Origin of the sequence: Veillonella sp. (assembly GCF_041333735.1) — a bacterium.
GTDB lineage: Bacteria > Bacillota > Negativicutes > Veillonellales > Veillonellaceae > Veillonella.
The window spans coordinates 1,312,501-1,370,171 of the sequence record NZ_JBGKFB010000001.1 but is presented as its reverse complement, the minus strand read 5'-3'; the positions used below and the strand labels follow the sequence as shown (position 1 = coordinate 1,370,171).

Annotated in this window: 53 protein-coding genes and 2 rRNA genes (2 of these 55 only partly in view); 3 read left to right on the top strand and 52 right to left on the bottom strand. The window is 39.7% G+C overall.

Annotation, left to right across the window (positions count from 1 at the left end; all coding sequences use genetic code 11):
• The 19 genes from ACDF53_RS06280 to ACDF53_RS06190 form a co-directional block, all read right to left on the bottom strand.
• On the bottom strand, positions 1-488 hold the 5' end (the start) of the coding sequence (locus ACDF53_RS06280; RefSeq protein ID WP_370815756.1) for an MlaD family protein. Its footprint begins 772 nt before the window's first position; the window shows 488 of its 1,260 coding nt (coding positions 1-488); the start codon lies at positions 486-488; the stop codon falls past the left edge of the window.
• On the bottom strand, positions 488-1,246 hold the full coding sequence (locus ACDF53_RS06275; RefSeq protein WP_295781359.1) for an ABC transporter ATP-binding protein: 759 nt from the start codon (positions 1,244-1,246) through the stop codon (positions 488-490). The genes ACDF53_RS06280 and ACDF53_RS06275 overlap by 1 nt, the downstream gene beginning before the upstream one ends.
• 20 nt (positions 1,247-1,266) lie before the next feature.
• Positions 1,267-2,028 (bottom strand): MlaE family ABC transporter permease, encoded by a 762-nt coding sequence (locus ACDF53_RS06270; RefSeq protein ID WP_370815755.1) that lies wholly within the window; start codon positions 2,026-2,028, stop codon positions 1,267-1,269.
• Positions 2,029-2,059: 31 nt separating this feature from the next.
• Positions 2,060-4,042: a SpoIVB peptidase S55 domain-containing protein gene (locus tag ACDF53_RS06265; protein WP_370815754.1), complete on the bottom strand. Its 1,983-nt coding sequence runs from the start codon at positions 4,040-4,042 to the stop codon at positions 2,060-2,062.
• Positions 4,043-4,054: 12 nt separating this feature from the next.
• Positions 4,055-4,339, bottom strand: a complete 285-nt coding sequence (locus tag ACDF53_RS06260; RefSeq protein WP_005387253.1) for a biotin/lipoyl-containing protein — start codon at positions 4,337-4,339, stop codon at positions 4,055-4,057.
• Positions 4,340-4,427: 88 nt separating this feature from the next.
• A complete protein-coding gene (locus ACDF53_RS06255; RefSeq protein ID WP_370815753.1) occupies positions 4,428-5,771 on the bottom strand; it encodes a phosphodiester glycosidase family protein in 1,344 nt (447 codons plus the stop codon).
• Positions 5,772-5,986: 215 nt separating this feature from the next.
• Positions 5,987-7,372, bottom strand: coding sequence for a rod shape-determining protein (locus tag ACDF53_RS06250; RefSeq protein ID WP_370815752.1), 1,386 nt, complete (start codon positions 7,370-7,372; stop codon positions 5,987-5,989).
• Positions 7,353-8,618 carry a UDP-N-acetylglucosamine 1-carboxyvinyltransferase gene (murA, locus tag ACDF53_RS06245; protein WP_370815751.1) on the bottom strand — a complete coding sequence of 422 codons (1,266 nt, stop codon included), beginning with the start codon at positions 8,616-8,618 and terminating at the stop codon, positions 7,353-7,355. Before murA ends, ACDF53_RS06250 begins: the two co-directional genes overlap by 20 nt.
• Positions 8,619-8,841: 223 nt before the next feature.
• A complete protein-coding gene (glpX, locus tag ACDF53_RS06240) occupies positions 8,842-9,804 on the bottom strand; it encodes a class II fructose-bisphosphatase (protein ID WP_370815750.1) in 963 nt (320 codons plus the stop codon).
• 66 nt (positions 9,805-9,870) lie between these two features.
• The gene (fsa, locus tag ACDF53_RS06235) at positions 9,871-10,515 is read right to left on the bottom strand and encodes a fructose-6-phosphate aldolase (protein ID WP_105090294.1); all 645 of its coding nucleotides are present in this window, start codon (positions 10,513-10,515) and stop codon (positions 9,871-9,873) included.
• 13 nt (positions 10,516-10,528) lie between these two features.
• Positions 10,529-11,809 (bottom strand): serine--tRNA ligase, encoded by a 1,281-nt coding sequence (gene serS / locus ACDF53_RS06230; RefSeq protein WP_295232225.1) that lies wholly within the window; start codon positions 11,807-11,809, stop codon positions 10,529-10,531.
• Positions 11,810-11,933: 124 nt separating this feature from the next.
• Positions 11,934-12,887: a cation diffusion facilitator family transporter gene (locus ACDF53_RS06225; protein WP_119206308.1), complete on the bottom strand. Its 954-nt coding sequence runs from the start codon at positions 12,885-12,887 to the stop codon at positions 11,934-11,936.
• A 163-nt stretch (positions 12,888-13,050) separates the two neighbouring features.
• Complete coding sequence (gene guaD, locus ACDF53_RS06220) at positions 13,051-14,340, bottom strand: guanine deaminase (protein ID WP_370815749.1); 1,290 nt, start codon at positions 14,338-14,340, stop codon at positions 13,051-13,053.
• Positions 14,341-14,583: 243 nt separating this feature from the next.
• Positions 14,584-16,758 carry an ornithine decarboxylase gene (speC, locus tag ACDF53_RS06215; RefSeq protein WP_370815748.1) on the bottom strand — a complete coding sequence of 725 codons (2,175 nt, stop codon included), beginning with the start codon at positions 16,756-16,758 and terminating at the stop codon, positions 14,584-14,586.
• Between the two features lie 132 nt (positions 16,759-16,890).
• Positions 16,891-18,414 carry a lysine--tRNA ligase gene (gene lysS / locus ACDF53_RS06210; RefSeq protein WP_295204856.1) on the bottom strand — a complete coding sequence of 508 codons (1,524 nt, stop codon included), beginning with the start codon at positions 18,412-18,414 and terminating at the stop codon, positions 16,891-16,893.
• A 29-nt stretch (positions 18,415-18,443) separates the two neighbouring features.
• Positions 18,444-18,917 (bottom strand): transcription elongation factor GreA, encoded by a 474-nt coding sequence (greA, locus tag ACDF53_RS06205; protein WP_105086162.1) that lies wholly within the window; start codon positions 18,915-18,917, stop codon positions 18,444-18,446.
• 126 nt (positions 18,918-19,043) lie between these two features.
• Positions 19,044-20,030, bottom strand: a complete 987-nt coding sequence (gene dusB / locus ACDF53_RS06200; protein ID WP_370815747.1) for a tRNA dihydrouridine synthase DusB — start codon at positions 20,028-20,030, stop codon at positions 19,044-19,046.
• Between the two features lie 94 nt (positions 20,031-20,124).
• Positions 20,125-20,892: a type III pantothenate kinase gene (locus tag ACDF53_RS06195; protein WP_370815745.1), complete on the bottom strand. Its 768-nt coding sequence runs from the start codon at positions 20,890-20,892 to the stop codon at positions 20,125-20,127.
• Between the two features lie 9 nt (positions 20,893-20,901).
• Positions 20,902-21,876 carry a biotin--[acetyl-CoA-carboxylase] ligase gene (locus tag ACDF53_RS06190; protein WP_227721003.1) on the bottom strand — a complete coding sequence of 325 codons (975 nt, stop codon included), beginning with the start codon at positions 21,874-21,876 and terminating at the stop codon, positions 20,902-20,904.
• Positions 21,877-22,047: 171 nt separating this feature from the next.
• Here ACDF53_RS06190 and ACDF53_RS06185 point away from each other — a divergent pair, with 171 nt between their 5' ends.
• Positions 22,048-23,391, top strand: coding sequence for a threonine/serine exporter ThrE family protein (locus tag ACDF53_RS06185; RefSeq protein WP_370815744.1), 1,344 nt, complete (start codon positions 22,048-22,050; stop codon positions 23,389-23,391).
• A 51-nt stretch (positions 23,392-23,442) separates the two neighbouring features.
• On the opposite strand, the gene ftsH is transcribed toward ACDF53_RS06185, so the two are convergent.
• The 22 genes from ftsH to ACDF53_RS06075 form a co-directional block, all read right to left on the bottom strand.
• Entirely contained in the window at positions 23,443-25,371 is a 1,929-nt protein-coding gene (ftsH, locus tag ACDF53_RS06180) for an ATP-dependent zinc metalloprotease FtsH (RefSeq protein ID WP_295232824.1), read from the bottom strand.
• A gap of 90 nt (positions 25,372-25,461) precedes the next feature.
• Positions 25,462-26,007, bottom strand: coding sequence for a hypoxanthine phosphoribosyltransferase (gene hpt / locus ACDF53_RS06175; protein ID WP_105090283.1), 546 nt, complete (start codon positions 26,005-26,007; stop codon positions 25,462-25,464).
• Positions 26,008-26,030: 23 nt separating this feature from the next.
• Entirely contained in the window at positions 26,031-27,029 is a 999-nt protein-coding gene (tilS, locus tag ACDF53_RS06170; RefSeq protein ID WP_370815743.1) for a tRNA lysidine(34) synthetase TilS, read from the bottom strand.
• Positions 26,998-27,894 (bottom strand): phosphatase, encoded by an 897-nt coding sequence (locus ACDF53_RS06165; RefSeq protein ID WP_370815742.1) that lies wholly within the window; start codon positions 27,892-27,894, stop codon positions 26,998-27,000. The genes tilS and ACDF53_RS06165 overlap by 32 nt, the downstream gene beginning before the upstream one ends.
• 94 nt (positions 27,895-27,988) lie before the next feature.
• A complete protein-coding gene (locus ACDF53_RS06160; RefSeq protein ID WP_005387231.1) occupies positions 27,989-28,390 on the bottom strand; it encodes a S1 RNA-binding domain-containing protein in 402 nt (133 codons plus the stop codon).
• A 69-nt stretch (positions 28,391-28,459) separates the two neighbouring features.
• Complete coding sequence (locus ACDF53_RS06155) at positions 28,460-28,792, bottom strand: septum formation initiator family protein (RefSeq protein WP_105090279.1); 333 nt, start codon at positions 28,790-28,792, stop codon at positions 28,460-28,462.
• Between the two features lie 172 nt (positions 28,793-28,964).
• Entirely contained in the window at positions 28,965-29,912 is a 948-nt protein-coding gene (locus ACDF53_RS06150; protein ID WP_295781413.1) for an L-lactate dehydrogenase, read from the bottom strand.
• Between the two features lie 228 nt (positions 29,913-30,140).
• Positions 30,141-30,377: a GlsB/YeaQ/YmgE family stress response membrane protein gene (locus ACDF53_RS06145; RefSeq protein ID WP_370815741.1), complete on the bottom strand. Its 237-nt coding sequence runs from the start codon at positions 30,375-30,377 to the stop codon at positions 30,141-30,143.
• A gap of 10 nt (positions 30,378-30,387) precedes the next feature.
• Positions 30,388-31,194, bottom strand: a complete 807-nt coding sequence (locus ACDF53_RS06140; RefSeq protein WP_295289959.1) for a hypothetical protein — start codon at positions 31,192-31,194, stop codon at positions 30,388-30,390.
• Between the two features lie 132 nt (positions 31,195-31,326).
• Positions 31,327-31,794 carry a 2-amino-4-hydroxy-6-hydroxymethyldihydropteridine diphosphokinase gene (gene folK / locus ACDF53_RS06135; RefSeq protein WP_370815740.1) on the bottom strand — a complete coding sequence of 156 codons (468 nt, stop codon included), beginning with the start codon at positions 31,792-31,794 and terminating at the stop codon, positions 31,327-31,329.
• Positions 31,794-32,156, bottom strand: a complete 363-nt coding sequence (gene folB / locus ACDF53_RS06130) for a dihydroneopterin aldolase (RefSeq protein ID WP_370815739.1) — start codon at positions 32,154-32,156, stop codon at positions 31,794-31,796. Before folB ends, folK begins: the two co-directional genes overlap by 1 nt.
• Positions 32,156-32,992 carry a dihydropteroate synthase gene (gene folP, locus ACDF53_RS06125; protein WP_370815737.1) on the bottom strand — a complete coding sequence of 279 codons (837 nt, stop codon included), beginning with the start codon at positions 32,990-32,992 and terminating at the stop codon, positions 32,156-32,158. The genes folB and folP overlap by 1 nt, the downstream gene beginning before the upstream one ends.
• On the bottom strand, positions 32,985-33,554 hold the full coding sequence (gene folE / locus ACDF53_RS06120; RefSeq protein WP_296004377.1) for a GTP cyclohydrolase I: 570 nt from the start codon (positions 33,552-33,554) through the stop codon (positions 32,985-32,987). Before folE ends, folP begins: the two co-directional genes overlap by 8 nt.
• Before the next feature lie 8 nt (positions 33,555-33,562).
• Positions 33,563-35,119: an ABC-F family ATP-binding cassette domain-containing protein gene (locus ACDF53_RS06115; protein WP_370815736.1), complete on the bottom strand. Its 1,557-nt coding sequence runs from the start codon at positions 35,117-35,119 to the stop codon at positions 33,563-33,565.
• Between the two features lie 111 nt (positions 35,120-35,230).
• A complete protein-coding gene (locus ACDF53_RS06110) occupies positions 35,231-36,370 on the bottom strand; it encodes an amidohydrolase (protein ID WP_370815735.1) in 1,140 nt (379 codons plus the stop codon).
• A 104-nt stretch (positions 36,371-36,474) separates the two neighbouring features.
• Complete coding sequence (locus ACDF53_RS06105; RefSeq protein WP_370815734.1) at positions 36,475-37,413, bottom strand: LD-carboxypeptidase; 939 nt, start codon at positions 37,411-37,413, stop codon at positions 36,475-36,477.
• A 56-nt stretch (positions 37,414-37,469) separates the two neighbouring features.
• Positions 37,470-39,071: a peptide ABC transporter substrate-binding protein gene (locus ACDF53_RS06100; RefSeq protein WP_370815733.1), complete on the bottom strand. Its 1,602-nt coding sequence runs from the start codon at positions 39,069-39,071 to the stop codon at positions 37,470-37,472.
• Complete coding sequence (locus ACDF53_RS06095) at positions 39,068-39,886, bottom strand: serine hydrolase (protein WP_370815732.1); 819 nt, start codon at positions 39,884-39,886, stop codon at positions 39,068-39,070. Before ACDF53_RS06095 ends, ACDF53_RS06100 begins: the two co-directional genes overlap by 4 nt.
• A gap of 12 nt (positions 39,887-39,898) precedes the next feature.
• Positions 39,899-40,846: an ABC transporter ATP-binding protein gene (locus ACDF53_RS06090; protein ID WP_295781437.1), complete on the bottom strand. Its 948-nt coding sequence runs from the start codon at positions 40,844-40,846 to the stop codon at positions 39,899-39,901.
• Positions 40,846-41,826, bottom strand: a complete 981-nt coding sequence (locus tag ACDF53_RS06085) for an ABC transporter ATP-binding protein (RefSeq protein ID WP_370815731.1) — start codon at positions 41,824-41,826, stop codon at positions 40,846-40,848. The genes ACDF53_RS06090 and ACDF53_RS06085 overlap by 1 nt, the downstream gene beginning before the upstream one ends.
• Entirely contained in the window at positions 41,826-42,725 is a 900-nt protein-coding gene (locus tag ACDF53_RS06080) for an ABC transporter permease (protein ID WP_005387203.1), read from the bottom strand. Before ACDF53_RS06080 ends, ACDF53_RS06085 begins: the two co-directional genes overlap by 1 nt.
• Positions 42,718-43,650 (bottom strand): ABC transporter permease, encoded by a 933-nt coding sequence (locus ACDF53_RS06075; protein WP_295792914.1) that lies wholly within the window; start codon positions 43,648-43,650, stop codon positions 42,718-42,720. Before ACDF53_RS06075 ends, ACDF53_RS06080 begins: the two co-directional genes overlap by 8 nt.
• A gap of 136 nt (positions 43,651-43,786) precedes the next feature.
• On the opposite strand from ACDF53_RS06075, the gene ACDF53_RS06070 reads away from it, so the two are divergent.
• Both ACDF53_RS06070 and ACDF53_RS06065 read left to right on the top strand, forming a co-directional pair.
• Positions 43,787-44,620 (top strand): pyridoxamine kinase, encoded by an 834-nt coding sequence (locus ACDF53_RS06070; RefSeq protein WP_296006637.1) that lies wholly within the window; start codon positions 43,787-43,789, stop codon positions 44,618-44,620.
• Between the two features lie 21 nt (positions 44,621-44,641).
• A complete protein-coding gene (locus tag ACDF53_RS06065; protein WP_296006636.1) occupies positions 44,642-45,226 on the top strand; it encodes a DUF805 domain-containing protein in 585 nt (194 codons plus the stop codon).
• Between the two features lie 154 nt (positions 45,227-45,380).
• On the opposite strand, the gene tnpA is transcribed toward ACDF53_RS06065, so the two are convergent.
• The 11 genes from tnpA to ACDF53_RS06010 form a co-directional block, all read right to left on the bottom strand.
• Positions 45,381-45,842, bottom strand: coding sequence for an IS200/IS605 family transposase (tnpA, locus tag ACDF53_RS06060; RefSeq protein WP_005380067.1), 462 nt, complete (start codon positions 45,840-45,842; stop codon positions 45,381-45,383).
• 236 nt (positions 45,843-46,078) lie between these two features.
• Positions 46,079-47,248 (bottom strand): hypothetical protein, encoded by a 1,170-nt coding sequence (locus ACDF53_RS06055; protein WP_370815730.1) that lies wholly within the window; start codon positions 47,246-47,248, stop codon positions 46,079-46,081.
• Between the two features lie 212 nt (positions 47,249-47,460).
• Positions 47,461-51,045 carry a thiol reductant ABC exporter subunit CydD gene (gene cydD, locus ACDF53_RS06050; RefSeq protein WP_370815729.1) on the bottom strand — a complete coding sequence of 1,195 codons (3,585 nt, stop codon included), beginning with the start codon at positions 51,043-51,045 and terminating at the stop codon, positions 47,461-47,463.
• 189 nt (positions 51,046-51,234) lie between these two features.
• Positions 51,235-52,254, bottom strand: coding sequence for a cytochrome d ubiquinol oxidase subunit II (gene cydB, locus ACDF53_RS06045; protein WP_302858819.1), 1,020 nt, complete (start codon positions 52,252-52,254; stop codon positions 51,235-51,237).
• The gene (locus ACDF53_RS06040; RefSeq protein WP_295825327.1) at positions 52,245-53,633 is read right to left on the bottom strand and encodes a cytochrome ubiquinol oxidase subunit I; all 1,389 of its coding nucleotides are present in this window, start codon (positions 53,631-53,633) and stop codon (positions 52,245-52,247) included. Before ACDF53_RS06040 ends, cydB begins: the two co-directional genes overlap by 10 nt.
• 63 nt (positions 53,634-53,696) lie before the next feature.
• Positions 53,697-54,149 carry an Rrf2 family transcriptional regulator gene (locus tag ACDF53_RS06035; RefSeq protein ID WP_105090265.1) on the bottom strand — a complete coding sequence of 151 codons (453 nt, stop codon included), beginning with the start codon at positions 54,147-54,149 and terminating at the stop codon, positions 53,697-53,699.
• Between the two features lie 221 nt (positions 54,150-54,370).
• Positions 54,371-54,865: a molybdenum cofactor biosynthesis protein B gene (locus tag ACDF53_RS06030; RefSeq protein WP_105090264.1), complete on the bottom strand. Its 495-nt coding sequence runs from the start codon at positions 54,863-54,865 to the stop codon at positions 54,371-54,373.
• Between the two features lie 8 nt (positions 54,866-54,873).
• Entirely contained in the window at positions 54,874-55,734 is an 861-nt protein-coding gene (locus tag ACDF53_RS06025; protein ID WP_105090263.1) for a polysaccharide deacetylase family protein, read from the bottom strand.
• A 160-nt stretch (positions 55,735-55,894) separates the two neighbouring features.
• Positions 55,895-56,383 carry an ABC transporter ATP-binding protein gene (locus ACDF53_RS06020; protein WP_370815728.1) on the bottom strand — a complete coding sequence of 163 codons (489 nt, stop codon included), beginning with the start codon at positions 56,381-56,383 and terminating at the stop codon, positions 55,895-55,897.
• 795 nt (positions 56,384-57,178) lie between these two features.
• Positions 57,179-57,295 (bottom strand): 5S ribosomal RNA (gene rrf, locus ACDF53_RS06015).
• A gap of 76 nt (positions 57,296-57,371) precedes the next feature.
• A 23S ribosomal RNA gene (locus ACDF53_RS06010) occupies positions 57,372-57,671 on the bottom strand (it continues 2,635 nt past the right edge of the window).

Genomic DNA, 57,671 nt, shown 5'->3' with positions numbered 1-57,671 from the left:
TGCGTTACTGGATCACCAATAATATTATTGATAGATTGCAACATTTTTTCGGTGCCATCCATTAATTTTTGAGCGCTTTGCATCGCTTTATCCATAGCGTCTGCACCTTCGCCCTTAACAGAGTCACCATCTTGTAAAAATACCTTAGATTGACCTGGTGAAATTTGAATAAATTTATCGCCTAAAAAACCATCTGATCCCAATGTAAATGTAGAATCACTTGGGATTTGTGTTTTTTCATCAAGCTTCATTTTTACTACAACACCATGCGGTGTAATCTCGATATCAGAGACATTACCGATGGCCACACCTGAATATTTAACTTGATTGCCATTTTTTAGGCCATTAACTTGAGCAAAATCGCCAGTAATCGTCATTTGTGGCTTAGCCCATATATCAATGCGGCCTACAAAAAGTATTCCCGCAATAAATAGAGCTATACCTATTATTGTGAAAGCCCCTACCTTGGCCTCCGTCGTCCACTTCATTATACATCTCCCATCGCAGATACATTAATTGGTTCTGCTTCACCATGAATAAACTGTTGTACCTTTTTATTTGTAGAATTCTTAAAGTCTATTGTATCAGAAATTTCCACAAATTTCCCCTTATCAAGTAAAGCTATGCGATCTGCCACATAAAACGCGGATTGCATATCATGCGTTACTACGATAGAAGTACAACCAAGCCGTTGTTGCATTCCCTTAATTAGCATACTAATCGTACCAGATGTAATAGGATCCAAGCCGGATGAAGGTTCATCATAGAGGATTAAGCTTGGATCTAGCGCTATGGCGCGAGCTAAGCTAACGCGCTTTTTCATACCGCCAGACAATTCGTTAGGCATATAGGATTCATACCCTTTCAAACCGACCCAATCTAGTCGCTCTGCTACAATACGTCGTATCTCATCATCCCCCAAGTCCGTATGTTGACGCAAACCAAAGGCCACATTTTCGCCTACCGACATAGAATCAAACAGAGCAGAGTATTGGAATACCATCCCCATTTTTCTTCGTACTGTATTAAATTCATCTTCAGATAATGTTGTAATATCTGTGCCATCTACAATAATCTGTCCTGATGTAGGGCGCTGTAAGCCAATTAATAATCGAAGCAAGGTACTTTTACCACTGCCACTACCACCTAATATGACTAACGTCTCCCCATCATCAATGGTGAGATTAATAGAGTCTAAAATCACACGTGACTCATAGGCAACTACAACATCGCGTAGTTCTATCATAAATCCCTCTAGCGTATCTACTAATATAACAAGGTAGATAAAAAGTAATTTAATACAAATACTAAAATAATACTAGTTACAACAGAACTAGTTGTGGAGAAGCCTACAGCTTCTGCGCCCATTTTAGTTTCCATTCCCTTATAGGCCCCTACCAATGCAATAACAGCACCAAATACACTGGACTTAATTAGCCCAAGTGTGAAGTCTGAAATGGTAGAAAACATTTGAATAGAATCTAAATAGGTACTTGGTGCTAACCCTTTGATAGCGGTAGCTACAAAGTAGCCGCCCGCAATCCCAATCACAACACCATAAAATGCCAAAATTGGCACCATAATCATACATGCTACTACACGAGGTACCACAAGATAACCTATAGGATCGACAGCCATAACACGAAGCGCATCGATTTGTTCGGTTACCTTCATTGTACCGATTTCAGCCGTGATGGCAGCGCCAACACGGCCAGCTAGTACTACCCCTACCAAGATGGGACCTAATTCACGTCCCATAGCAACAGCCATAAGACCACCTACGGTGCTTTGTGCACCATATGTAATTAATACATCTGTAATCTGTAAGGTCATAACCGCCCCTGCAAATAGTAGCGTTAAGCTAATAATCGGCAATGAATCTACACCTAGGTGAGCCATCTGCTGGAATACATGCCACAGATTAATCATTTTCAGTTGTTTTATTGTTTGCCACACTAATAATGTAGCACTACCCATCTGTGATAGGCCATGTATTACAACACGACCTATCGATTCAAGCCAATTCAACAGTCTAGCCCTTTCCCCTTACATTTTCAGCTTACTCAGCTGAATTAGTATCATTTACTTTAGATTCATCCTTTTTCTCAGGTGTTTTTGTGTCTTTTTTATCAGACTTTTTCACATCTTTTTTACTGGATTTATCCTTTTTTGATTGGTCTTCCAACTCTAATTTATGTTCCATCTTGATTTGATTTTTAGCTTCTTTTACGCGTTTAGCTAGTGCTTTATCACGATCAGCTGGCTTCATAACATGAATTGTAAATTGACCATCACCTTGAACGATGTACTCTGTATCAACAGCAGTCTTTTCGATTTGATTGTCATCATCCTTATTGGAACTCAAATCTTCTTGACCAGTTTTTTTCTTTACATCCCCTGGCGTAGGTTTTGATTCTACATCTTTAAGTTTCGCTTTTTTAACAGATTTGGAACCATCTTCATCAACAAGGCTAATGCCATCTTCTAAAAACTCTACAACGATTTGATTATTCGTATCAGTCTTTTGAATTTCATCATAAAGCTCATCAAAATCTTTATGAACTTTTAATCGACGTAAGATTTCATCAGTTAAATTGTATTTTTGTTTTTCTAATACATAAGGTAATGGGATTTCACCGCCCCCACGCACCTCTAAGGTATACTGACCAACAGCTTGATTTTCAGGAACTTTAAAGAAGATTTGTTTAACAACCTTCTCCCCGCGGAATGGCTCCAACGTTACATCTACAACGATTGTATCCCCAGGAGAAACAATGGTAGAAGATGCAGACGCATCAATAAGCTTCGCAGTTTTCTTATCTTGTGTTACTTCAGTTTCTACAGAGATATCAGAGATTTCATAATTAATGAATCGGTTATTCATAAGAACATCGATAACATTGTAGAACTCATCAACAGCCTTCTCTGAGATAGAGTCAGAACTATAGAACATATTAGTTCGTGTCAATGGTTTATGTTCTTTACCTCTTGGAGTAATAGTATAAGAAATTGTAGCTGTACCAGCGCCACTACGATCTAATGTTTTATTCAACATATTATATAGAGATGTAGCCGCTAAGGTCGGTGTCATTTCACTATCTTCAATGACCTTAACAGAGCTAGTCTTATCACGCCCCATATCAAGGTCTTTCAAATGGAAGCGCATAGGAATGCCTGGAGAGATCACTCCAGATACGCCAGCAATACCAGCACCTCTATCTTCAGTTACTGAGCCTACTTCTTTGCCCATAGAGCCTAATTTGAAAGCAGCATCATAACTTTTAACTACCGTAAAGATACTTGCATTATGCATAAAGTAGTTTGAAGAGCCATGTTTCAAGAATGGATGACCAAAGGCAACAATCTTTTCACCATCTACATAGGTAACAGTACCAATAGCACCAAGTTTTAGGTCACCATCAACTAATAATGCGGCTACAGAGCCACCAGCCTCCAAAGGTTTTGCAGTTTCATCACCACTAGCACTAGCTGTATCATATGTTTCATATTTATATTGTGGCAGCTTGGATTTAAAGTAATCCATGGACGCTGCATCAAAGCCATATGCCATAAGTGGTGTGCCAAGAGGAATCAATTGTTTATCATCCCATGGTCTAGATAGATTCTTCTCATATGGAATATTCCATAATTTCACCATATCTTCAATAGGGGTAATCATCCCGATTGTACCGTCTGCAAAGCCCCATCCATAGGCAACAGCACCAACGAGCTTGCCATTTATATATACAGGACTACCACTCATGCCATGAGCAATGCCTCCAGTTTTTTCCATAACAGGACCAGAGAACTTTGCCAAAATAAGATGACCAGATGGCCCCTTATCCTTCATGACACCCAGTACCTTTACATCAAAGGTTGAAATGGTATCTCCTACAATTACAGTTTTTGCAATACCTTCCATACCTGTAGTTACATCATTGACAGGCATGAAATCAACAGCCTGTGCAGCTGTAAGTGAAGTACAGAAGAAAAGCGCCAGTATCGCTTTTCTATACCGACGCCAAGAATGAGAAAACTTCATTCCTTCTCTCCTTTATTTACTTTCTACTGTGACAACGATTTGATCACGAGAAACGTCTGAACCCACTGTAACATTAACCGCCGTTACAGTACCAGTTACAGTAGATTTAGCAGCAGCCATAGGGCCAGCCAATGTCTCTACAGTTACCAATGTTTGACCTTCTGTTACAGCAGAGCCAACAGAAACTGTAGAAGCAACTTTACCTGTTAATACACTTTGGTATGATACAGGGGCCGCCATTACAGAGCTAACACTTAAAATGCCTAAAGCAGCTAAGGCCAACACTACTCTTTTCATAACGATCCCTCCTTTTACAAAATTAGTTATGTATTTATAGTATACTAAATTATTACTAATATTTCAAACAAAATTGTATGCAACGAATTCATTTTATAATTACAATATCCTCATAGGTCGTAGGATTTGGAGTAGCTTTATGTACGTACGTATCATTAACCACTAAATCAACGCTACCTTGATTTGATAATTCAGCACCATCTACGACACCTAGATTAGATAACAGTTTGGCCCCTTCTTGTTGTGTGACCCCTACAGATTGAAGGCCTGCTTTATCAACAGTGAGGACCACTAAATTATGATCTTTTGTAGTTCCTATGAAACTACGAGCTTTATTATGGGTCCCATCAGCACCTACATAATTGCCATTCTTCAATACCATAGTACCCGCTTGTAGCGCTGCACCACCAGTGGTGCTAACTTGTGCTAACTCCGGTCTATTTTGAATCGTAATCGGTGTGCCCACTTTTAATTTACGCAGTGCATCTCTTGATTCTCCATGCCCAGATAATACATATTGGTTTTCTCCAATTTTAGAATTTCCTTTTTGACCACTAACAACCTTGCCATTGGCTACCGTCACTTCATAGCCGAAATCATTAGTTTTTGTAGAAGGCCCATAAGCTGATGTATATAGGGTCAAGGCATTTTCTTTACGTCCTGTATTAACAGATGTAATTAGGAAGCTATCTTTTTGTGTTTTAGCTTGTAATAATGGTCTCTTTTCCTCAATAAAATATCCCCGATTTGGTGTATATCGCAAGGTGCCACGATTAGAAATACGCTCTAAATCAATCGTTCCATCACTAGCTACTGAATAAGGACGATCAAAACTTCCGCCCTTTACCTTTGCTCCAATGATGGCAGTATGTGATTGAATCACAGATGATAAGGTTTTTCCTTCTGGAACATGGGCTACTACCATAGGTGAATCATTATCAACAGATAACGCAAAGGCTTGAATCTTACCTTCTGCTACAGTGTTATTAATCTTGCTATACGTAACGGATTTATTTACATCTTTTGTTGTTTGTTGAGCATAGCTAGAAAATAAATCCACTACAATACGCGATGGCTTTTCCAATGTAAACTCATGGTGTTGTACATCCTTATTAGCCGTCAATGTTACTTGTAAAGCGCCATTAACAGGTTGCAAACCAATACCTTTTAAAACACCTGTTTTCGTGTTATTTTGAGCTACAGGTCCAGTCAATCCATTTGTGGTACCACCTAGGTTAAGGGTAAGAGCATGTGTGGACTCATTATAAGATTTAGTCCAAGATACAGGCATTTCAGACACATCTAATACGATTCGACTTGTACCTTCGTGATTAGATACACGTACGCCGGTTAAATTTCCAGCTTCCGCATAAGGTATTGTACTGCCTAGAAAGCCTAACACAGCAAAAGTCATATATAAATATCGTTTCATTTACAATTCCTCTATAGCGACAACCCATATTGATAAATTTATATTCATACATCAATTTTATGCAATATACTTTTACTATAGTATACATCATATAGATGAAAATTACAAAAAGGATGCACTAAAAAAGAAGTTACTATCTACGGTCATTCCATTTTTCAATGGCCTATCTATAAATAGTAACTTCTCCAAATTTTACATTATTTCAATGAAATATTTTATTGTAATTCATCCAATGTATCACGCAATTGTGACATTTCATCAAGAGCTTTTGCAACCCCTTTGATAACAGCATATCGCGGAGAGTCTACCAAATAAGATGCAATACCAACAGAACGTGTAATAACACGATCTAAACCATCGATGAGAGCACCGCCACCTGTCAGAATAATACCATGATCATTAATGGCTGCTACAAGTTCTGGAGGCGTTTTTTCTAAAATCGATTTAATGCCTTCTAGAATATTCATCACTTGCGCCTCTAAGGCACGTTGAATTTCTAAGGAATTAACAGCAACCATCTTAGGCAGTCCAGAGCTAGCATCACGCCCTCTAACCTCTATAGTTCGTTCTTTAGCTCGTCGATCTACGGTACCAACAGAAATCTTTATCTTTTCTGCTGTTAAAGGTCCAATAACAAGTCTCTTCTTACGACGTATATAGCGAATAATAGATTCATTGAAGGAATCTCCCCCAATGCGAAGGGATTCACTCACTACAACGCCAGTATCACAAAGAACGGCAATATCAGTAGTACCGCCACCTACATCGACAACCATAGCTCCAACTTGGTCAGCATCATTGAGGCCTGTACCCATAGCGGCTGCTAATGGTTCCTCTATAAGAACAGTCTTTTTAGCGCCTGTTCTAAGTAAAGCCTCTAAAATAGCACGTTTTTCAACAGGCGTAATTCCAGATGGCACACATACGATAATACGCGTTTTCATCAATCTGGAAGCAGGCACAACGGAACGAATAAAGTATTTTAACATAAATTCGGTCATATCGTAATCTGCGATAACACCCGCTTGAACAGGACGAATAACAGATATACCTTTAGGTGTACGCCCAACCATAGAACGTGCAGCTTCACCTAAGGCAAGAATATCTCCAGTTTTATCATCCCGCGCAATATAGGCAGGCTCATCTAAGACAAGCCCTTTCCCTTTAGCAAAGATAAGAATATTGGCAGTTCCCAAATCTATACCTAAGTCAAAATTCAATGAACGATTCAATCGTCCCATTAAATCGCCTACTTGTTCAGGACGAACTAATCGCTTTAATGTCATAGCAGGTGTAGTTTTCGCTATGGCAACAGTTTCACGATTACGACGCTCAACACGGCGCATTTTGGTGACTTTAACCATTGCTTCGCGCATATTGGAAGCCAAATGGCTAGCTTGCTTAGCTACGCCTTCTGAAAGCTTCGTAGACTTGCGTTTCGTCCTTCGTAATGGTTTACGATTAGAACTGGTTTTAGCATTTTCAACCTTTGCAGCACCTAAGTTTTGTTGCTCGTTGTATAAAGCCGGCCCTTTTGAGCGCCGGCTTCGTTTCTTTTTATTCTGTTTTGGCTCTGTACTTTTATTCGTCAACCCGAACAATATCAGCACCTAACCTTTGCAATTTACCTACGAAATCATCATAACCACGATCGATATGATGTAGACGACCTACTTCAGTTCTACCTTCTGCAATCAACGCAGCACAAACAAGAGCCGCACCTGCACGCAAGTCTGTAGCATTAACTACAGCACCATGTAAGCGTGGCATACCTTCTACAATCGCTTGACGGTTGTCGATATCGATATGGGCACCCATTTTGCGAAGTTCCGCAACGTGCATGAAGCGATTTTCAAATACAGTTTCTGTTACAGTACTTGTACCTTCAGCGATTGTAGTAAGCGCCATAAATTGAGCTTGCATATCTGTTGGGAAACCTGGGTATGGCAATGTTTTAATATCAACAGCTTTAATGCCTTTGCCAGTACTGATAACGCGAATACCATCAATTTCTTCCTCTACAGTAACGCCAGCTTCTTTTAACTTAGCTACTACTGGTTTCAAATGTTCTGGCAATGCATTTTCTACAAATACGTCACCACCAGCCATAGCAGCAGCAATCAAATATGTACCAGCTTCGATACGGTCAGGAATAACCGTATGAATTGCACCATGTAATTGAGGCACACCTTCAATGCGGATTACATTTGTACCAGCACCGCGAATATTAGCGCCCATTGCATTCAAGAATGTTGCTAAATCAACGATCTCAGGTTCTTCCGCAGCATTTTCGATAACAGTTTTACCTTCCGCCATGGAAGCTGCCATAATTACATTTTCTGTAGCCCCTACACTTGGGAAATCCAAGTAAATTTGAGTGCCTTTAAGGCCTTCTGGAGCATGAGCATATACATAATCTTCAGTAATTTCAATTTTAGCACCTAGTGCTTCGAATGCTTTTAGGTGAAGATCGATAGGACGGGCACCAATCGCACAACCACCTGGCATGGAGATTTTAGCCTCCCCTTTGCGCGCTAAAAGTGGCCCCATTACGAGGAAAGATGCACGCATTTTGCGTACAAGCTCATAAGGAGCTTCCGTAGCAGTCAATGTAGACGCATCGAAGATAATTTCATCATCTGCTTTATTACGAGTAATTTTAACCCCCAAAGACTCGATAACTTGGCAAATTGTACCTACATCTTCCAAATTTGGAATTTCAAGTAATTTACTAGGTGTTGATGCTAGCAAAGTACCGGCAATAATAGGGAGTACCGCATTTTTAGCACTACTAACACGTACACGGCCTTCCAACCGGTTGCCACCTTGAATGATTAGCTTTTCCAACAGAATTCCTCCTACACTTTATATCGATCATCTTGTATGAACTACAAGACGTTGTATTTATAACGTCATATACTAAATGTTATTATACTATTTTTCGATATATCTCATCAAGAGACTGTGAGAAAATACTGAGAAAAAAAGCCCCTCATTTTTGATATGTACCCCCTTTACTGGACAACCAGTAAAAATGGGGAGGACATATCAATTTTGAGGGGCTTAATTATTATTTGGTTTTTAAGGATTTTAACTTCTCATCCATATGCACTGTATCTAAGAAACGAACAGTACCTGTTTTAGAACGCATTACGATAGTATGTGTACGCGCACCACCTGGGAAGTATTGAATAGCATTCAATAAATTACCTCGAGTAATAGCAGTAGCCGCAAAGATAACATCATCTGTACGAACTAAATCATCCAATGTAAGTACTTGATTTACATCGGTAATACCCATTTCATGACAACGACGAATTTCTTCTTCTGTTTCTGGTTTCAAGCGGGCTTGCATATCGCCACCTACGCATTTCAAAGCAGCTGCAGCCAATACGCCTTCTGGTGCACCACCAGTACCAACAACCATGTGTACCCCAGAACCTTCAATACAACATTCCATAGCTGGGTTAACATCACCATCAGAAATTAACATAATACGTGCACCAAGATCACGGGCTTCTTTCATCAAACCATGATGACGTTCACGATCAAGCATAACAAGTGTAATTTCATCGACATTGCGATTCATTTTTGCCGCTACATTTTTGATATTTTCAGTTAAAGATTTAGTAATATCGATAGCACCTGCACCACGAGGACCAACGCAAAGTTTTTCCATGTACATATCTGGTGCATGTAACAAGCCACCTTTTTCAGCAATAGCCATAACTGCAATCGCACCATTTTGGCCTTTTGCAATCAAGTTTGTGCCTTCAATTGGGTCAACTGCGATATCTACTTCTGGACCACCAGCACCTACATGTTCACCAATGTAAAGCATAGGCGCTTCATCAATTTCGCCTTCGCCGATAACTACTGTACCAGAAATACGAACAGAGTCAAATGCTTGACGCATTGCATCTACAGCAAGACCATCCGCTGCATCCTTTTGACCGCGGCCAAGTAACCGACCACTGCGTAAAGCAGCCGCTTCAACGACACGAGCAAATTCCAAAGATAATGTACGATCCATAATAGGCCTCCTTATAAGTCCTGTGTGTATTGTAATATGACTCTTACATTGAGCCGAATACTTAACTTATTGATTAGCTTGTTTCCAATCTGCCATAAATTTTTCAAGCCCTGCATCCGTCAACGGATGTTTCATAGCTTGCATAAGTACTTTGAATGGCACTGTTGCAATATGAGCACCGGCTTTAGCACATTGTATGATATGCAATGGTGTTCTCACACTAGCTGCAATAATTTCAGTTTCAATACCATGAATAGCAAATATGTCTGCAATATCTTGAATTAATGTAAGGCCATCCATGCTGATATCATCAATACGGCCAACAAATGGGCTCACATAGGTAGCACCTGCACGGGCTGCCAATAAAGCTTGGTTAGCAGAGAAGATTAATGTTACATTTGTTTTAATACCTTCTTTGCTCAACACGGCAACAGCTTTAAGGCCTTCTGGAGTCATAGGCACTTTAATAACTACATTAGAGCCTAATTTTACAAGCTCATGAGCTTCAGCGATCATGCCTTCTGCATCGGAAGCAATAACCTCTGCACTTACAGGACCTTCTACAAGATTTGCAATTTCAGAAATAACTTGTTTTAAATCGCGTTTAGCTTTCACGATAAGGGATGGGTTAGTAGTAACACCATCGATAAAACCAAAAGCATACGCTTCTTTTATCTCATCAAATTCTGCGGTATCAATAAAGAACTTCATCAAATGCCCCCTCTTATTTTGCTGCCTTGATTACTTCTACGCCACCCATGTAAGGAACAAGTACCTTAGGAATTACAACAGAACCATCAGCTTGTTGGTAATTTTCCAAGATAGCTGCTACTGTACGGCCCACAGCAAGACCAGAGCCATTTAATGTATGAAGGAATTCTGGTTTACCTTTAGGTCCACGACGGAATTTAATATTTGCACGACGAGCTTGGAAATCAGTCATATTGGAGCAAGAAGAGATTTCTCTGTACTTGCCTTGAGCTGGCATCCATACCTCTACGTCATATGTTTTAGCAGAACCAAAGCCAATATCACCTGTGCAAAGTGTAATTACACGGAATGGTAATTCCAATAAACGCAATACTTCTTCTGCATTATCAGTTAACTTTTCTAATTCTGCATAAGAATCTTCAGGCTTAGCTAATTTAACCATTTCAACTTTGTTGAATTGATGTTGGCGAATAAGACCACGTGTATCACGACCTGCAGAACCAGCTTCAGCACGGAAGCACGCTGTAAATGCAGTATAGTATTTAGGCAACTCTTCTTCGCTCAAGATTTCACCGCTATGATAATTAGTCAATGTAACCTCTGCTGTAGGGATCAAGAAGTATTCTGTATCCTCTACATGGTACATATCTTCAGCAAATTTAGGTAATTGACCAGTACCTGTCAAGGTTTCACGAGTTACCATATATGGAGTCATCATTTCAGTGTAGCCTTGTTTATCTACATGAAGATCAACCATGAAGTTAATAAGAGCACGTTCTAAACGAGCACCTAAACCTTTATATACAGTGAAACGAGCACCGCTCATTTTACCAGCGCGATTGAAATCAAGGATATCAAGATTTTCACCTAAATCCCAATGAGCTTGTACATCAAAGTCAAATTGACGTGGTTCGCCCCATTTACGTTGTTCCACATTTTCATCTTCATCAGCGCCAACAGGAACAGATGCATCGCACATATTTGGCAACATCAAAGCCGCATCACGTAATTTAGCTTCTACATCGCGAATACGATTATCAAGCTCTGCAATATCATCGCCTACTTTTTTCATTTCTGCGATTTTATCATCCGCATTTTCTTTATTGCGTTTTAATTGGCTAATTTCTTCAGTTACAGAATTACGAAGAGCTTTTAACTCCTCTACTTTACCAATCAACTGACGACGTTCATCATAAGCGGATACAAAGGTTTCCAAATCGCCTTTCGTGTGACGATTATCTAAGTTTTGTTGCACTAAATCAATATTTTCACGGACAAATTTCAAGTCTAACATACTATAAACCTCATCTTCCAACTATGCTACGAACAATATATTCAATACGTTTAAGTATACCATATATTGGTGTATTTATCATTAAATTATAGGCTATCTACTAGATTTCTAAGTAATTTTTATGCTATTCATCATCATCTTCTTCTAGTAAATAATCTTTTGCCATCCATTTTCGGGTGCCTGTGAAAGAAATGGTTACCCATTTTTCCGTTGGATTCCCTCCGATTTCCTGGTCAATTTCATTACGAATCGCATCGATTTCAGCAATCGTTTGATAAGGGAAGTTCTTACGAACTAAAATATCAATTTCAATAATTCGAGTGTTCCCATATACTTGTACACTAGAAACGTAATCTTTGAAATTGTACTTTTCCATAAAGCGATCCATAATTTCTTGCACTTCATTATGCAATGAAGTCGGTGCCCATCCCAATACTTGTTTTACGGATGGGATAATAATACGGAACGCTGACGGTATCATCTGTACAGCCAATACAATAAGAACAATTGGGTCAATATAAGCGGCCCAATCGGCATATTCAGTTCCTTCTAACATAATAGCCACTACGAAACTAATCAAGATAGCTGCTTCCAGTAACGCGTCAACATACCAACTCACATTATCAAATTTAATTAAGTTGGACTGTAAACTCTTGTTAATCCGTCGTACATACAAGTAATAGATTGTATCAGCTACGGTAAAGAAGATGGCATAATAAATGGCTGGTCCAAAATCTACATGACGGCCGCCCGATATAAGATCTGTAATGCCACTAGATAGAGCGTAAATTACAATTAGTAATATAAAGAAGCCTTCTACAGCCAGTACCAAAGGTTCAAACTGCCAATACCCAAATTGAAAGCGCTTACTCGTTTCACGGGCTATTAACTTGGCCGTCATGAGCATCATGATCTTAATAACAACATCGACAAAGGAAAACACACCATCTAATAAGACCGCACTAGAACCGGTAACAATCCCCATTATAGTGCCACTTACTGCTACAAGGGCCATTAGCCCTACGGATTGCATAAGTAACTTCTGTTCTATAGAGCGCCTTGCCCCTAATATATCCATCAAGTACCCCACTTTCTTAATTTATATATCTTTTTATTATACACCACAGGCATTGATGCGCAACACGAGGTCAAAATAAAACAGGTAGATTGCATGCTATACAAACTACCTGCTATGGATACTATGTAAATTCTTTTTTTCCAACTTTAATACAGGTTAACTATTAACCTTGAAAACCTTGCGGATTAGGTAATACATGGCCCGCTACATAGCGCTCAACGATATGTCGATCATCACCAACATATAACCAACGCTCTAATCGCTCCTCTAAGGTGCGTTCATTCGGGTCAAATAGTGTTGTATCATCAATAATAAGGGCATCTAGGTCACAACCTTTTTCAAAGCTCCCCACCTTACCAAAGAACTTACCACCACCCTTCGTAGCCATATAGAAGGCTTCACTTAATGTGAGGGGCGCATAATTTGAATCTACTTCCACCCATTTCATTTTGGATAATCCAATGGCTTCTGTAAGAACCTTTGCCATTGATACCATATGACCACCAGAAATATCAGAGCCTAAACCAATTGGTATATTCCGTTTCATGAGCTTACGAATTGGTGCAATACCACTTGATAGGTTTACATTAGAATATGGACAATGAGATACCATAGTTTGTGTTTCAGCCATACGCTCCATTTCTACATCACTTAAATGAATGCAATGAGCCATTACCGTTGGCGTCCGCCCCATTAATTTATGTTCATAATACACATCTGTATAATTTGGTGACTCCGGATGTAAGGATGCAACCCAATCGATTTCTCCGTGATTTTCCGATAAATGGGATTGTATTGGTACATTGTACTCTTCGGCCAATTTACCTAGCCCAGACATTAACTCACTTGTACAGGATGGTACAAACCGAGGAGTAATTATAGGTTTTACCAATGGACCAAATGAAGCCGATGCTTCTAACCAATCTTTCGTATCCGCTAAAGATTGACTTGTTTCCTCAATCAAGAAATCTGGACTATTGCGGTCCATATTAACTTTGCCTACATAGGCAGATAATCCAGCTTTTTGTAAAAGTTCCATCAACACTAACGTGCTCTCTTTATGGATAGTGCCGAACAATATGCTTCTAGTAGTCCCATTGCGCCATAAGTCTTGTACAAAGGCACCATATACTAACCGTGCATAATCTAGATCACTAAACTTTGCCTCTTCAGGAAATGTATAGGTTTCTAACCAAGGTAAAAGTTCTTTATCCATCCCAAGGCCACGATTACAATACTGTGGAGCGTGTGCATGTGTATCTACAAAGCCAGGAATAATGAGATTATCACCATAATCAGTAACCTCATAATCTGCATAAGCTGGTGGAATACTTTCACCACAATATACGACTATACCATCTACGGCAATGATGTAGCCATGTTGAATCGATATAAATTCTGAAGGACGCGGTGTATATAAGATATTCCCTTTTAAAATAACTGTCGAATTCATATAACCTCCTTGCGTAATTAGAGCCCTAAAGTGCTAAGCTCATATAACACGCTAGATTTTCTTTTAATAGACTATGCTATATGATTCATAGTATATGCTATTTAAATAGCAAAGTGAATGATGAATGCCACAGTCATGATGTACATAATAGGATGTATTTCACGACGGCGGCCCGTTGTCAGTTTAATCAATGTATAAGAAATTTTAGTAATTCCTACAGTCCTTGTATCAAATCGTATAAATTTACATTTCATATTCTTTTTTCAATACATAGCCATATGCTTGTTTATGCCCATTCGATTGTTCAGTAATGTATACACCTTGTATTTCTGGCGCAAAGCCAGGCAACTGATTGATGCCTTCCTCTAAGGCTAAGAAGTAGTCACAAGCAGTCTTAGACCAACGCTCTCCAGGTTGCACGCATAATACACCAGGTGGGTACGGTAGAGCTCCTTCAAGAGCAATGCGACCTTCTGCCTCGCGTAGCGGTACTAATTCCCCCTTGTTACGTTGGAACTCAAAGTTTGCCTCCTGTGGATTCATGACATAGTCGGGGAAGTATTCATGGGAAAATAAGCGTTGTTGTAAGAGGCTTACATTTCTAGACTTATAAAAATCATGCATTTCTTGACATAGTTGACGAATACTATAGCCTTTGTATGTATCTATATGACTATAGTAAATAGACGGCAACACTTCTTCCATCGGTGCATCCCGGTCTATGAGGTCTTCAAAGCGAACGAGTTCCTCCACGAGTGCATCCATCTTATGCTTAGATTCTGCTGGCGTCATAAGGAATAAGATCGTATTTAAATCGCATTTTTCAGGAATGATTCGATTTTCCCGTAAATAATTAGCCAGAATATTAGCAGGAATACCAAAGGCTTCATATTCTCCGGTCTCTACATTAATTCCTGGTGTAATCAGTTGGAACTTACAAGGGTCGATAAAATACTGACCCTTACCATAGCCTTTAAAGGAATGCCACTTTGCTTCTGGTTCAAAGGCAAAATAATTTACATCTTCTGCCATGACCTGTGTATTTCCGTCTTCCCATTTTTTGCCATGCACTATCGGTGGTACTAATGGACGGAGATATTTGCATTGCTTCAATACGGCTTTACGAGCATCAATAGCAACTTCAACACACTCACGCCACAGTTTTTGTCCTAACTCACCTTCATGGATTTTAGCATTTACATCGAGAGAGGCAAATAAGGGGTAAAATGGCGAGGTTGACGCGTGCATCATAAAGGAGTTGTTAAAACGTTTATGATCTACATAACGGTCTTGCCCCTTTATATGACTATCCTTCTTATGAATTTGAGAGGTTTGTGAAAAGCCAGCTTGTTGCTTATGTACCGATTGAGTTACTAAAATCCCAGGATCATTTGGACCTAACTCTAATAATAGGGGACTACAATCTTTCATCATAGGAATAAATTGTTCATATCCCACCCACGCAGAGTCAAAGAAAATATAATCACAAAGATGGCCAATTTTATCCACCACTTGGCGTGCATTATAAATCGTACCATCATAGGTGCCTAATTGAATTACCGCCAATCGAATAGGACGTTTAGTTCGAGCTTTTTCAGGAGATTTTTCTGCAATCAAAGATCGAATATAACCTTCATCAAAACAATGATCTAAAATGCCGCCAATAGAGCCAAATGGATTGCGCGCTGTCTCAAGATATATAGGCGTAGCACCAGACATAACAAGACCACCATGGCAGATGGATTTATGATTATTACGATCATATAAGATAATATCGCCCGGTGTTAAAAGAGCATTAAGTACTACCTTATTCGCAGAAGATGTACCATTCAACACAAAATAGGTCTTGTCAGCATTATAGACTTTCGCAGCATGCGCTTGCGCATCATAAGCATACCCTTCATGAATTAAAAGATCTCCTAATTTTACATCTGCATTACAAAGGTCCGCTCTAAATATATTCTCTCCAAAGAAATTGTAGAAGGCGCGACCTGTAGGATGTTTATAGAAGAACTGACCACCTTGATGTCCAGGGCAATCAAATTGCGAATTTTGATCGCCTACATAATCAGATAAAGCCTTAAAAAATGGTGGTAAAATAGAATCTTCATAGCTTGCTACAAGCTTTTCTATCTCTGATTTGCAGTCGTCCATATTTGTAGAGGCAAACTCTATAATAGATGTAATGCGGTCCTTATAAAAAGATATATCCTTAGATTCATCAAATCTTAGGAGAATAACAGGTATACCAAAGGTATGAATTTGATTATTATTGATAAGCTCTAAGTCACAATCACCAATGACAACGGCACCAACATCTATAAAATCTGTATCACAAACAGGAACACATATACGACCCTCTAAAGAGCCAATTTTGGATTGTACGGAATCAGATAAAGCAACCTTTAAATGTTTCACAGCCTCCTCCTTTCGTAACTATGAATCACACTCGATATATAATCAAGACATATGGAATAAAACATAGTATAAAAACATATAACGAATAAAAAGACTCCCTACTCAAAGAATAGGGAGCCTTTTAGTTTTAGATTATTCAGCTGCTTCTTCTTCAGCTTCAATATGCTTAGGAGCTTCTGGTTTCATCAATGGGAACAATAATACATCGCGGATGGATGCAGAGTCTGTTAAGAACATAACTAGACGGTCAATACCAACACCTAAACCAGCTGTTGGAGGTAAACCGTATTCAAGAGCTGTAACGAAGTCTTCATCCATACGGTGAGCTTCATCATCGCCAGCTTCACGTTCTTTCAATTGATCCAAGAAACGTTGTTTTTGGTCGATTGGGTCATTTAACTCGGAGAAGCCATTTGCCAATTCACGGCCGTAAATGAACGCTTCAAAACGTTCTGTAGCCAATGGATTTTCACGACTTGCTTTAGCAAGTGGAGAAATTTCTTTTGGGTGACCATATACGATAGTTGGTTGAATCAAGTTTTCTTCTACATAATCTTCGAAGCAAAGATTTAAAATTTTACCAATACCATCATTTTCTGTGTATTCTACATTTAAGCGATCTGCAATAGCACGAGCCTCTTCTACAGTAGTCACCGCATCAAAGTCTTCGCCAGTATATTTTTTTACACCTTCAGCCATTGTGATGCGATTCCAAGGTGGAGTCAAATTGATTTCAGTACCTTGGTATGTAATTTCTTGTGTGCCGAGAACTTCTTGAGCACAGTAGGACACAAGGTTTTCTGTTAAGCGAATTGCATCCTCTACATCGCCATAAGCTTGGTAGGATTCAATAGTAGTGAATTCTGGATTATGACGATTATCGATACCTTCGTTACGGAAACAACGGTTCATTTCGAATACGCGGTCCATACCACCAACGATCAAGCGTTTGAGGTACAATTCAGGCGCGATACGCATGTAAATATCGATATCAAGCGCATTGTGATGTGTAATGAATGGACGAGCCGCAGCACCACCAGGGATAGCATGCATCATTGGTGTTTCTACTTCCATAAAGCCATCACGCATCATGTATTCGCGAATTTTAGCAACGATTTGGGAGCGTTTTACAAATGTATCACGCACTTCAGGATTTACAATTAAATCAACATAACGTTGACGGTAACGAAGTTCTGTATCCTTTAAACCATGCCATTTTTCTGGTAATGGACGTAAAGATTTGGATAACAAAGTTAATTTGTTAACTTTAATTGTAACTTCCCCTGTATGAGTTTTAAATACATGGCCTTCAACACCGATAATATCACCGATATCAAGCATTTTTACGTATTTATAAGCATCTTCACCCAATACATCTTTACGGAAATATACTTGAATATCACCGGATTTATCACGCATATTCGCAAATGCTGTTTTACCATGGGAACGGATTGTCATCAAACGGCCTGCAATAACTACAGGTTGACCGTCATATTTCAAGAAGAAGTCATCTTTAATGTCTTTTGCATTATCTTTTACAACAAAACGTTGACCAAATGGATAGATACCATCCGCTTCGTATTCAGCCAATTTGTCGCGGCGAATTTGCATTTGCTCATTCAGCTCTTCTTGTACATTTTTAATTTCTTCACTCATGTTATCGCCTCTTCGTCAGTAAATGTAAATTATTGGATTGCTAACACTTTGAATGTAACAGGACCATCTGGTGTGGAAACTTCTACTTCATCACCTTTACGTTTGCCCAAAATAGCTTTACCTACAGGAGATTCGTTAGAGATACGATTGTTGAATGGATCCGCTTCAGAGGAACCAACGATAACATATTCTAATTCATCATTGTACATTGTATCTAATACAGTTACTTTGCTACCTACGGATACAACATCACCTTTTACGGATTCGTCGATGATTTTCGCAGTGTTAATTTTATTTTCAAGCTCTACAATATGACCTTCGATGAAAGCTTGTTCATTTTTTGCATCATCATATTCAGAGTTTTCACTGATATCGCCATATTCAATAGCAGTCTTAATACGTTCAGACACTTCAATACGACGTACAGATTTATAATACGTTAATTCTTCTTCTAATTTCTTTAAACCTTCGGCGGTAAGTAATGTTTCTTTTACGTCTGCCATGGGTACCCCACTCTTTCTACATATAAATAAAATAAGAAAAAAGTGCCATAGTAAGATGACACCTTATCTTTTATTTCTAAATTATCTCAACCATTATATAAAAATACTGTACATTTGTCAATCTGACTACATTTCAGACAGTATTTTACGATATGATTCTAGCTCATTGTGAAAGCTTGTTACGGTATGAATTGTATTCACACGATTGCGCCAATATGCAGATTCAGGGAGCCCCTTCATATACCAGCCTACATGAGTTCGTATTTCCTTAACGGCCATACTCTCACCCTTATATTGACACAATAGATCAAAATGCTTTAACAACATATCGAGACGTTCAATATCAGTTGGCGCCGGTAACACTTCACCAGTCGCTAAATAATGGTGAATGCGACCAAAGATCCAAGGATTACCCTGTGCACCACGCCCCACCATTACCGCATCACATCCCGTTTCATCGAGCATGCGCTTCGCATCCTCTGGTTCCACGATATCTCCATTGCCAATAACTGGTACAGATACAGCCTCTTTTACAGCCTTAATATAGGACCAGTCCGCATGACCACTGTACATTTGTTCCTTCGTACGACCATGTACAGCAATAGCTGCGACCCCCGTAGATTCGATGCGTTTTGCAAAGTCTACCACATTGATGGATTCACTATCCCAACCGATGCGCATTTTCACCGTTACAGGTACATCGACAGCCTTAACTGCCGCCTCTGCTACGCGTGCCGCTAAATCAGGATTCTTCATAAGTGCAGAGCCATCCCCTGAGGAAACAACTTTTTTAACAGGACAGCCCATATTGATATCTACAATATCTGCACCCGCATCAGCTACAACCTTTGCTCCGATGGCAATCGCCTCTGGATTAGACCCAAAGATTTGCATAGAAACGGGACGTTCCACATCTTCAAGGCGCAACAATTCATGAGTGCGTTCATTTTTATATTTAATGCCCATAGCACTGACCATTTCGGTACATACCAAGGCAGCGCCATGCTCTTTAGCAAGTAAACGATAGGCAATATCGCTAACCCCGGCCATTGGCGCTAATATGGCTTGTCCATCAATTTTGACGGATCCTATTTGCCATTGTTTATTGTTCATATAATTCTATATCCTCTAACAAAAAGGGTACAGCATAAGCTGTACCCGAATGTACACTACTTCGTTACATATACGTAACTATATTATAGTAGCATTATTTATTTCTTTCGTAAATAAGACGTAAGCCTTCTAATGTAAGCATAGGCTCTACATGGTCAATGCAGTCTGTAGCGCTGCTGATAAGCTGTGCCAAACCACCTGTAGCCACAACAGTTACATGATCGCCCATTTCGGCTTTCATACGAGATACAAGACCTTCCACTTGGCCTACATAGCCATAGAACATACCAGACTGCATAGAAGATACGGTGTTGCGACAAATCACTTGACCAGGGTCTCTTACATCAATACGTGGCAATTTAGCAGCCCGTTGGAACAGAGCCTCCGCAGAAATTGTAACGCCTGGAGTAATTACACCGCCCATATAATCGCCATTGCCTTTAACAGCACAATAGGTAGTAGCTGTACCAAAGTCGATAATGATTAAATCACCTTTATATTGTTCATGAGCTGCCACAGCATTTACGATTCGGTCAGCCCCTACTTCACGAGGATTATCGTACTTAATAGCGATGCCAGTCTTAGTACCAGGTCCAACAATGAGAGGATTTACATTAAAATAACGTAAACATACGCGTTCTAATGTAGGCATCAACGGTGGCACAACTGAGGAAATGATGATATCCTTAATATCCTTCACATCAACCTTGCAATCGTGGAAGAATAAATTCATCATCAACATGCCATATTCATCGGTGGTCCGAACGCGGTCCGTGGAAATACGCCAGTGACCTACAAGCTCTGTCTTGTCGTATACACCGAGAACAATATTGGTGTTCCCCACATCAATTACTAATAACATGAATGCCTCCTATTTGCGCGGACGAATTGACACGTCCCCTGCCACAATACGTTTAACTGTCCCATCAGGGATTCTTACTAATAAGTTACCATCTTCATCAATATCTGTAGCTACCCCTTCATAGGTATTTCCTGGTGCTCTCACTTCAATTTCTTCGCCAAGGGTTACCGATAATTGGCGCCATTCATTTAGAGTTTCCTCAAAGCCACTATCAAGTACTTCATAATATTGATGTTCTAAGGATTCCAAAATAATTTTAAAAGCTTCTGTCCGTTCAATATCAATGCCTTCCATTGTTAATGACGTAGCAATTAACTTCAATTCTTCTGGTAGTTCTTCTTGTTTAGTCTTAACATTGACACCTATGCCCATAACAATATAGGAGATTTCCTCCATAGATCCGGACATTTCAGTTAAAATACCAACTAATTTACGACCATTTACAAGAATATCATTTGGCCATTTAATACCCGCATCTGTAAGGCCCATTTTATGAAATGCCTTTGTTAATGCCACGGCTGCCATCAATGTACACTTCGGTGCTTCTACTGGTGCAAAGTCAGGGCGTAAAATGAGACTAAACCATAGACCTTTTCCGAATGGGGAATACCATCCACGAGACAAACGACCGCGGCCAGCAGCTTGTTCCTCTGTAACAACAACAGTACCTTCTTCTGCACCTTGTTGTGCTAAACGACGAGCTTCTAGGTTTGTAGATTCGGTAGTGTCCATATAGACATACCGTTTGCCAAATACATCTGTTTTTAAGATTTGCTTCATTGCTAATGGACTCAACAAATCAGGTTCCTCCAATAATCGATACCCCCTCTTGGTATAAGATTCTATTTTGTAGCCTTTTTGACGTAATGCTTTGATATGTTTCCAAATAGCTGTGCGCGAAACATGACACGCTTCTGACATATCTTGTCCCGATACGAAACTACCTTGGTTTTGTCTCAAGAATTCTAATACTTCATCACGCATAGTTTAGAGCCCCTTTCTTTGTCAACCTAGGTTTACAATTCGATTGTACAAGTGTACCCTATAAAATGCAAGGATTATTTAAAATAATTAATGGTATAATACATGTAGTGTTAAGTTATACCTTATGTAAAAGATAACAATAGTATGGTCTATCATTATCTGGGGAGATATATGCAACAATTTACATTAAAAGAAAAAAATGAAGTTCTAGAGAACCCATTTATCCATATTCACAGAAAACTTGATGTTCTATTAAACATAGGCAAGTTACTTATGGAATGTGGTGCTGATACAAATCGGATCATTGAAGAGATGTTAAAAGCTGCCACATTTATGGGGATACCTCATAATTATTTAAATATTCATATTTCATATACCACTATCATGGTAAATCTATTACACAAAGAACGGTCCATAACGGTGTTCAGAAAAACACCAGTTCATGTTCCCAATATGGCCATGATCAATGCCGTATCTAAACTTACATGGCGCGCCTTCGAACGACATTACTCACTCACAACCTATGAACAGCTCATTTCAAAATTAGATTCTACCATTCCTGTATATCCTGATTGGATAAAGGGTATTGCATGTGCACTAGGCTCTGCAGGGCTCGCCTTTCTATATAGTGGTGATATGATAGCTTTTATAGTAACAATTATATGTTCTCTAATCGGCTATTTCACACGTACTCTATCCGTGCGTTTAGGCTGTAATGAGTATGTAGGTATTGCATTAGGTGGATTTGCCGCTATGGTTTCTGCCTACGGTTTCTATTCACATATTGAACAGGATTCATTAGTTTATGTTCTCGTATGCTGTACCTTATTTATGATTCCAGGGGTACCTCTTATCAATGCTGTCATTGATACAATAAACAACCATATCCTATCGGGTATTACACGAGCCATTAGAACAATTCTTATCGTAGGTAGTATGACCTTAGGTATGGCCATGGCCTTATACTTTAGTCCAATGCCGGCCTTTAGTTTTGTAGACATTAAACCTCATGTACTATCCATTGAACAGATTATAGGTTCTTTTATGGCCGCTGCGTCATTCGCTGTTTTATTTAACGCTCCTGTACGCCTCTTGCTCTCGATCGGTATTGGCGGTGTATTATGTGTATTCATTCGCAATTTACTAGCTGTTGAATTGGGCTTCTCTATTGCTGGGGCCACCTTTGTAGGGGCCGCTGTGATGAGTATTATTTATGTAAAAGTTTCAACTTGGCTTAAAACATCTAGTACGATCATCATCGTGCCGTCTGCTATCGCATTAATGCCAGGGATTCTATATTATCGTTTTCTTTTCGATATTCTTCACATCAATGCACTCAATGAATCCGGCCTTGTTTATATGGTACAAAATGGTGTAACAGGTATTTTAACCATCGTTGGCATCGCTGTCGGTGTGGCCATACCAAATGTATTAGCACAGAAATACTTAAAATCACTTAAGGAACGTCGCATACAAGAATATTTAGCAACCCGTCACATCAACGATGGACAATAAAAAAGAGCTGGTCTCCAAGGAGATCAGCTCTTTTTATTTGGACAGTTTCCATTATTTAATTTCGTTAGAAGGTGTTTCACTAGGAGCTTCCACTGTAGAAGTGTGCTCATTAGCGTCAACAACCTCTGGTACTACAATACCTGCTGCTTCTAACGTAGCTTTAGGTTCCTCTATTTCAGGAGCTTTTGTTGTACCATATTTGTAAAGATTATCTACCGCTTTTGCATCGATTGTTTCTTCCTCTAATAGAGCATTTGCCATATCATGTAAGAATTTTTCGTTATCGCTAAGAAGTTTTGTTACATCTTTATAAGCATCTTCAACGATACGATGAATTTCAGTATCGATTTTTGCAGCAATTTCTTCACTGTAGTTGCGTTCATGGCCAAGGTTTTTACCCAAGAATACTTGTTCTTGTTGTTCACCAAATACGATAGGACCAAGCTCATCGCTCATACCCCAACGCGTTACCATGGCACGCGCTGTATTCGTTACACTTTGAAGGTCACCAGAAGCACCTGTACTGATTTCATCCAAAATCAAAGCCTCTGCCACACGACCGCCAAGGGCTACGCGAATATCCGCTAATAATTGAGATTTTGTTTTGTAGTTTTGTTCCTCTGTAGGAAGCATCATAGTGTAACCACCTGCTGCACCACGAGGAATGATTGTTACCTTATGAACAGGATCTGCATGAGGCAACAAATGTGCCACAATAGCATGACCAGATTCATGGTACGCTGTTAACTTGCGATCCTTATCACTCACAATGTGACTGCGGCGTTCAGGACCCATGCTAACCTTTTCACTAGCTTCTTCAACTTCAGCCATAGTGATTACTTTTTTGTTAAGACGAGCCGCTAATAAAGCCGCTTCATTTAACAAGTTACTTAAGTCGGCACCAGTAAAGCCTGGTGTTTTCTTCGCAATTGTTTTCAAGTCTACATCGTCAGCCAACGGCTTGTTACGAGCGTGAACTTTTAAGATTGCTTCACGACCGCGTAAGTCTGGACGACCTACGATAACTTGACGGTCAAAACGACCTGGACGCAAGAGCGCTGGGTCAAGAATATCTGGGCGGTTTGTAGCTGCGATAGTAATAATACCTTCGTTAGCACCGAAGCCATCCATTTCAACGAGCAATTGGTTCAATGTTTGTTCACGTTCATCGTGACCACCACCAAGACCTGCGCCACGTTGGCGACCAACCGCATCAATTTCGTCGATGAAGATAATACATGGCGCATTCTTTTTCGCTTGTGTGAAAAGATCACGTACACGAGATGCACCAACACCTACGAACATTTCTACGAAGTCAGAACCAGAAATCGTAAAGAATGGTACGCCTGCTTCACCAGCAACAGCTTTAGCAAGCAATGTTTTACCAGTACCTGGAGGTCCCGCTAACAATACACCTTTCGGAATTTTAGCACCGATAGCTGTAAATTTGCCTGGGTCCTTCAAAAATTCTACTACTTCTTCTAATTCTTGTTTTGCTTCTTCCGCACCTGCTACATCTTTGAAGCTAACCTTAACATTACCTTCACCCATCAATTTAGCACGGCTTTTACCAAAGTTCATCACTCGGCCACCGCCACCTTGTGTTTGTTGCATAATGAAGAAGAACAACACTACCAAGATGATAATAGGAATAGCAGAACCTAAAAGGCTCATCCACCAAGCTGGTTGCTCAGGTGGCGCTGCTGTAATTTCAACGCCATTATCTTGTAATGTTTTAATTAATGTTTCATCAGTTGGCGCATAAGAATTGAATTCTGTTCCATTTTTTAGTTTACCTTTAATACCATGATCATTGGTAATCGTTACGGACTCAACCTTTTTCTGTTGTACTTGTTGAATAAATCCTGTGTAGCTTAATTCAGATTTATTCGCACTTTGACCAGAGAAAGCGTCAATGGCGATAACGAAAGCGGCAATGATAAGTAAATAAAGGACGATATTTTTTGTAAATCGACCCAAAAGATTACCCCTTTCAATAATAATTTTTAGTTGTATAAACGAATTGAGTACATCTCATTGAGAGATGCACTCATATATTATATCATATTTTTAATTTTGATACATTTCTTCCTTCAAAATACCGATATATGGTAAATGACGATATTTTTCAGCGTAGTCTAAACCATAACCGATAACAAAGTAATCAGGAATAATAAAGCCTACATAGTCAACATTTACGTCCATCTTACGGCGATCTGGTTTATTCAACAACGCTGCAAGGCGCACGCTTTTAGCCCCACGAGCATGTAAATTTTCTAGTAAGTAATGTAATGTTGTACCAGTGTCTACGATATCTTCAACAACGAGTACATGCTTACCCTCTACAGAGCGATCTAAATCTTTTAAAATTCGTACTACCCCTGTACTTGTTGTGCCGCTACCATAGCTAGAGCAAGAAATAAAGTCAAAACTTACATCTACACTATCATCAATAGCGCGTGCTAAGTCTGTAAAGAAAACGACAGCGCCCTTTAACACCCCTACAAGCACGACTGATTCATTTTTATAGTCTTCGCTAATTGCTTTACCCAACTCTGCTACACGAGCTTGTAATTGTTCCGCTGTATATAAAATCTCTTTTGCATCTTGATGCATCTATATGACCTCCACGATTCATATTAATGTTCGCAATATACTTTTATTGTATCACATTGAGCGGTTACTTTTATACTTTTAATAGTGAAAGTTTTCTCTTCCCCGGTGTTAACAATATCGAGTAATTGATCTTGATGAGCTGATGTCAGCGTTATATCTGAGTCCACAGCACCCACTATGCGCTGCCATAAGCGCCGTTGTATCGCCAATGATTCTTGCCGTAAGGCACGGCGAGATAAGCTCACCCCATCAGCACCTATAGTCACAAGTTTTTCAAAAGCTTGCTCCGTTAAATCAGACATAACTAATACATCTTCATGTACGGAATTTCCCAATCTAGCAATAGCATCTACTACATTAGGGTTAATAGCTTCTAACTCAGGTATAATGCGATGCCGAATCCTATTTCGTTGGTATCGCACATCTTCATTCGTACAATCAACACAATAGGAAATCCCCTTCACCTCTAAATAAGCCAATAAGGTTTCTTTTGTAACATCTAACAGTGGTCTAATTACAGGAGTAGCATATTCAGAACTTACTACGGTCATCCCTGTCAACCCATTTAATCCAGAACCTCTGATGATATGTGCTAGAATCGACTCCGCTTGATCATCCTTGTGATGAGCCACCGCAACATAATCATAGTTTTCAGACTGTGCAACCTCTGTAAGCCATTGATACCGTACTTGACGCCCCATAGTTTCTTCAGACATTTTTTGTTCCTTGCTCAAGCGAGGCACATCAAATGTAGCAGAATAAAATGGTAGTCCTAAAGCTTCCACTTGATGTTGGAGCCACAAAACCTCTTCCTTGCTTTCAGGACGAATGCAGTGATCTACGATAGCCACACCTATTTCATACGTTGTATGCCGATGTATGGCAATGTCTTTCAATAAGTGCAATAGAGCCATTGAATCAGGCCCACCGGAGCACGCCACTAAGATTCGACTATTTTCTGGAAATAAATTATGCGATTTTAAGGTGTGATTAACGGTTCGAACGAGTGCTTTCACATTCACGGGCCATCGCCTCCATACCATCTTGATCGCTCACAAATACATGAGGAACCTCATAGGCATCCATAAAGGACGTCAAAATTTCTGCACCAGCTACAATGATATCAGCACGGCCTGCAGGTAAACCTTTTACCTGTAATCTCTCGTCGCGACTCATGTAACGTAAGTTTAGAATGATGCCCTCTACTGTTTCGCGACTTAATTTATGACCTTGCACCTTTGTACCATCATAAGTTTCAAGACCTAAATCTATAGCCGCTAGCGTCGTTAACGTACCGCCGATGCCAATAAATTCACCAAATTCGCCTTGAATCATCATTGGGTCCCAAAGGTATCGAGTTTCTTCCCATACCCGTTGAGGTCCTTCGTCAGACATAGATTGTAAACGTACCGCTCCCACTGGATAGGAACGACTCCAATATACGCCGTCTTTATTTCCTAAAGCGAGTTCTGTACTGCCACCACCAATATCGATAGTCGTATAATGACGACCGTCATTCAACTGATCTCCCAAGGCACCATTAAATCCATAAATGGCCTCTTCATCACCTGATAAAATTCGCCATTCCATAGGGCAGTATTCGGTGATTCGCTCCATAAATTCAAGCCCATTTTGAGCCTCACGAACAGCGCTAGTAGCAAAACCAAAGCAATAGTCCGCACCATATTTGTCTGCCAGCTCTTTAATATCCTTAAAAGCCTGATACGATGACTCCATCGATTCAGATCGCAATGTGCCATCTGCATTTCGTTGTCCCAACCGAGTAGTCCATAACTGTTTTGGCTCATAGTGCCATATATTATTTTCATAGGTAGCCAATAATAAGCGCACTGAATTAGATCCAATATCGATAATAGCTAACTTCATAATCGCTCCTTACATAATTAGTATTCCTTTAACACTATTATACTGTTAAAGCCTATACATAAGTAAAGAGATGGCTCAATGCCATCTCTCACTATTAATCTCGACGACCGCCTCGGCCTCCGCGTTTACCTTCTGTATTGCGTTTTAAATCATGCAATCGTTCATTGCTATCGCGCAAGAATGATTTCATTTTGGCTTCAAAAGCCTCTGTACTTTGTTTAGATTGAACACGACGAGGACGTCGTTCTTCACTTGCTGTCTCTTTAGGTTGTGTCTGACGAATAGAAAGGCCAATTTTGTTACCTTCAATAGATAAAACCTTAACCTTTACTGGATCTTCAACCTTTAATACGGTATTAATATCTTCGACATACCCATGAGCTACTTCAGAAATATGAACTAGACCGGTTTGTTTCTCTCCTAAATCAACAAATACGCCGAACTTTGTAATACCGGATACGGTACCATCAATAATGTTACCAACTTCGATTGCCATGCAACCTCCTAATTAATGCGGAAACCTCAAACTACAAACTAATGCGAATATAAATCATTAAAGTTGCCCCTATTTTACATAAGGTACTTCACCAGGTTTTACAAGGCCTAGTTCCTCTCGAGCCACCCCCTCAATGGTCTTTGGATCTTGCAACTTAGCCTTTTCCTGTTCTAATTCTTCATTTCGCTGTTTTAATTCTTGCAATTGTTGCTCAATATGTTGTTTTTCTTGATATACAGCCACCAAGCGATAGGCTTGCCCTAACAATAGCAGCACCATAATCCCTATACCAATTCGCTTGATCCACATGAGGATAATACGTTGATCCTGCGCTTTGCGATTAGGGCGAACCCGTTTGCGCGGCCTTTTTGGACGTTGTACTTCCATAGTGTCTTGACTCATAATGTCCCCCAAAAATATTCATCATCTGTATACTGTCATTTTTTAATTATATCATAGAACCTTATTAGGGACTAAATAAAATTATCTATAGTTTCTGTTAGGTCTATATATTCTCTCTATATAGATATTTATTTTTTATCAATAATAGACTTATATAACAGATACGATTATCTTACAAAGACTCTGCTTTATGAGCGTATTCACGAATAACTGCGCAAGACTTTTTAAATAAAGCTAATTCCTCTTCGGTAAGCTTTAATTCAAATACATCTTCAATGCCATCTTTACCAATAACCGCTGGTGTAGATGCAAAGATACCTTCTTCACCATATTGTCCGTCTAGATAGCAAGAACATGGCAATACTTTCTTTTCATCATGGAATACAGCGCGAATTAATTCTGTAGTGGCACTGGCAATACCAAACTCAGTAGAACCTTTACCGGCCAATACATGATAACCGCCAATTTTAACATCATCTAGTACTTGTGTATGGTCAAGTGTCGGGAATCTATGAGGCAATTCTTGTTGCAATTCTACGAGAGGTTTTCCTTGTACATATACATGAGACCATGGCACCATAGCACTACCGCCATGTTCACCTAAGCAATAGGCTGTAATTGTACGATTACTGATATTAAAAATGCGAGCCAATTCTTTTTGTAACCGTGCAGAATCTAAGGCTGTACCACTGGAAATAATGCGTTTTGGATTCCAATTTAAATGTTTACATAAATAAGTAGCTACAACGTCGGCAGGATTAGAGATAGAAATAATAAACCCATCAAAGCCGGACTTTTTAATTCGAGGGATAACATCCTTTAGAACCTCAACGGTATCACCAAGACTTTCTAAGCGATCTTGGTATAAATTTGGTAAAGGACCTGCACTAAATACGAGAACATCGCAATCACCACATTCTTCAATTGGGCCAGCAGTAGCTGTCACTTTGTGAGGAATATAGCTAACCGCATCATTTATATCCATGGCTTGGGCCTTAGCTTTTTTCTCATCAATATCCATCATATACAATTCATCTACTTCACCTTGTAGAGCAAGAGAAAATGCTACATGAGAACCTACATGTCCAGTGCCAATAATACCTACTTTACGTAACTTCATAAGGGCCTCCTACCTGTAGTACTAAAAGATATCTATCCTCTAATACGCTTCCACTTAAATCAACGGTTCCAAATATATGAACCGATAACTTTAAGCTATATTAATATACCTTAAATCTAAAATACATAAACTATTATATACCTATTTTCTCATAGGTATATAGGAAAATAGATTTATAGCAAAAAAAACTAGTATAGGAAATCCTATACTAGTCCTTACCTTATACAATTAGTCTCGTCCAGTAAAGAAGCTGACTACAGCAATCACGATAACTGCACCAACGATAGACGGAATCAATGCCATGCCCGCAAGACTTGGACCCCATGTACCAAGCAACGCTTGGCCTACGGAAGCACCAACTAAACCAGCAATAACACGAAGAATAATCCCCATACTTTGCGATTTTTTAGTAATGCGACCAGCTACAAAACCAATGAATCCGCCTACAATAATTGACCAAAGCATAATATACCTCCTATAAAGTCATCTCATCAAGATTAAGAGGGAATAAATCCTTGTTCTCCATCACTTGTGGTGACTTTTCTAAATATTGCTTTCGCATTGACCATAAAATCTCTAAATCCTTTGGATCTAACTTGGACAATGCATATATCATCGTGAAATCCGAACCATAATGGCCACGCAAGCTATCAGGTACACCTTTAGGTCCTTCCCCACCGAGGCGATTATTAAAGAACCCCTGTATGCGGCGATTATCTAAATCAATGATAATAAACCCTGACGCATCATATACATATAATGTATGATTGACACGCTTCAAGGCACGCACCGTATTCGTTATAAAATACTGGTCCTTCATATCGATGAGGGATGACTCATAACCGGAATGGTAAAAGTCTCCATAGTAATGAGCCCCTCTATCTGTAGATTCCAATAAATCCTTAAGTATGGATTGTTCTTGACTACTAAAATCAGAGAAAGTTTTTACCGTAGTAATCTCTCGTAAACCACGTTGGTAATTCTCTGTCTTCGGTGGCTCTATATGTTGACCACGGAAGCTAATGGGCATCAACCGAAGTGTATTATCAGATAGATTATAAATACCGTAGCCTTCATAACCTAAAAAATAAACTTTTGAATCCATAGACTTCATCGCTAATATTCGTTTTGAAATAATGGCATCACTAGAATTTACTAGTGTATGCTCTTCTGGATCTATGCGCACTGTTTTGCTGTCATAATTACCACCTACGGCAAGCCAATAGGACAGGCCCATTACAATCAACGCTAGTACACACAACCCAATACGTTTTATATTCATGTATACTCCCTATGAATCCCCAAGCATAAAACGTAATAATATATTGTGCTTACAGGATGTACCTATTCATATAATCCCTATTCATAGGTACAACTGCAACCTTAATGTTTACTATTTTGTAAATGTATACGATCAGCTTAACTGAGTTAGTCTCTCGCCAATGGTCATTCCTTTATATGTAAAAGTTGGTAACAACTCATGTAAAGGTTCTAAGACAAAGGTACGATCCCAAAAGTAAGGATGTGGTACAGTAAGGCTTTCATCACAAATGGAAATCATAGTCCCCTTCTCATCAAAAGCTAAAATAATATCTAAATCCAATGTACGTGGGCCCCAATGAATGTGTCGTTCACGTCCAGCCCCCTGTTCTAAGGACTGTAATAAACTTAACATTTGATGAGGGGCTAAAGAACTTTCACAAAGCCACATACCATTAACAAAGATATCCTGATCCGTATATCCCCAGGGTTCGGTTTCGATTAAGGGCGAACTAATGACCTTTGAAACCGCATCATGATCCTGTAATGATTGAAGAGCCAAATTAATGTGCCCCCGTTTATCACCAATATTTGAACCTACACTGATGTAATAGGTATACATCAAATTTGACCTCGTGTAGTGACAACCTCAACATAATCTAGAATACCTGCAATCGGTACAGATGGTTTGCGCACCGTTACAGATAAGCCAACAATGCCTTGATAATGTTGGTATAAAGAATCGGCAATAAGTGCTCCCAACCGTTCTAACAAATTATGTTTTTCTCCAGTCATAACAGATTCTACAGTGTCATATACCTCTACATAATTGATAGAATCCTCTAACTGGTCACTTTGACCGGCCTTTGTAAGATCTGTAGTAATTTCAACATCTACAAAGAATCGTTGTCCCTGTTCTTGTTCAGATGCCAAATTCCCATGAAATCCGTAAAATGCCATGTTCTTTAAAACGATTTTATCCATTATTCACCTCGTAATAGGCCATCGGCTACGGCCAAGGCACGTTTGTGCATTTTCACATTATGAACACGCACCATATCAACACCTTGGAATACGCCTGTAATACAAGCAGCTACCGTACCTTCATCACGTTCTTCTGGTGGTAAGCCACCCAACATAGAACCGATGAAACGCTTACGGCTAGGAGCAAGTAAAATAGGATATTCATAAGCCGTTAACTCACCTAAACGTTGCATAACTTCAATATTTTGTTCTTCTGTTTTACCAAATAATCCAATGCCTGGATCAAGCCAAATTTGTTGAGGTGTAACACCTTCCTTCAATGCTTTATCGATAGCACAGAAAAAGAATGCTTTCATATCCTCAATAATATCGCCGTAGTTTGTATCATTGCTATTGTGCATAATGATAACAGGAACCTTGAATTTAGCTGCTACCGCTGCCATATCAGGGTCATAGTGTAAGCCCCATATATCGTTCAAAATATGGGCCCCTTTAGAAAAAGCATAGTCTGCAGTTTTAGCATGGTATGTATCGATAGATACAGGAACTGTAGATGCATTAAGTACAGGATCTATCAATTGAGATAAGCGTTCAATTTCTTCTTCTGCTGTCAATGGTGTGCAGCCTGGACGCGTAGATTCTACACCTAAATCAATTATATCAGCACCATCTTCAATCATTTGTGTTACATGCGCTGCTGCTGCCTCTGGGGTGTTGAATTTACCACCATCAGAGAAAGAGTCAGGCGTACCATTGAGTATCCCCATGATAAGGGTACGATCGCACAAAGATAAACTTTTGCCATCATTCCATGTATAATTTCTACGTTTAAACATTTGCCTGTCCTCCACCTAACATTGCTAACGCTTCATCACGTAACGTACCTGTCTCTGCTAGCACGCCACGGCTTTCTAATGTAATCACCTTTGAGTCTTGCTGCATAGTTCCTTTGATAAGCATACATAACTGTGTTGATGTAATGCGCACAAATACACCATGAGCAGATAAATCATTCATAATGGCATCTGCTAATTCCGACGCCAACCGCTCTTGTAGTTGCGGCCTCCGGCTAAGGATATTAACAATCTCTTGAAACTTGCTAAGACCTGCCACACAGCCATCCTTCGGTTGATACACAATATCAACGGTTCCAAAGAATGGCAACAAGTGGTGCTCACACATGGAATAAAATGGAATCCCTGTAACTGCTACAAGCCCCTTGTAATCAGTACTAAAGGTTTCACCCCATGCAGATTTTGTATCTAGGCCTACGCCACTAAATAATTCACTATATAATTCTGTTACACGACTTGGTGTTTTCTCTAGCTCTGGTGCCTCTGTATCAACAGATAAAGCTTCTAAGAATTGCTTTATCCCGTCCTTTGCACGTTGATTCATCGGTCCTCCTAAACGATCTTTGTCGTCCAATCTTCAATATTCCAAATATCCGTAACCCAATCTTTATAAAATTCAGGTTCATGGCTTACCAAAACGATAGTTCCTTTAAACTCACGTAAAGCACGACTCAACTCTTCCTTTGCATAGATATCTAAGTGATTAGTCGGTTCGTCTAATACGAGAACATTGTACTTATTCTGCATTAATTTACACAAACGAACCTTTGCATTTTCACCACCAGATAACACGCGCATTTGAGATGTAATATGCTCGTTAGTAAGGCCACAACGAGCAAGTGCAGCACGCACCTCTGCATTAGTCATTGCTGGATATTCATTCCAAATATAATCTAAGGCAGTTTCAGAATTGGATGGTGTATCTTCTTGAGCAAAATAGCCAACTTGTAAGAAATCACCTTTTACCAACTCACCACTCACCGGTTTTAATAACCCTAAAATTGTTTTCAATAATGTCGTTTTACCTAGACCGTTAACGCCGCGAATGGCAATTTTTTTATTTCTTTCAATTTGAAAGTCTACTGGTCTAGTCAATGGTTCATCATATCCTAATTCCAAACCAAAGGCTTCTACAATAAAACGACTTGGCGTACGGCCTTCTTTAAAACTAAAGGAAGGTTTAATATACTCTTTTGGTTTTTCCAAAATTTCCATTTTCTCTAAGCGCTTAGCTCGAGAATTCGCCATGCCACGCGTTGCAACACGAGCTTTATTACGTTGGATGAAGTCCTCCATTCGCTCAATCTCTTGTTGTTGACGCTCATAAGCCTTAGCCGCTTGTGCCTTTTTCACTTCGTAAGCAGCTTGGAACTGATGATAATCGCCAGTATAACGCGTTAAGACCGCTTGCTCGATATGATAAATAACATTAACTACAGAATTCAAGAACTCCATATCATGGGAAATCAAGATAAAAGCATTTTCGTAGTTTTGTAAATAGTTTTGCAACCATTGAATATGCTCTACATCAAGATAGTTTGTCGGTTCGTCCAATAACAAAATAGTTGGTTTTTCCAGTAATAGTTTTGTAAGCAAAACCTTTGTACGTTGACCACCACTAAGTTCTGTAACATCTCGATCAAGCCCAATATCCATAAGGCCAAGCCCTGCAGCGGTACGTTCGATAACCGCATCAATTTCATAGAAACCACGTTGCTCTAGAATTTCTTGCCATTCCCCAACTTGTTCGAGCAGTTTATTCATTTCATCTTCGGATACATCGCCCATGCGATTATAGGCATCGTTAATCTTTTGTTCCATGACGAATAAATCATCAAAGGCCCGTTGTAATACATCTCGAATGGTCATACCTTTTTCGAGGACTGCATGTTGATCTAAATAGCCAACCATTACTTGATTAGACCATTCAATCTTACCTTCATCAGGAGGAATTTTACCTGTAATGATATTTAGGAATGTAGACTTACCTTCACCATTGGCGCCAATGAGGCCTACATGTTCGCCTTTTAACAGGCGGAATGATGCATCATCTAAGATTTGTCGCGCTCCAAAACCATGGGTTACATTGGAAACGGTTAAAACACTCATATCTATCTCCACCGGAATAAAAGCCGTCTTGTTGAAGACGGCTTATTTCATACTTACTTAAATATTATATCTATTGTACCTTTTTGACCTCTATATGTCAAAAATTGAACATCACTTACACATAGCATAACGCAAGGCTACAACAGCCATAATCTTAGCACCCTTGATTGCTTGGTCTAATCCATAGTCAGAACCAGCTGCACAAGTAAACTCAGGCGTATGCGCTTCTAAGCCTAATCCAATTTGTAATGTTGGCTGTGCAGTTGGCACTTCATAGGATACATTTCCTACATCTGTGCTACCATCTGCCTCATCATCAGGCAATATGCGTGGGCTTTCACCAAACTCAGTCATTACCTCTGTAAAGAGATCTAATAACCGTTTATCTTGACGCATATCCTTAAAAAGTGGCTCATAGTGATGCATTTCAACTTTAGCACCGTAAGAAACTGCAATTTCTTGAGCCGCCGCTTTAATAGCTGGCAAAACAATCCCTTCTAAATCATCTACGGTGCTACCACGAACAGTCATACGAATTGTCGCCTTAGGAGTTACTACGTTCGGCGCCGTACCAGCTTTGGTAAAGATGGCGCCCACAATAGCCCCTTTAGGGAATGTTTTCTTTAACTCTTTGATTCTTTGATATAAATCTACAGCACAATCTAGCGCATTAATACCAGAGTCAGTAAGTGATGCGATATGACAGGATCGACCGTGGAAGGTTACCTCTAAGGGATGGGTCGCTAAGGATGTGCCACCCACTTCATTTTCACCGCCTGGATGAATAATGAGTGCTGCCTCATAGCCTTTAAATAAACCTGCCTCCGCCATATATACCTTACCACCAATGGTTTCCTCTGCAGGACATCCAAAGAATGTCGTTCCCCATGTTTCTGGTGCACTTTGACTAAAAGCAACCGCAGCGCCTAAACTCATCATAGCAATGAGATTATGTCCACAACCATGACCAAGTTCAGGTAAAGCATCATACTCGCCTAAAAAGGCCATTTTATGATGTGCCTCACAATTATAGTCGCCCCGTAATGCAGTTTGTAACTCTGGTAGATCAGTTAAACCCACTTGAGATAAAAAATTATGATTCTCTAAAAATTGATTAATTACATTAACTGCTTTATGCTCTTCTAACCCCAATTCTGGATTATCGTGTAAATATAATGAAAGCTTACGCAACTCATGTGCCATATCATCTATAATGGCACAAGCTTGCGATTCTCGTTCTTGTAATGTCATAACTCCCCTTTATAATATCTAGTCTATACTGTCTATGAAATATTCTATCTATAGTGTTTACTATGTATTCTATTTATTATTTATTCTATCTAAGAAGAATCCGTCTATTTCGAATAGGTATGAACAATTATAGTGTTTGAAATATATCTAAAGTTAATCGTTGCACCTAATGGCAATGTTTGATGCGGCGTTCCATGCCCTGTAGGCACATAGCATACAAAAGGCTCTGGTAATTCAGGATTCCTATTGTCCTCCATGTAGCGCAGTGCTTCATAGCCTAAATCGTAATCACGTTCATCTTCATCACCTTCGCAGTCTGTAAAAGTACCAATCACCAAACCTTTTATACGACTCAACAGCCCACTTAAACGCCACTGTTGTAACATGCGATCAAGCTTGTACGGTGCTTCCCCTACATCTTCAATGAATAGTAAGGTATCCTCCCAAGATTCATCCTCTAAAAAATAAGGCGTTCCGCACAGCATTGATAACATCGTCATATTGCCGCCCCGTAAAATTCCTTCCCCTAGCTCAGTACCAATGGCACCACGTGGCGGTTCAGGTAATGGTTCTATGACTTGTAATTTACCTTCTAAAGCTACAAATAATGCATCTATATCTGCCTTATGTTCTTCTTTAAAGTCGACGCCCATCGGCCCGTGATACGTAATAAATCTACTATATCGATTGATAGCCATATGAAGAGCCGTACAGTCGCTATACCCTATAAAAGCCTTACGATGTTTACGAATTGCTTTATAATCTAATAAATCTAGATAACGCATCGTTCCGTAACCACCGCGCAAGGCAAGTACCGCATCACAAGGTGCGGTGGTCATCATATATTGAAACTCTTGGGCTTGCTCCTCAGGTGTACCACCATAAAGTCCTTTACGATGTGCACTTTCACCAAAAAGCACATGGTAGCCCCTTGCGTTACAAATCTCTTCTATTCTATATAAATCTTCATCGCTTGCACTAGCAGGAGCCATAATCCCTATGGTCATGCCCGGTGCTAAGCGCTTTGGTTCAATCCAGTTCATATATCCTCGTTAAATACAACAAAAGACGTACACATTGTGTACGTCTTAAGTGTATCTTATTTGTATGCTTTTTTAAAGTCAACAAGGCCCAATGTAGTCCAGAAATAATTTTGAATACTTCCGTTTGTTACATATGGTTGTGTTGTAAAGTATAACGGCATTACTAGAGATTCATCAAAAATCATCTTTTCTGCTTGATGCATCAATGCATCGCGTTCAGCCCCATTTGGTGTCGTACGGATACGAGCGATTAACTCGTTATAGTCTTCACTATGGTACTGACTATCGTTGTCTTCCGCAGAGAATACTTCTAAGAAGTTTTGTGGATCACTGTAATCCGCAACCCAAGATGCACGAGCTACTTGGTATTTACCAGCTTCACGATCAGCTAAGAATACTTTTGTCTCTTGATTTTGTAAACGCACATCTGCACCAAATGCATTTACCCATGCATCCTGTACAGCTTCAGCAATCGCTTTATGTAATTCGCTTGTATTATACAAAATCGTAATTGGAGGCAATGGATGATTCTTATCATAGCCAGCTTGTTTCAAGATTTCTTTCGCTTGCTCTACATCTTCGTAAACGAGATAGCTACCAGCTTCACGGAAGTCTTCACGACCGTTGCTTTCAAGCATGCCATATGGAACAAATGCATAGGCAGCCTCTTTACCACCGCGAACAATATTGTTAACGATATTAGCACGGTTGATAACCATAGAGAATGCTTTACGTACTTCAGGGTCTGTAAAAGGCTCTGCTTTCACATTGAATACGTAATAGTAGTTACCAAGCATAGGTCCAATATGTAATAGACCAGCCTCTTCTAAGCGTTTTTGATCTGCTACAGGAGGCTCAACAGTCATATCTGCTTCGCCACCTTCAACCAATGTGAGGCGTGTGCTTTGGGATTCACTAATAGGCCAATTCATCTTCTCTGTTTTTACAGAGTCCGCATCCCAATAATTCGGGTTCTTAACAAAATCCATTTCCCCGTTATGCTTCCAAGATAATAAGCGGTATGGACCATTAGACACAAATGTATCTGCATTAGCAGCCCAGTTTTCATGAGCTTCTACAGCCTTTTGACTCACTGGATAGTAACTATGAGATGCTAATAATTTTAAGAAATAGGCTGTTGGATTTTCTAAGGTAACCACCAATGTATCATCATCGATGGCCTTAACACCAACATCTTCAGCTTTGGCATCACCATTATTAAAGGCTTCGCCATTTTTTAATACATATAACATATATGCATTGTCCGCATGGACTTCAGGGTCTAATACGCGTTTCCAAGCGTATTCAAAGTCATGAGCCGTCAAAGGCTCTCCATTGGACCATTTTAAATCTGGTCGTAAATGGAAGGTATACTCGCGACCATCATCAGAAATATCCCAGCTTTTAGCAAGTGCTGCCTCTGGTTCACTTTCATCATTTAAACGAACTAAACCGTCAAATAATTGCAGTTGAACTGTGCCCTCCGGAGAGGTGGTAGACTTTGCTGGATCCAATGTGGATGGTTCCTGCTCAAGAACATATCGGATTGTATGCTCATCAATTGGTTGCTCCCCGCGAGGATAACCAAATACAAACAAGAGCACACTCACCCCAAGAGCAAGGACCATGAGTTTTAACAAATTTCGTTTATCCATCATGGCAATGCTTCCTCTACAAATTCTTTCATGATACGCCCTACTTGAGCGCCTAACTCTTTACCTCGGTCATTATCGATATCGCTCATCAAAAGGATAAAGCAGAAATGACCTCTAAACGTTTCTAATATGCCCCCGTCATGCTCTACGCGATCAAGGGAACCTGTTTTATGGTGAAAGCGTACATCTTCCCCCCAATAAAATGGCAAAATATCACGGAATTGTTGGCGACCTAAAATGTTCCACATTTCTCGGCCATAAAAATCTCTATCGCGACATTCAAAAATGTGTTTATAGAGACGAGCTAACGCCATAGCAGTCATACGATTATCACGGCCTTCGGCGAGAGCTTCAAAGTCCATCATCATGCGATTGAGTTCTATCTCATCTACACCAAGCTGTTCTGCACGAGCATTGATATTTTCCATTCCAAGAACTGTAATGAGCAAATTTGTCGCCATATTATCGCTAAGAACCATCATAAGACGGCATAACTCAAGATACGTAAAGCTATGCTTTGCTACTAGTTCTTGTAAAGCACCACCACCTTCAACACGAGGTGTTCTAGATAGTGGAACTGTGTCATTAAGATCTAACTGTTCAGTACGAGCTAAATGGAATACATACTCCATGATGAGTACCTTAATCAAACTTGCACTAGAATGTACCGTATCCGCCCCTTTAGAAGCGATAATAGTCGGTTCCTCTTCATCGTCAAATTGAAGTACTACATAGGATATTTTTCCTTTTGGTGCTAATTCTTTAATAACTGTATCGAGTTGATGCTCCAAGGACTTGCCAACAAGTAACTTTTCCATACTATTCTCCCATTATATGTGCCAGCATGCGATGCGGCGATCTGCCCAATCACGTAGAGGTGGACGTTCTGTAAAGCAACGACCCTCTGCTTCTGGGCAACGACCACTAAACAAACAACCTTTCGGTGGATCTAGTGGATTTGGTGGGTCCCCTTTAAGCGGTGCTCCAATTGGAGCATGTGGTATAACAGGACCATTTAAGGCCGTCAAAGCACGAGTGTAAGGATGTTGTGGGAATTCGTATAAATCCAATGCTGGACCTTCTTCCATAACAGCACCTAAGTACATAACCACCATGCGATGACTGATGTAGCGCACCATGTTTAAATCATGAGAAATAAAGAGGTACGAAATACCATGTTGTTCTTGTAATCGTTCAAGCAATGTCATAATTTGTACTTGAATCGATACATCTAGTGCTGAAATCGGTTCATCACAGATGATACACTGTGGCTGCATAATAAGAGCCCGTGCAATACCGATACGTTGACGTTGACCACCAGATAATTCATGAGCATAACGCTCACCAAAAGACATGTTCAAACCAACTTGATCAAGCACTTCTTTTACGCGAATAACGCGATCACGAGGTGTATACTTTGGATCCAACTCCAAAGGTTCCTCTAAAATCGCATTAACCGTAAGACGTGGATTAAGTGATGCATAAGGATTTTGGAATACCATTTGCATCACAGGATGAACGGCTTTGCGATCCACATAGGGATCAATTTGGCGTCCATTCATATAAATAGAACCTGATGTAGCTTGATGTAACCCCATCAAGGTGTAGCCAAATGTAGATTTACCACATCCAGATTCACCTACGATACCGAGGGTTTCCCCTGGTGATTGATATAGGCTCACGCCTTGTACAGCGTGTACCGTGTGTTTTGGCTTAAATAAGCCACCTGACAGAGTGAACTCTTTAACGAGGTTGTCAGTTTCCCATACGTAACTCATTAAAGTCCCTCCAACTTAGCTAACCAACATGTAAATTGGTGACCTTCACCAACATTTGTAACCATAGGAATACGATTACCACAGATACGCATAGCCCACTTACACCGTGGATTAAACGCACAACCTCGTGGTAGATCAAACAGATCTGGTGGTTGACCTTCAACGGCTTTTAACTCACCATGCCATTTACCTTGTGGTAAAGCGAGTAACAAGCCCAATGTGTACGGATGACGAGGTTCATTAAAGATACCTTCTACCGTAGCAGATTCAACACATTTACCAGCGTACATAACCATAACGCGGTCGCAAATTTGAGCAATAACGCGGAGGTTATGAGAAATAAAGATAATGCCAATACCAGCTTCTACAGCTAATGTTTGCATAAGGCGCAAGATTTGAGCCTCTGTTGTAATATCTAGAGCCGTTGTCGGTTCATCACAAATCAAAACCTTTGGACGACCTGCGACAGCCATGGCGATACAAACGCGTTGGCGCATACCACCACTCAATTCATGAGGATATTGAGATAATCGTCGTTCTGGTGTTGAAAGGCCCATCTTCTTTAATAAGTCGATGGCGATAGCTCGTTCGTCATAATCCTCACCATATGCATTGGTACGATTGATAACCTCATACATTTGCTCCCCAATCGTCATGATTGGATTCAAAGATGTCATAGGATCTTGGAATACCATGGCAACAGTAGTACCGCGGAGTTCATTCCAGTCATCTTCAGTAAATTCAAGGCAATCATTGCCATCAATCATAAATGTATCGGCTTTGATTTTTGTTTTGCCATATGGTAGCAATCCCATTAAGGAATTAACTAGTACAGATTTACCACAGCCTGATTCACCAACAATACCTAAAATCTCACCTGGTTGTAAGGAGATATCTTGATTGCGAATAACCCGTAAAGGGCCTTGGAAGGTATCGATGGTAATGGACACATTGCGCACATCAACAATTGCGTTATTCATTATCTATCTCCTTCCTTAGGGTCTAACACATTACGTAAGCCATCGCCAAGGAATGCGAAACCAAGCATGGTAACACTAATGGCAACAGCAGGGAAAATCAATTGGAATGGATAGGAGCGCATGCTACTGATTCCTTCAGAAGCGAGTACGCCCCAGCTCGCCATCGGTGCATTAACACCTAAACCGATGAAGCTAAGGAATGCTTCTGTAAAAATAGCCTCTGGGATAGCCAATGTCAATGTAATGATGATTGGTCCCACGCAGTTTGGCAAAATATGACGCAATAAAATGCGATATTTTGGAATACCCATCGCTTCAGCAGCAATGATGTATTCTTCGTTTTTAACTTTCAAAATTTGGCTACGTACGATACGGGCCATATTGAGCCAGTAGGCGATGCCCAATGCTACGAAAATAGACGTTAAGCCAGGGCCAAGTACAACCATCAACAAAATTACATACAGTAAAAGTGGAATGCCGTACAAAACATCTACGATGCCCATCATGATACGGTCAACCTTGCCACCAAGGTAACCTGCAATACCACCATAGGTAACGCCGATAACAAGATTGATGAAAGCCGCTACAAAGCCGATAGTTAAGGAAATACGAGCGCCGTACATAACGCGCGTATAAATATCGCGACCCAATGTATCGGTACCAAACCAATGACTAAAGCTCGGACTTTGGTTCGCATCGATTAGAGATTGATCCGCATAGGTATACGGAGAAATTAGGGGTCCTAAGATAGCTAATACAATCATCACTAAAATGATAGTAGCCCCTACTACAGCCAAGCGATTTACCTTAAATCTCGCCCATTTACTAGGACGTTTTATAAAGCTTGTAATTTCTTCTTGAGGAGTTCGTTCAATAGGTAAAAAATCTTCCTTATTCATCTGTCCCCTCCTCTGTCGTAACACGTGGATCAATTAACGGATAAATCATATCCACCAAAATATTAAGAAATACTACAAGCGCACTATAGAAAATCGTAATGCCAAGGATAACCGTATAGTCACGATTATAGATGGATGTTACGAAATACTGTCCAAGGCCTGGAATGGCAAAGATTGTTTCTACGATAAAGCTACCTGTCAAAAGGCTGGCAGCTAATGGACCCAAGTACGTAATAACTGGCAAAATAGCATTGCCTAATGCATGACGTGTCAAAATAGTCCAAGAACCCAAACCTTTGGCACGAGCTGTACGGATATATTCTTGTTGATACACATCAAGCAAACCACTGCGCGTTAAGCGTGCAATGAATGCCATAGGTTGTGCTGCTAACGTCAACACTGGTAGAACCATATAAGATGGACCACGCCATAAGGCCACTGGAAACCATCCCAGTTCAAAGCCCACTACATATACAAGAACTGCACCAATAATAAATGTAGGCACGGAAATACCAATGGTAGATAATACGGTAACCGCATAATCAACGATACCGTTAGGGCGCATAGCACTAATAGCACCTGCTGCAATACCACCTACTACAGCCACCATTAATGATAATAAACCGAGCTGCGCAGAAATTGGGAATGCATCACTGATAATATCGTTCACACTACGACCTTCATACTTATATGATGGTCCCAAATCGCCGGTAATAACACCACCTAAATAATCACCATACTGTTTCCATACAGGATCATCAAGATGGTACTTTGCTTCAATACTTGCTTTCACCTGAGGTGGTAATTTCTTTTCACTTGTAAAAGGTCCCCCCGGTATTGCATGCATTAATGCAAATGTTACGGTAATGATGACCCATAAGATTATGATTGCGCCACCTAGGCGTCGAAATACATACCTTGTCATTGTCACTATCCTCCATAAAAAGTCTATCTGTTTTATTATACTACATTATGAAGTTAATTTCATGAATAACATCATTACATTTACAGAAAGGCCTACATAACGTACAATAAAATATATAAATATTTTGGAGGTGTCTATGACAGCAGTACCTAGAGTCTTAACAATTCAAGACATGAGCTCCATCGGCCGTTGTGCCCTAACCGTTATGATTCCAATCATCAGCGCTATGCGTTGCCAAGCGGTTCCATTGGCAACAGCTGTATTGAGCAACCATTTGGAGTATCCACACTACGAGTTCGTCGATTTATCGGCACACATGAGAGATTTTATGGACTGCTGGGATAAAAATGAAATCGACTTTCATGCTATTGTAAGTGGTTTCTTGGCATCCCCAGAACAAATTCATCTCGTGGAAGAAGCCATCGATCGCTTCGGTAATAAGGGACAAATGATTATCGTCGATCCTGCTATGGCGGATGATGGTCGTCTTTACTCTATCTATACACCTGATATGGTAGTAGCAATGCGTCAACTTGTTTCCAAAGCCCACATTGTAAAGCCTAATTACACAGAGGCTTGTTTCTTATTAGACATTCCGTTCTCTACAGATCCTATTAGTGATGATGAATTACGAGATCGATGCAAGAGATTACATCAAATGGGTCCTGATATGGTTATCATGACTAGCGTGCCATCCGAAACACACGCGGTCATCGCCGTTTATGATGGCCCAACGGATTATTTAAAAACATATGATATTCCTCTTATTCCTGTGAAAGCTACAGGAACTGGGGATATCTTTACTGCTGTATTATCCGGTGCAGTAATGAGGGGATACTCACCGTATGATGCGGCAGAGCTGGCAATGAACTTTACTACTAAAGCGATTCAAGCCACAGTAGATACTGTAAAATCTATGAAACAAGGTGTAGCATTTGAGCTAGTCTTGCCAGAATTAACTCAACTATAAGCTATAAATAAAGGGGAACTTATGGATTTACTCTATGTTGTATTACGAACACTGCTCATATGTACTGTAGGTTTGCTCATCGCATTCCAAGGTCGACGTATGGGCCTATCGATTTTTAATCTAACGGGACGATTAAATCGACTTCAATTTATCATATGTTTTATCGTACTAATGATTTTATTCCACATCGTTCATTACATCGATGATCTATTCTTAGACTTTGTTGTATCCTTACCTGCATATTGGTTCACACGGGTCATCATATGGATTTTATTAGCAGCACTCTTCCCATTGTCCTGCATCTTATTTGGCCGTCGTATTCACGATATCGGCTTTAATGCGTGGGCTGGGATTCTCTGGTCAGTAATTATTATTTTCATCAATACTTACTCTGCTGTATCTCCATTCAATTACTTGCTGGAACTTTTCGTATGGCTCATCGGCTTCCTCTTCTGGGTATTGCCGGGACAACCGGAACCAAACCAATACGGAAATCCTCCATTTATGCCTGTAAATCGACCAACTTACGAGTCAATGCAACAGCCTGGATCTGAAACAGAACGAGAAATCAGAAAAACCGTTCGAAAACGTCGTAAAAAACGTTAAAACATAAAACAAATCAGAACCACCCGTAAAACGGGTGGTTTGCTCACGGGCTATAAGCCCGTAGTACTAGGCCAGCGTCTAAAGGCGCTGGCTTTCACTACGTTCAAGCCGCATAGCCATTGACTCGTAACGTTCCCCTTAAAGGGGATGTGTATTACTTGCTACCCTTAAAAGGGTCCTCATATTCTTTTACACTAAGCTTATCTTTCATTTGGTCATGTAACTCTTGCTCACGTATATATTTCTTTACTGTAGCCTCATTTAAACCTACTGTACTAACATAATAACCCTCGGACCAAAAGTGTCGATTTCCAAATTTATACTTTAAGTTTGCGTGTTTATCGAACATCATTAGTGCACTTTTCCCTTTTAAGTATCCCATAAAAGATGATACTGATATTTTAGGTGGGATTAATACTAGCATATGCACATGATCAGCCATAAGCTCCCCCTCGATAATCTTGACGCCCTTATATTCACATAAACGTCTCAATATTTCACGTAAACTATTTCTGTATTGATTATATATAACTTTACGTCTATACTTAGGTGTAAATACTATGTGGTATTTGCATAACCATTTTGTGTGCGCAAGGCTCTGTGTCTTTGTTGCCATATAAAATCACCTTTCTTTTGCATATAATGCGGCTTGAACACCTACATTATACTTAAGCAAGGTGATTTTTTTGTATAACTTTCGTTGCCGCACCCGCATAGCGGGTGGTTTAATGATTCGCGACTACATCGCGAACCAGTCTAAAGACAATAACATAATAAAAAACGTATCTCTATTAAGAGATACGTTTTTTATTTATACCATAACATATGCTGTTATTTAATAATCAATGCCTATTAGTTCATGAGCAACATTAACTCAATCAATGTACAACCGATATAGGCGATAATAAACTTAACCTTTTGCTTGCGCATTCTATCATCATCAGCAATCTTAAGTCGATTGGCAAGGAACCGTTTATCGCGAATTTGCAATAACAAATGCTTAATACGCTCTTGGCTTTCATTAGCAGTACACTCATCACAATCAGATGTAAGGGTAGCTTGCTGCATGAAGATGCGGCGGTGTAATTTACGCATTTGAATCTTGATATTATTATGAACGAATGCACTTTGCCACTGTTTCCGAGAATCAAAGTACATATACAGATATCTAGGAATATTCATAACCAAGAAGGAAATGATAAAAATCCCTAAGGAAATCAAGAAATATGTAGAGAATGAAAACTCTAAGGTTTCTGTAGGCAAGTAGTGATGCAAGATAATAAAGGTAATCCACACGCCGATCGGCAATAAGAGAACTGCCGCAATATCGATGGAACGAAGCCAACTAGTACGTGTAGGTACATCTGGTACAGTAAATGTATCTACTGGATCATGGAACGCATAGTAATCTAACTGTAAAACGGATTGGCTTGTACGAGGGTTCCCCAATAAAACAGGACCATTACTACCGATATGTCGTTCCGGCAAGGGTATGAACTTCTTAACTTGTGTATTCGGTAATAAATCGAACTGGATAATCCCCTTTTTCTCAAAACGCATAGTGGATCCCTTCTCACCTAGTGCAATAGGGTTGAAGAATACACCAAAGAGACTGAGGCACCAGTTACCTAATAGGTGTAAGATAGAGTTTAAAATAAACCCACCTGTATCTATATTATTTGTGTCGAGACGAATCGCAAAGGATGATGAGTAATCATCAAACCATAAATCCTCTAAGGTGAATTCCACATTGATCACATTCCCCCATTTCGTAATAATGGATAGGAATATTTGGTTATTTGGTTCAAATTCAAATGTTACAGCATAAAATAACCAATGATTGCGAAGAGCAGCCCGCAACATACGATTGACTGTATCTTCTTCTATATAAAGTAAACGGTGGTCGAATAAATCTTGTTCTACAGGTGCTTTTTCTATGGTAGGCACCTTATCCACCGCTGTATCACGATCAGATAATGCTTCATCCACCAACGCTCGTAATTTGGTGAAGATCTTAGTCATAACCCCTCCAAGGGTAACAAAAAATAGCTTTTGACATACAAATTATACCATATATTGCATGATTTATCGATAAAAGACTACTACATATACTATTAAATATAGGCATACATAAAGCCCCTTTTACATAGCAAAAGAGGCTTTATTACTGTAGTTTAATATTCAACCTATTATAAGTTAATAGTTATAATAGATAATTTAAGTGATATTTATTTTTATTGAATACTTGCCATAGATAGGTAGCAATATTCATAGAAATGACCACGAAGCGCAATCAAGTCTTCATATGATCCATCTTCTATAATTTGACCTTTATCCATAAATAAGATACGGTCCATTTGCTCTAATCCTTCTAACTGATGTGTAATGTATAAGCATGTTTTATCCTTTACATATTCCATCAAATCACGATGTAAAGCCTTTCTCGTTACTTGATCTAAACCTTCTAATGGTTCATCCAATAAAACGATTTGTGGATTTCGCAAGAATAATCGAGCTAATGCAACCCTTTGTCGTTCACCACCACTTAAGCCATGACCACCACTACCAACAATCGTATTAAGACCAGCTGGCAATCTATCCACTACAGAGCACAAGGAAGCACGCTCGATAGCACGCTCTAAATCAGCTGCTGAAGCATCCGGCCTTGCTAGTCGAATATTATCCTCAAAGGACGCATGGAAGATATACGTATCTTGTGTGATAGTTCCTAACGCATTACACCATGTATCAATGGAAATATCCTTTAATTCTACGTCACCTACATGTATGGAACCACCATAATCATATAAACGCTCAAGCATATTAAATAATGTAGTCTTACCAGAGCCACTAGCACCAACTATGGCAACTGATTGCCCTTGCTTAATGTCTAATCTAAGATGTTCATAAATACAACGATCCTTATTATAACCAAAAGATACATCAGTAAAGGTAATATCTCGATTAGCATTGAATGGTTTTGGTGCCTTTGGGTCTACCACAGGCATTGGCTCATTGGCGAGTGCCATGAGACGACTCGTAGCAACCTTGCTTTCAGCACCATGATGAACGGCAGCAATCATAGGTTGTAACGCTTCAAACCAAGCTTGTGTACCAATGGCAGCAACCGCTACCATAACACTAGCCCAAGCACCGGTCAAAGCATTGGCAGCCAATATGGCTACAATGACAACTGTAATTTGCACACCACCTAGGAACAGCGTATTCCCTAAGTTCATGCCGCGCTCAATAACACCCTTATTAGCGTCCACAGTATGCATCATATGTTGAATACGATGATAGACTAAATCTTCATTACCATAGCTAATGACATCCTCTAAGCTATCCATAGTATCACTTAATAGTGATTTATACTCCCCTTGTTGCGGTCCAATCGCAGTCAGTGATTGTTTATTATGAGCATATACAACTAAAGGCAATACCAAACCTAATATTAGGGCCGACAAAACTATAGGCGTAACCAAAATGCTATCAATCGTAGAAACACCATAGGCTACTAATACAGTTAAAGCAATGGCTGCTACAGGAGGAATTAATGTGCGCAAGTAGAAGAATTGTAATACCTCTATATCCCCCATAATACGGCCTAAGATATCCCCAGCACCAAAGCGTTTAAGAATAGCTGGTGCTAATGGTTCCAAATGAGCATAGAACCATACACGCAAACCATATAATCCTTGGAATGCCATCCGATGGGATGTGTAGCGCTCAAAATAGCGACATACGGCACGGCTAACGCCAAAGAATCGAACCCCTACAATGGCAAGGCTCAAATAGGTAAGGCCTGGTTGCAAGGCAGCTGAGGCCAATAACCATGCAGACACAGTTAAAAGACCTACATTCATGAACACTGTTAAGAATGTAAAAATCAAAGCTAATACTAAAGACCACTTTGCAGGACTTAATACAGAGAATAATAAACGCCATCCTTGTAAGCCCATATTAGACGTTGACACTTCGGATGTATATGTATCGTTTCCGCTTACATAAGCACCTTTTTTATCAACAGGAATTGAATAATCTAGCTCATCTCTATCTTGAATATTAAATGATTTCCCTGTTTGCAACTGCTCTTCAATAGTTGAAGAAAATTCCCCTAAACCAGAGGTGACAAGGTCTTTAAAATATCCCTCTACCGCAATAAGCTCTTCATAAGAACCTTGTTGAATAATGCGCCCCTGTTTTAAAACGTATAACGTAGAGGCCCAGTGCATCGTTTGTAGTCGATGACCAATAATAATGACGATTTTATTCTCCATCAAACGTTGGATAGCACTACTTATGATAGATTCTGTTTTTACATCAAGATGTGCCGTTACCTCATCGAGAATTAACACTTGCCCATTTCGTAAGAACGCACGTGCTAACGCCACCCGTTGACGTTCGCCGCCACTAAGACCTAAGCCACCTTCACCAATAATCGTATCAAGGCCACCTGGTTGTCTATTTATCACATCCAGTAGCTGTACTTCTTTACAAGCCGCTATAATCTCTTCATCACTTACATTCATTCCAAAGGATAATACATCGCGTAAGGTTCCTTTCATGATATGTGGATGTTGGGATACATAGGTGATTTGTTGACGCCACCACTCAATATCGATGTCGCAAACATCAAGACCATCGATGGTAACGGTACCTTTAGGAGCAGTTAAAAAGCCTCCAATAATATGAGCGATTGTAGATTTCCCGGCTCCACTTTCACCAACAAGCATAATCGGAGAATTACGTTTAGCATCTAAGGAAATATGTTGTACCCCATTTTCACTATCTTCATAGGTAAAGGTTAAATCCTTGATTTCAATAGCTTGTATAGGTCCTTGAAGTTTAGATTGCCCACCTACAGGTAATGATGGCTGGCGATTCATAAACTCTTCGTATTTTAAAAGGGATGTCTTTCCTGCCATTCCCGTATGGAATGCAGCCCCCAGTTGTCTAAACGGCGTATAGAACTCTGGTGCTAATAACAAAATAAAGAAGGCGGAAAAGAATGGAATCTCCCCATCCAATAATGTTAAGCCCAGGTATACAGCAATCAAAGCCGTACTAATAGTACTTACAAGTTCAAGAACCAATGCAGATAAGAACGCCACACGCAACACACGCAAGGTAGAGTCTTTAAACTCTTCAGATAAACGACCAATGACCTTGATTTGATCCTTCGCACGGCCAAAGAGTTTTAATGTGGTGATACCTTGCAATACATCGAGGAAATGCCCAGACAAGAAACTCATACGTTCCCACTGTTCTTTATTGAGGCGATCTGCTTGCTTGCCGATTAAGATCATAAAGAATGGAATCAATGGTACTGTAACAATTAGAATGATGCCAATTATAGGCAATGTATCTACAATAGCAATGCCCATAATAAGAGGAATCATAATAGCATATAAAATTTGCGGAATATATCGAGCTACGTAAGCATCTACTTGCTCTAATCCATCTGTAAGCATATGGATTACATCACCGTGGCGCTCCTTATGTTGAACACCTAGCTTAAACATATGTGCTAAAGCTCGTTTTCTAAAGGTTGCTTTTACTGCACTTCCCAATCGGTTGGCTACAGATTCTTGCACATAATGTGCTAGTAATCTCACAATAATAGCAATCCCTAAATAGATAATGGTATACCTTTCATCATGCAAGGTATTTTCAGAAAAAATAAACTTATTAATTAAGGTTCCAAAGAACCAAGCTTGCCCAACAATAGATAGACTTTCAACTAAACAAGTTAAGCCTAGTAATAAAAGCTGACCTTTATGTTCTAGCAACGCTTTAAAGGCGGTACGCTGTATCATAGTATCCCCTATGGTAAATATAGTTAATATAAAAAATCATATGAATTTAGAATCCAATATATACGATCAAATGAATCTAAATTTATCAATATTATATTCATCTTACCACAAAAAAGAGGCGTGCCGCTACGACACGCCTCACATTGAGACTTAAATTTTATAACTCACGAGAGTTATAAAGCTATTCTATTAATAGTGTAAGTCTTTTTCAGATACACGATGACGGAATGTCCAGTATACCCAGATTTGGTAAGCCAATACGATTGGCACAAATACGAAGGCTACACAAGTCATCAACGTCAATGTGTAAGTAGAGTTACCTGCATTTGCAATAGTTAAGCTCCAGTCAGGATTCAAAGAAGAAACCATGATGCGAGGGAACAAACCTGCAAAGTAAGCAGCTGTTACAGAAATAACAGTTAAGGAGCTAAATACAAAGCCCCATTTTGTATTACGAGTACGTGCAGCACCCCAAGAAATGAGGAAGAACACGATTGCTAATGCGAAGCACACGATTGCTAATACAGAGTTGAACAAATCTGTACATACATATGTAGCAGCAACCAATACTAAAGCACCGATTGCAGTAGGAATACCAACTACCAAAGAAGCTGCGCGAGCGCGTTCGGAAACAGCTCCAGCTGTTTTGATAGAAGTGAACAAGCCACCATGGTATGTAAATACCAAGATAAACGCAATACCGCAAAGTACTGTGTATGGGCTTAATAAATCAAAGAATGTGCCTACATATGTCATGCTTGCATCGATTGGAGTACCTTGAATCAAGTTACCAACTGTAACGCCCCACAATAATGCAGGAATCAAGGAACCAAAGAAAATACAGTAGTCAAAAGTTTTACGCCATACTAAGTTAGGGCTCTTGGAGCGGAATTCAAAAGATACGCCGCGGATAATAAGAGCCGCAAGCATTAAGAATAACGCTAAATAGAAACCACTAAACAATGTAGCATATACATGAGGGAAGGATGCAAATAATGCACCACCTGCAGTAATCATCCATACCTCGTTACCATCCCAAACAGGGCCCAAGGCATTGATCATTTGACGACGTTCAACGTCAGTTTTACCGATGAATGGTAATAAAATACCAGTACCATAGTCAAAACCTTCTAATAAGAAGAAGCCAGCGAATAGTACAGTAATTAAAATAAACCATACCACTTCAAGGTTATTAAAAATTAATTCCATAATCTCGCCTCCTCTTTTTCAACTACATCGTGAGATGGGTTACCATCTGGACCTTTTTTGATGTGTTCTACAGCAAGGTAGAGAGCTGCAATAGCTGCTACGATGTACACAACTGTAAAGCCGATGATAGTAGTCATAATTTCTGGAGCTGTAACGGCTTTAGATGCACCGTCTGCAGTTAATTGCAAGCCATATACAAGCCATGGTTGACGACCTGCTTCTGCTACAAACCAACCTGTGGAATGAGCAATGAATGGCAATGGCAATGTCCAGAACATAATTTTCAAGAATGTGCGATTACCAACCAATTTATCTTTTGCATTAAGGATAAGACCTACGAATGCAACAAGTAACATAATGGAACCAGCTGCAACCATGATACGGAATGTCCAGAAGATTGCTGGAACATCTGGAATATAGTTACCAGGACCGTATTGAGCCTCGGATTTAGCTTGAAGATCTTTGATACCTTCTACTTTACCAGAAGTAAAGGAGTTTTGAGTCAAGAAGGACAAACCACCAGGGATTTCAAGGGCACCAGTATTTTTTTGTGCTTTAGTATCAATGTTAGCCACCAAAGAGAATGGAGCTGGATCTTGTGTTTCCCACAATGCTTCCATAGCAGCCATTTTCATAGGTTGTACTTTTGTAATGTATTGACCTTGATGATGACCTGCCAAAGCACCTAAAGTACCGAATACAAGAGCAATAACCATGCCCCATTTAGCGGAACGACGGTAGAAGTCTGTCGCATTGTTGCGCAATAAGTGCCATGCACTGATAGACATGATAATTACGCCTGCTGTTAATAAACCATTCAACACGATATGGAAGAATTGGCCTGGTACATAGCCGTTTTGAACAATTGTTAAGAAATTGTCCATTTCTGCACGGCCATTGCGAATTACATAACCTACAGGATGTTGCATGAAGGAGTTCGCTACGAGAATCCAGAATGCAGATAGGTTTGTACCTAATGCTACCAACGTAGCTACAAGGGCATGAACAGTTTTATTTAAACGATCCCAGCCGAAGATCCATACACCCATGAATGTAGATTCCAAGAAAAATGCCATTAATGCTTCAAGGGCCAATGGAGCGCCGAAAATGTCACCCATAAAACGAGAATATTCTGCCCAGTTCATACCGAAATGGAATTCCTGAACAATACCAGTTACCACACCCATAGCAAAGTTAATTAGGAACAATTTGCCCCAGAATTTTGCCATTTTTTTGTAAACTTCTTTACCTGTAGACACATATGTCCACTCTAAGATAGCTACAGTCACTGTCATGCCTAGTGTGAACGGCACAAACAACCAGTGATAGATAGATGTTAGCGCAAATTGTAATCGAGCTAAATCTACAGCTTCAAACATGTGTTTTCCTCCTTAGAATTAAATACCTACATCACTTGATGAGCTTTTACTAAAAACCTTGTATCATTGTGCTTGTGAATATGGCAACGCTTCAGCCTCAATCAACTGTTCACGTTGAGCAAGCGTTTTAAAGTTAACCTGCTCCAACTGATTAATTAATTGGTCCTGAATCGTCCCCATAGCCTCATTGATAGCACAATGCCCCATACAAGACTTAGAGCAAGAACCTACATCATATAAACACCGTTGTAAATACGCATCCCCTTCTACCGCTCTAATTACATCGAGCAATGAAATCTCTTGAGGATCTCGATTGAGGGCAAACCCACCATCTACACCGCGAAAGGATTTCATAATCCCAGCTGCAATGAGACTACGCATAATCTTAAGCAAAAATCGTTCTGGAATCAATTCCTGCTCAGCCAATACAGAGCCAGTTATCTTCGTTCCCGAAGGTAATAGCGCCATATGCAAGACCATGCGAAATGCATAATCCGTGGCCTGATTTAACTTCATAAGGTCTCCTTTCTCGTGCACTCGGACAAACGTATTACTAAATCTAGTATAATCGAAATAAAACAATACTGCAATGGTATTGTTTTATATATTGAGAATTAGCATATATAGATTTTATACCCATTAATAAGGTATTATCTGAATATTTTTATGTCCCTTAAATAGCATTATGAATTCTATTATCAAAAAAAGACTGCCCACGAATGAGCAGTCTAAATATATTATTTTGTAATTTCTCGAACGAGATGGGCCATTTCAGGAATGATAAGTTTACTCATAGCTAATGTAACGGCACCTACAGAGCCTGGCACAGAGAACATCAAGGTGTTATTGTTGACCCCTGCTTCAGCACGAGACGCCATCGCCTTAGTACCAATATCCTCTGTATAGGACAAATATCTAAAGATTTCACCAAATCCAGGAATATGTTTCTCATAGAGGCTATTCGCAGCTTCAATTGTCACATCTCGCTTAGCAATGCCAGTGCCACCTGTAGAAATGATAACATCAATATTTTCATCATTACACCATGGGATCATAGCATTTCTAATTTCATCGTAATCATCAATAACAATTTTACGATCTGCCACAATATGGTCTGCTTGTTCTAAAAACTCTTGTACTTTATTACCGCCTTTATCGGTTTCAAAGGTACGAGTATCAGAAACTGTTAAAACAGCAACGCGTAAAGGTCTTGCTACAACTTCGTAAGACATAGTTCCTCCTAGAATAACGGAATAATAGATGCTAATCTCGGCCATCCATTATCGCGTAAAAAATCACGTAATGCCCATGTGTAGTGAATAAATGGTGCACAATGTAGGCGCATCCAGAACGATAGATATGGTGTATCACCTTGGAATATAGCCAATCGATTTAAGGCATATAGATTATCTCCTGGCTGTACTGTACCTGGTTGTACTGTGAAAGCCATTTTATAACCAGACTGTTTAGTTACATATTGAACGAGCATATCGTTAAACCCACCAGGATATGCTAAATATTCAATGGGCTCACCTAAAATCCCCTCTAATGAAGTCTTCCCTCCAAGCAGAGCATCTGGCAACTCAGTAGGGTCAATTTTTGTTAAGATCTTATGATGATTAGTATGACCTTGAATATCAAAGCCACCTGCTTCCATTTTATGCATTTGTTCTGTAGAAACAAAACCAGGCGTATTAGCAGCATCACTAATCATAAACAAGGTAGCCTTCATATTGTATTCCTTTAAAATAGGCAATGCATTATTATAGTTATCAACATAGCCATCATCAAAGGTAATAACAATTGGCTTATTCGGTAATTCAGTACCATTTTCTAAATAATCATATAATTGATCTAATGTAATCGTGTTGTATCCCTGATTATGTAAATACTCCATCTGCTCTCTAAACTGATCAACATGAAGAGTCAAAGCTGAATGCTTTTCATCGTTTACTTGATGGTAATTAAGAACTGGTACACCATAGATTTTATAATCAGTAGACAGCCCCCACATAACGCCAAATGAGATAGCTAAAATTGCAATACATATTGCGAGAAAACATAATAATTTTTTAATACAGCTCTTGCCATATTTATACATATAAACTAATCACTCCAATCCACTTAAGCATATAATGAGAATATCACACATACCTTGTATTATCAAGAAAATCCCTCACAAGATATTCATATTAATCTATGAATTATCTTATGAGGGATTTGCAAGTTTATAGTTGAATTAAAGTATATCGAGACAAAGCTTAGTCATGCTTAATATCAAGAATAGAATGAAGCAATTTCTGAGCGTATTCACTTTTTGCTTCGCTAATGTTAGCAACTGATAAAATCTCTTCTACTACACCTTTATACAGGAATAGCACGCGATCGCACAAATATGTAACGGATGGTAAATCATGAGTAATAAAGACATATGTAAAATCATACATAGCTTTAATCTCTTTCAACAAATCCATAATTTGCACCTGTGTGTGCGCATCGAGAGAGCTAATAGCCTCATCAAACAAAATAATTTGAGGCTTTACTGCAATGGCACGAGCTATACATACCCGTTGAAGCTGACCACCAGATAGTTGATGTGGATAGCGATATAAGAAGTCTTCGTTAAGACCTACTAGCTCTAACAGCTTAATGCATTCTGCATTGACATCAATAGTTTCACCCGTATGACGTTTTAATATAATAAAGGATTCATTGATGAGATCTCGTACAGTGAAGCGGGTATATATCACTTGAAGATCAAGAGTATAGGGCTTTTCATATGTTCTTATTACGGTAATTGTATAGGAGTTCTATTTACATATATCTGGATTTACTCAACTGATTTACGATGCGATACCATAGGTGCTTCGCACCGCGGTATCGATTAGATATGGTTTATATCTACCACTAGCCGCGACTTCCTATCACACTCGCCCATGGCAGTATATAAGACTTTAATCTAAATTAAAATATATACCTTAAGGGCTTCGTCGAACCTGATGTAATGGACGTATGCGTCGCTTAGGTCTAATTACTGTACGGTGGCCCTACTTGCTTTCTCACTGTGGATTTCCCTGCGCTACTAAGTAGCTTGGTAAATCTTACGTTCGAAAGAAGGTGATGTGTGGGCCCCATGTGTCGTTTTACTCCTCTGTGGCCTCACACCCTACCCTTCCCACGCCGCCTGTATTATTAATACACATAGATATTACTTGTACAACCTTGGCTGGAAACGGCTCTAGAAGGAATTAGAATGTGCTCGTTAGAGCACAAAAATAGAGGGCCAACCCTTTAGGGTCGACCCTCTATTTCGTTAATCAGCGAGTTCTTATGTACGGTTCTTAGCTCCAGGATACTGGGTGTTCGTCGCTGTGGATGGCCTTATGTAGCTGCGCTACATGTCCATCTTACGCTCCGAACTAAGCGATGCAGTGAATCTGTCGGCGCTTCGCTTCTCCATCTTCTACTGCCCTGCTTACCAGGTACCCTGGGAGGATAGGAAGCCATATACAAAAAAAGACACACCCTCAGGTGTGCCTTTAAGCAATCAGCGGCTTCCTATCCTCCCAGGCCGTCTCCAGCCAAGTACTTTCGGCGTTTATGAGCTTAACTACTGTGTTCGAGATGGGAACAGGTGGATCCTCATAGCCATCGCCACTGAATCTGTCAGAGTTTGTACTCTGAAAACCACATAGAAGTTATATATATATTTGTTGCACATTCTGCTTAATGTTTATTTAAGTAAAGCCCTCGATCTATTAGTACCAGTCAGCTCCAAACCTCACGGCTCTTCCACACCTGGCCTATCAACCATGTCGTCTACATGGGATCTTACTAGCTTATGCTATGAGAAACCTCATCTCAAGGCTGGTTTCACGCTTAGATGCTTTCAGCGTTTATCCGTCCCGAACGTAGCTACCCAACTGTACCCTTGGCAGGATAATTGGTACACCAGCGGTTCGTCCACTCCGGTCCTCTCGTACTAGGAGCAGCCCCCTTCAAGTTTCTTGCGCCCGCGATGGATAGGGACCGAACTGT

Bases quoted from the DNA above. Each gene is read 5' to 3' on its own strand.
- ACDF53_RS06275 (WP_295781359.1), bottom strand. From the start codon at position 1,246: ATGATAGAACTACGCGATGTTGTAGTTGCCTATGAGTCACGTGTGATT.
- ACDF53_RS06265 (WP_370815754.1), bottom strand. From the start codon at position 4,042: ATGAAGTTTTCTCATTCTTGGCGTCGGTATAGAAAAGCGATACTGGCG.
- ACDF53_RS06260 (WP_005387253.1), bottom strand. From the start codon at position 4,339: ATGAAAAGAGTAGTGTTGGCCTTAGCTGCTTTAGGCATTTTAAGTGTT.
- ACDF53_RS06255 (WP_370815753.1), bottom strand. From the start codon at position 5,771: ATGAAACGATATTTATATATGACTTTTGCTGTGTTAGGCTTTCTAGGC.
- glpX (WP_370815750.1), bottom strand. From the start codon at position 9,804: ATGGATCGTACATTATCTTTGGAATTTGCTCGTGTCGTTGAAGCGGCT.
- fsa (WP_105090294.1), bottom strand. From the start codon at position 10,515: ATGAAGTTCTTTATTGATACCGCAGAATTTGATGAGATAAAAGAAGCG.
- serS (WP_295232225.1), bottom strand. From the start codon at position 11,809: ATGTTAGACTTGAAATTTGTCCGTGAAAATATTGATTTAGTGCAACAA.
- ACDF53_RS06225 (WP_119206308.1), bottom strand. From the start codon at position 12,887: ATGGATATATTAGGGGCAAGGCGCTCTATAGAACAGAAGTTACTTATG.
- guaD (WP_370815749.1), bottom strand. From the start codon at position 14,340: ATGAATTCGACAGTTATTTTAAAAGGGAATATCTTATATACACCGCGT.
- lysS (WP_295204856.1), bottom strand. From the start codon at position 18,414: ATGAGTGAAGAAATTAAAAATGTACAAGAAGAGCTGAATGAGCAAATG.
- greA (WP_105086162.1), bottom strand. From the start codon at position 18,917: ATGGCAGACGTAAAAGAAACATTACTTACCGCCGAAGGTTTAAAGAAA.
- dusB (WP_370815747.1), bottom strand. From the start codon at position 20,030: ATGAACAATAAACAATGGCAAATAGGATCCGTCAAAATTGATGGACAA.
- ACDF53_RS06195 (WP_370815745.1), bottom strand. From the start codon at position 20,892: ATGTTATTAGTAATTGATGTGGGGAACACCAATATTGTTCTCGGTGTA.
- ACDF53_RS06190 (WP_227721003.1), bottom strand. From the start codon at position 21,876: ATGCGTGATGAAGTATTAGAATTCTTGAGACAAAACCAAGGTAGTTTC.
- ACDF53_RS06185 (WP_370815744.1), top strand. From the start codon at position 22,048: ATGCAACAATTTACATTAAAAGAAAAAAATGAAGTTCTAGAGAACCCA.
- hpt (WP_105090283.1), bottom strand. From the start codon at position 26,007: ATGCATCAAGATGCAAAAGAGATTTTATATACAGCGGAACAATTACAA.
- ACDF53_RS06165 (WP_370815742.1), bottom strand. From the start codon at position 27,894: ATGAAGTTAGCTATTATCGATATTGGATCTAATTCAGTGCGCTTATTA.
- ACDF53_RS06160 (WP_005387231.1), bottom strand. From the start codon at position 28,390: ATGGCAATCGAAGTTGGTAACATTATTGATGGTACCGTATCCGGTATT.
- ACDF53_RS06155 (WP_105090279.1), bottom strand. From the start codon at position 28,792: ATGAGTCAAGACACTATGGAAGTACAACGTCCAAAAAGGCCGCGCAAA.
- ACDF53_RS06150 (WP_295781413.1), bottom strand. From the start codon at position 29,912: ATGAAGTTACGTAAAGTAGGTATTATTGGCACTGGACATGTAGGTTCT.
- ACDF53_RS06145 (WP_370815741.1), bottom strand. From the start codon at position 30,377: ATGCTTTGGTCAATTATTGTAGGCGGATTCATTGGTTTTGTAGCTGGT.
- ACDF53_RS06140 (WP_295289959.1), bottom strand. From the start codon at position 31,194: ATGAATATAAAACGTATTGGGTTGTGTGTACTAGCGTTGATTGTAATG.
- folK (WP_370815740.1), bottom strand. From the start codon at position 31,794: ATGTATACCTATTACATCAGTGTAGGTTCAAATATTGGTGATAAACGG.
- folB (WP_370815739.1), bottom strand. From the start codon at position 32,156: ATGGATAAAATCGTTTTAAAGAACATGGCATTTTACGGATTTCATGGG.
- folP (WP_370815737.1), bottom strand. From the start codon at position 32,992: ATGTTTAAACGTAGAAATTATACATGGAATGATGGCAAAAGTTTATCT.
- folE (WP_296004377.1), bottom strand. From the start codon at position 33,554: ATGAATCAACGTGCAAAGGACGGGATAAAGCAATTCTTAGAAGCTTTA.
- ACDF53_RS06115 (WP_370815736.1), bottom strand. From the start codon at position 35,119: ATGAGTGTTTTAACCGTTTCCAATGTAACCCATGGTTTTGGAGCGCGA.
- ACDF53_RS06110 (WP_370815735.1), bottom strand. From the start codon at position 36,370: ATGACATTACAAGAACGAGAATCGCAAGCTTGTGCCATTATAGATGAT.
- ACDF53_RS06105 (WP_370815734.1), bottom strand. From the start codon at position 37,413: ATGAACTGGATTGAACCAAAGCGCTTAGCACCGGGCATGACCATAGGG.
- ACDF53_RS06100 (WP_370815733.1), bottom strand. From the start codon at position 39,071: ATGATGGATAAACGAAATTTGTTAAAACTCATGGTCCTTGCTCTTGGG.
- ACDF53_RS06095 (WP_370815732.1), bottom strand. From the start codon at position 39,886: ATGGAAAAGTTACTTGTTGGCAAGTCCTTGGAGCATCAACTCGATACA.
- ACDF53_RS06090 (WP_295781437.1), bottom strand. From the start codon at position 40,846: ATGAGTTACGTATGGGAAACTGACAACCTCGTTAAAGAGTTCACTCTG.
- ACDF53_RS06085 (WP_370815731.1), bottom strand. From the start codon at position 41,826: ATGAATAACGCAATTGTTGATGTGCGCAATGTGTCCATTACCATCGAT.
- ACDF53_RS06080 (WP_005387203.1), bottom strand. From the start codon at position 42,725: ATGAATAAGGAAGATTTTTTACCTATTGAACGAACTCCTCAAGAAGAA.
- ACDF53_RS06075 (WP_295792914.1), bottom strand. From the start codon at position 43,650: ATGACAAGGTATGTATTTCGACGCCTAGGTGGCGCAATCATAATCTTA.
- ACDF53_RS06070 (WP_296006637.1), top strand. From the start codon at position 43,787: ATGACAGCAGTACCTAGAGTCTTAACAATTCAAGACATGAGCTCCATC.
- ACDF53_RS06065 (WP_296006636.1), top strand. From the start codon at position 44,642: ATGGATTTACTCTATGTTGTATTACGAACACTGCTCATATGTACTGTA.
- tnpA (WP_005380067.1), bottom strand. From the start codon at position 45,842: ATGGCAACAAAGACACAGAGCCTTGCGCACACAAAATGGTTATGCAAA.
- ACDF53_RS06055 (WP_370815730.1), bottom strand. From the start codon at position 47,248: ATGACTAAGATCTTCACCAAATTACGAGCGTTGGTGGATGAAGCATTA.
- cydD (WP_370815729.1), bottom strand. From the start codon at position 51,045: ATGATACAGCGTACCGCCTTTAAAGCGTTGCTAGAACATAAAGGTCAG.
- cydB (WP_302858819.1), bottom strand. From the start codon at position 52,254: ATGGAATTAATTTTTAATAACCTTGAAGTGGTATGGTTTATTTTAATT.
- ACDF53_RS06040 (WP_295825327.1), bottom strand. From the start codon at position 53,633: ATGTTTGAAGCTGTAGATTTAGCTCGATTACAATTTGCGCTAACATCT.
- ACDF53_RS06035 (WP_105090265.1), bottom strand. From the start codon at position 54,149: ATGAAGTTAAATCAGGCCACGGATTATGCATTTCGCATGGTCTTGCAT.
- ACDF53_RS06030 (WP_105090264.1), bottom strand. From the start codon at position 54,865: ATGTCTTACGAAGTTGTAGCAAGACCTTTACGCGTTGCTGTTTTAACA.
- ACDF53_RS06025 (WP_105090263.1), bottom strand. From the start codon at position 55,734: ATGTATAAATATGGCAAGAGCTGTATTAAAAAATTATTATGTTTTCTC.